The organism is Streptomyces sp. NRRL WC-3742 (assembly GCF_000720635.1).
Classification (GTDB): Bacteria; Actinomycetota; Actinomycetes; order Streptomycetales; family Streptomycetaceae; genus Kitasatospora.
In genome coordinates, this window is the sequence record NZ_JOCF01000066.1 from 1 (window position 1) to 48,163 (window position 48,163).

A 48,163-nucleotide genomic window follows, 5' to 3' on the forward strand; every position below is an offset into this window, starting at 1 on the left:
GGTTGGGCCGGTGAAGGGGTCGAAGGGGCGGGGTGGAGTTGCGGCGAATGACGGATCATCGGTTCATAGGGGAGGGGAACAGGTGATCGGCGGAGAGTGGAGGCGGGTGTGGCACTGAGTCGGCGGGTGCTGCTGGCGGCGATGGCCGGGGGTGCGATGGCCGGAGGTGCGCTGGCGGGGTGCCAGGGGGCGGGGCGGTCGTCCGGTGCGGCTCCCGGGGCCGCGCCCTCCTCGACGGCGGGCTCGGCTACGGCTTCGGCGTCGGCTACGGCTTCGGGGGCGGGTTCCATAGCGGCGACGCCCTCGCCCACGGCCGCGCAGACAGCCGCGCCCACGCCCACTCCCACCCCCGACCCGCCCGCGAGCGAGCCCCCGACCAAGGAGCCGACCCGCGCCGAGGTGGTGCGGCGCTACGGCGCCACCGCCCCGACCGACTGGGGCCTGGAGGTCGCCGGAGTGCTGACCGCACTGCCCGAGGGCGAACGGGCGACGGCCCTGACCTTCGACGCCTGCGGCGGCCCCGGCGGCAACGGCTACGACGCCGACCTGATCGACTTCCTGCGCGCCCACGCCGTCCCGGCCACGCTGTTCCTGAACGCCCGCTGGATCGACGCCAACCCCGACATCTTCGAGCGGCTCGCCTCCGACCCGCTGTTCGAGATCGGCAACCACGGCGCCGTCCACCGCCCCCTGTCCGTCACCGGCCGCTCCGCGTACGGCATCGCCGGCACCGGCGACGTCGGCGAGGTGTACGACGAGGTGGCGGGCAACGCGCACAAGCTCACCGCCCTGCTCGGCCACCCGCCCCGGTTCTTCCGCTCCGGCACCGCGCACTACGACGACGTGGCCACCCGGGTGGTCGCCGACCTGGGCGAACGTGTCGCCGGATTCACGGTGAACGGGGACGGCGGCGCCTCCCTGAGCGCCGCCGAGGTGCGGCGGGAGGTGGCGGGGGCCGGGCCGGGCGCGATCGTCATCGGCCACATGAACCACCCGGGCGGCGGCACCGCCCCCGGAGTGGCGGCGGCGGTGCCGGGGATGCTGGCGGCGGGGCGCCGGTTCGTCCGGCTGTCGGACGTCATGTGACCCGACGTGATGCGGTCCGACGCTGTGGTCCGGGGTGTCCAGCTCCGGGGTCCCCTGGTCCGGGGTGCCCAGGTCAGGCCAGCCGCAGGCCGCCCGGGTGCTCGTCCTCGATGATCCGCACCAGCCAGTCGAAGACCGTCGGCCCCTTGCCGGCCCGGGCGTCGGCCAGTTCGGCGGCGATGCGCGGGCGGTTGGTGGGGTGGGCGTGGGCGAGGCGCTTCTCCAGTCGGCGGACGGTCTCCGGGTACCCGAGCCCGCGGCGCGAGACCTCGTGGTCGCGCCACTCGATGAGGTAGTCGCCGTCGTCGGGGGTGCCGAAGCCGCCGCGCAGGCAGTCGGCGAAGGCGTCGAGGTTGCGGCCGAAGTAGCCGTCCTCGCCCATGGCCTGGCCCACCACGTCCCAGAAGTCGTCGAGCGAGCCGATCCGACTGCCGTCGATCACATAAGTCACCGTCACGGATCGAGGATATGCCGGAGGCACGCTACGAGGGCGTGGACGCGGGCAGGACGGCGATCGCCGTGGCGAGCAGCCCGTCCCGGACGGTCCAGCGGCCGTCGAAGCCCGACAGCGGCCGGCCGTCGACGACCGGGGCGGGCACGAGCACCCGGGCGGTGAAGGTGCCGTCGGCGGAGATCGTCAGCTCCGCCTCGGTGAACTCCAGGAAGCGCAGGGCCAGCGGGAACCACGCCTTGTAGACGGACTCCTTGGCGCTGAACAGCACCCGGTCCCACGGGACGTGCGGGTGCGCGGCGCTCAGTGCGGCGATCCGCCGCTGCTCCGAGGGCAGGGCGACGACCTCCAGCACACCCTCCGGCAGCGCCAGCGCGGGCTCGGCGTCGATGCCGACCGAGGTCAGTTCCCCGGCGCGGGCCACGGCGGCGGCGCGGTAACCGTCGCAGTGGGTGAGGCTGCCGACCACGCCCTCCGGCCAGCTCGGGGTGCCGCGCAGGCCCGGGACGAGCGGACGGTACGGGACGCCCAGGCGCCCGAGCGCGAGGCGGGCGCAGTGGCGGACGCTGGTGAACTCCAGGCGGCGCTTCTCCACCGCCCGGGCCACCACCGCCTCCTCCTCGGGCTCCAGCCGGGCCTGCGGCGGATCGCCGTACGCGACCTCCGTCACCACGACGTCCGGCAGCAGTTCCCCGATCATGCGTCCGTCCCCCTCGTACCGGCCCCGCGCGGCTCGGTCGTTTCCCCGCGCGGGACGACCCTACTGCCGGCCGAGGAGGCGGGCGAAGTCCAGGCCGAGGCTGCCGAGCACGGGCAGGGCGCCGAGGTCGGTGACGCCGCCGACGGGGATGCTGTAGCCCTGGTTGACCTCGCGGGTCGAAGCGACGGTGGAGGGCGCGGCGGCGGCCGGGGCGGAGGCGGCTGCGGCGGCCGGGAACAGGACGGTGCCGAGGAGCAGGGCGGCGAGGGCGGTGCGCATCTGTGGGGCCTCCGGAGGGTGCGGGGTGACGGGGTGCGGGGTGACGGTCTGACAACCCCGGCGGAGGCGGGGCGGTCACGCGCTTTCGCCTCTTCGGCCGTACGGGCTCCGGGCGCGGGCGCGGGCGTGGGTTCGGGTGCGGGCGCGGGTGCGGTCACCGCGAACTCGTGTACGGAAGGAAGCAGTTCACGCGATCCCCGGAACCCTGACGGGCGCCCGGGCCTCTGTGGAATCGTGGAATCATCGGCATGCCCCGCCGCGACGGCGGGCGCGGCCGGGGGACTCGGGGGACCTGGAGGGCGCGCGATGGCGGCGGGGGAGTGGATCGGGCCGTACCGGGTGGCCGGACGGCTGGGCGCGGGCGGCATGGGCGAGGTGCTGCTCGGCGTGGGACGGGACGGAAGGCTCGCCGCCGTGAAGACCGTCCGGCGCGACCTGCTGGACCACCCCGAGGCGGCGGACCGGTTCCGGCGCGAGATCGAGGCGCTGCGCGCGGTGGAGAGCCCGTACGTGGCGCGGCTGCTGGACGCCGATCCCGAGGCCGAAGTGCCCTGGCTGGCCAGCGAGTTCGTCGCCGGACCGCGCCTCGACCGGGCGGTGGCGGAGTGCGGCCCGCTGCCCGTACGCGTGGTCGCGGACCTCGGGCTGCGGCTGGCGGCGGCGCTCGCCGACGTGCACGGCCGGGGCCTGCTGCACCGCGACCTCAAACCCGGCAACGTGCTGGTCGCCGACGGCGGGCCCAAGCTCATCGACTTCGGCCTCGCCCGCGCCGCCGACGAGGAGACGCTCACCACGGACGGCCTGGTGCTCGGCTCGCTCGGCTACATGGCGCCCGAGCAGGTGGCCGACGCCCGGCAGGCCCTCCCCGCCTCCGACGTGTTCTCGCTGGGCGCCGTCCTGGTCTTCGCCGCGACCGGCACCGGACCGTACGGGGACGCCCCGGCGCCCGCGATGCTGCACCGGATGGCCCGGGCGGAGACCGAACTCGGGGCTGTGCCCGAGGAGTTGCGCGGCATCCTGGGCGCCTGCCTGCTGCGCGACCCGGCCGAGCGGCCGACCCTCGCCGAGTTGGTCCCGGCCCTGGAGGCCCTCGGTCCGGCCGGCTGGTGGTGGTCGCCGCAGATCGGGCGGATGATCGAGCGGAGCGCGGCCGAGGCTCGGGCGGCGGCGGGCCGGACCAAGCCGCGCAGGCCACGGCTGATCGCGCTGGGCGCCGCGCTCGCCGTGCTGGTCGCGGGCGGCACGGTGGCCGCCCTGCGCTGGGGGGACGACGGCGGGAGACCGACGGCGGTCGCCGTCGCCCCGGGGCTCACCGGCGTCACCGAGAAGGGCGGGCCCGGGGGCAACAGGGCCTTCCCGGCGGGGAGGAGCCTGCTGCCGGCGAGCTTCGAGCCCTGGTCCGCGTACCTGGCCGACCAGCCGACCGGCTGCTCGCTGGGCCGGGGCACCCTGGTCTGCCGGCTGGTCGACGGCAGCCTCCAGGCCCTCGACACCGCCAACGGCCACCAGCGCTGGCGGGTCGACCTCGCCAGGGACCCGAGCGTGCAGGCCCAGCCGGACACGGAGAACGGGCTGCGCCTCATCCCGCGCGACGGGGAGGGCCCGGCGATCGAGGGCGACCGCGTCGCCAGCTCCAGCCGGGAGGGCGCGCTGCGCGTCCAGGAGCTCACCAGCGGCCGCGTGCTGTCCACCACCCCGTTCGGCAAGGACGTCACCCTCTACGAGGAGCCGCTCGCCGTCGGCGACCGGCTCTTCCTGACGGTCTGCGACCACTCGGGCGCGGAGATCGGCTGCGCGTTCAGCCTGAAGGCCGCCACCTTCGCCGGGGGTGAGCCCGCCTGGAGCCGCGCGCTCGGCCACAACGGCCCGAGCACCGCCCGGCTGCGCCTCGTCTACGGCGCCGAGGCCGCCGACGAGCACGCCGTCTACGCCTCCACCCCGGACGGGATCGCCGCCTTCGACCCGGGGAGCGGCGCGCCCCTCGCCACCCTGCCCGAGAAGTGCGGCCCGTTCGCGCTGACGGGCTCCAAGGCGCTGTGCCGGACGGCGGAGGGCCTGGTCACGGCCGGGGCCGGGGACTTCGCGGGGCGCAAGGACCTCGCCGGCGCTGTTTCGAGCCTGCACGACCAGAACTGGCAGGTCACCGCCGGGGACGGCACGGTGATCGTGGGCCGGAACGGGACCACCGGGGTGACGAGCGTCCTCGACGCCGGCACCGGGGCGCTGCGGCGCGAGCTGACCGTCGACGGCCCCGGCGCCTCGGGCAGCGCCGCCCACCAGGGCACCGCGCCGCCGGTCCTGCTCGGCACCCGGGTCCTCACCATGACCGACACCAGGCTGACGATCGCCCCCGTGACCCCGGACGGCGCCCCCGCCGCCGTGGAACTGCCCAAACCCGGGGGCGCACCCGGCCTGCACGTGAACATGGGCCGCTTCCCCGACTACGCGCGGCCCCGGGTGCTCGCCCTCGACGGCCTGTTGATCGCGATCGGCGGCGACGGTGCCGTCCACGCCCTGGCGGCGCCGCAGTGACCCCGGCTCGTGGGACGGAAGGGAGTGCGTCGTCGTGCTGCAACCGCTGCCGCCGGACCAGCGGCGCCTGATCGGGCCGTACCTGACGCTCGCCCGGCTCGGCGCGGGCGGCATGGGGGAGGTGTACCTCGCCCGTTCCACCGCCTCGGACCGGGCGACGGGGGCGCTGACGGGTGCGGTGGCGGGTGCGGTGGCGGGTGCGGTCACAGGGGCAGTGGCGGAGGTGGTGGCGGGGGTGGTCGCGGTCAAGACGCTGCTCCCCGAGGCGGGCCCGGACGAGGAGCTGCGGCTGCGGTTCCGCCGCGAGATCGACTCCGCGCGGGCCGTCGCCACCGTCCTGCCCGGCACCCTGGTCGCTTGCGACCCGGACGCCGAACCGCCCTGGCTCGCCTCGGAGTTCATCCCCGGGCCGACCCTCGCCGAAGCCGTGGAGACCACCGGCCCGCTGCCCGAGGCTTCCGTACGGGCCCTCGGCGCCGAACTCGCCGCCGCCCTGCGCGCCGTCCACGCGCAGCGGCTGCTGCACCGGGACCTCAAACCCGGCAACGTGCTGCTGTCCGGCCTCGGGCCGCGGCTGATCGACTTCGGCATCGCCAAGCCCCTGGACGGCACCGTCCTCACCGCGATGGGCCAGGTCATCGGTACCCCCGGGTACATGTCGCCCGAACACCTCGACGCGGCGGCCGAGCTCGGGCCCGCCTCCGAGGTCTTCTGCCTGGCCTCGGTGCTCGCGTACGCCGCCGCCGGACGCGGCCCCTTCGACGGCGGGCAGACGCGGGCGGTGCTCTACCGGATCAGCCGGGCCGAGGCCGACCTGTCCGGGGTGCCGGTCGGGCTGCGGGCGGTCCTGGCCCGGTGCCTGAGCCTGCGCCCGGAAGCCCGGCCCGGGCTGGACGAGCTGATCGCCGCGCTCGCACCCGATCCGGGCGCGTGCGGCTGGCCGCCGGCCGTCGAGGCGCTCTGCGTGCGCTACGAACAGGACGCGGCGCACCTCGCGTCGCTGCCGGTGGCGCTGCCCGCCGCTGCGCCCGGGCGGCGGGCCCGTCGGGGGGTGCTGGCCGGGGTGGCCGGGGCCGCGCTGGCGCTGAGCCTGGTGGGGGCGTTGCTGGTGCCCCGGTGGCTGGCCGACGGTGCGCCCGCCGACGGTGCGAGTACGGGCGGCGGCTCCCCGGCTCCGCCCGCGTCGACGGCCCCCGCCGCGGTTGCGGCGCCGCCCTCCGCCTCGCAAGCCCTCGTCCAGGCCGGTGGCGACCTCGCGGCCAGCGGGGAGTTCGGCGCAGCGGCCCTCGACGCCTCGGCGGTTCCGACCGGATGGAAGCCCTGGACGCGGCAGTTGGGCGTACGGCTCGGCGGCTGCGCGCTCGGCGGGGGCCTGTTCGTCTGCTCGCGCCACGACGGCGGCCTGGTCGCCCTCGACGCCGACGACGGCACCACCCGCTGGAGCCTCGACCCGCACATGCCGCTGCACGGCCGCCTCGGCGACGCGAGCGTCAGGGCGCCCGTCCTGGCGGACGGCAACGCCTACACCACCGACGGCACGTACACCCGCGCCGTCCGGCTGAGCGACCACGCCGTGGTCTGGGAGAAGCCCGTCCGCAGCGGCTGGATCGCCGGCGGCGTCACCCTCCTGTGGGGCACCGTCGTCACCGAGACCGCAGACCCGGCGAGCCCGCACCTCGGCGGCAGCGGGGAGAAGGACCACGGCGAGCTGCGGGGCAACGCCGCCGTGGACGGGCGGGAGCAGTGGACGACGCCCGTGGACTCCGCCGGCGTCGCCCCGATCGTCCTCGGCGAGAAGCTGTACGCGGTCTCGGGCCGGCGCCTGGAGACGGTGGACGTCCGCGACGGCCAGGTCTCCGCCGCCACGGCGGCCGACTGCACGGGCCTCCACGGGTACGGCCAGTGGGTGATCTGCACGGGGGACGGCAGGATCACCGCCTTCGACCGGCAGCTCGCGGGCGGTGCCCGCCCCCTGGCCACCGGGACCGGACTGCACCTGGCCCTCGGCGCGCGCGGCCTGCTGGTGGTGGACGGGATGCAGCACGGCTCGTACATGGCCGTGGACGTCGCCGGTGGGCGGCTGGTCTGGAGCTACCAGAAGCCGGAGAACCAGATCAGCCCGACCACGGGACTGCTCCTGGCGGGGGACAGGGTCGTCGAACTGACGGCCGCCTCTCCGGGGACCATCGACCTGTCGCAGGGGGCGAACGCCGTCCCGAGGCCCGTGTCGCCGGGTGCCGCCGGATGGCCCGGCGGCCGTGACGGCGGCGGTGTCTCGGCGGGCGCGCCCTCGGCCGTCCTGGCGGGCGGGCTGCTGTACACGGGCTTCGCGGACGGCACCGTCCAGAGCGACTTCGCGCCGCGCTGAGCGGCGCCGCACTACGCCCGTAGTGACACTACATCCGTAGTGCAACTACGGGCGTAGTTCCACCCTGCCCCCGGAGCGGAACTACGGAAGTAGTGGCACTACTTCGGTAGTTCTCCTGCGGGTGTCGTGCCACTACGCCCCGTCCCACCCCAGCAACGTCGTCCCCTCGCCCCCCGCGCCCAGATCCGGCGGCAGCGTCTGCTCCGCCGTGAAGTGCAGCTGCCCGGACATGCGCACCGCCACCGCGTCGCCCAGGACCAGCCGGTCGTCGACGCCGAAGGCCACCCGCTCGCCGGGCTCGACCCGCCGGGTGGCGCCGGACTCGCGCACCACGACCGTGCCGTTGCCCGAGCCGAGGTCCACCGCGTACGCCTGCGGGGTGTCGCCCGCCCGTTCCAGGGAGACCACCAGGTGCGCCCGGCTCACCCGCTTGACCCCCGGCGGCGACGGCAGCTCCTTCGCTGCCAGGTTGAGCCCGTGGCGCAGCGCGCCGCGCCCCAGCTGGACGGCGTCGCCCACACTCACCGGGAAGCGCAGGAACTCGCCCGCCGACAGCCCGCCGGGCAGGTCCGGGGCGGTGGCGTCGGAGACGACGAAGCTGCGGGTGACGCCGCGCGGCCCGAGCCGCTCCAGCAGCGAGCCGCAGTCGCACACGGCGCGCCCGCCGGAGCTGACGGTCGGCCAGCCGAGCAGCCCGTCCGGCCAGTGCAGCGCGGTGTCGCAGCCGATCGCCGTGCAGCGCCAGTGGCTGCGCAGGATCTGCTGCTGGTCGCGGTGGTCGGGGTCGAGCAGGCGAAGGTACTTGAGGTCCTTGACCTGGATCGCCTTGGACACCCGGTGCGCGGGCAGCGGCACGATCGCGCTGGGGCGCAGCCGCACCCGGTCGTCCGCGTCGGTGCTCCAGGCCAGGACGCGCTGCGGCTGCTCCTCGATCCAGGGTTCGGCGCGGCGCAGGTCGGTGAACAGGTCCGAGCTGATCACGTGCCGGCCGCGCTCGCGGGCCAGCCGCAGGAACACCGGGTCGGCGTAGGGCACGAACCGGACCTCGTCGAAGCCCTCCGCCCCCGGGTCCTGCCGCAGCCGCTGAAGCCGGGCGCGGTCCTCCGGCAGGAGGCTGCGCAGCAGCGAGTTGTCCCCGACCAGGCCCACCGGTGCGCCGGCGCCGTACTGCTCGCGCCAGGCGTCGCGGACGAGGAACAGCCGATCGAGCAGCGGGAACTTGCGGCCGACCGGGGGGAGGCCCTTGGACCAGCACACGTTGGAGACGTCGACGACCGCACCAGGGCGCTTGCGCACCGTTCCTCCCCCTGTAACCCCGCGAACTGAAGCCCCGCGAACCGAAGCCCCTCGAACTGGAACCCTTCGAACTGAGACCCCTCGAAGGTCCCGGCTCCGAGCCCCTGGCGGGATGCTAACGGGCCGACAGGTCGGCCGTGGGCCGGACCGGGATCTTCGGGCCCCGTACCCCGGCCCCGTACCCCGGTCGCGTGCCGGGGCGCGCGGCGGCGGCGCGGAGTCGGCACGGTGGGGGTGTGCTTCGAACCCCGTGCCTCGTCGGCGCCGCCGCCCTGCTCCTGCTCGGCTCGCCCCTCGCCGGCCGCGCCGGTGCGCGGTCGTACGGCTGGGAGGTGGTCGTCGTGGACCAGGCGTCGCGCAGTGCCATGGTGCTGCAGAGCGCCGAGGAGCTGATGGCCTACCAGGGCCCGGGCCGGCTGCCCGTGGTGTGGAGCTGGAGCGCAGACCGGGAGCCCGCGCTGGCGGACCTCGGGCCCGCGCGCAGCTGGACCAACCCCTCCGAGGCGAAGAGCCGCGTCCGGGCGGGCCGCCGGTACCTGGTGACCACCGCCTCCGGCGGGCTCGCCGCCGTCGTCGACACCGCCACCGGCCGTACCCGCTGGGCGGCGGACGTCGGCGGGGCCGCCAACCCGCACAGCATCGAGCTGCTCCCGGACGGGAACGCCGCGGTCGCGGCGAGCACGGGCGGCTGGGTGCGGGTGTACGCCGCCTCCCAGGGTCCGCGCGCCGCCGCGTACGCCGAGTACCGGCTGCCGGGCGCGCACGGGGTGCTGTGGGACGGCCGGGCGGGGCTGCTCCGGGCGGTCGGCGACGCAGAGCTGACCGCGCTGCGCGTCGGCGGCACCCCCGCCGCGCCCACCCTCACCCCCGTCCGCCGCACGCCGCTGCCCGACGGCGGCGGGCACGACCTGGCGGCCGTCCTCGGCTCGCCCGGCCGGTTCTGGGTCGCCACCCTGCGGCACCTGTACCGGTACGACCCGGACGCGGACCGGTTCACGCCCGTACGGCTGTCGGGGCCCCACGCGGACCGGGATCTCAAGAGCGTCGGCGACGAGCCCTTCACCGGCCGGCTGCTCACCGTCGCCCCCGAGCACACCGGCCCGTGCGACTGGTGCACCTCGGTGATCACCCTGCACCGGCCCGAGGGCGCCCGGACCCTGCGGGGGACGCACCTGTACAAGGCCCGGTGGTGGAGCATCCGCTAGCAGACTGGTGACGCTCGGTAGCCGATTTGGTGGGCCGAGTCGGTGATACCACCCGATTCGCCGAAGGCATTCGGCTGATGGGGCATATTGTGTACCCCGGCAAACTACTCCAATGGAAGTCAGTTTCCCGTTGACCTCCGGAAACCATCTGCCGACTCGTGCCGACTGGGATAGCGTCGAAGGCGTCGGGGGGCCGACACCGATCCGATGCCGATCCGGTGCTGATCCGATGCACGAGAACACCAGCCGCTGGCCGTGAACGGCCGGAATACGCCATGGAGAAAAACATGACGACGATGCGGAACCCGCAGAACGCGCTCGGCGCACCGCACCCGGGGAATTCCCTGGTGAATTCCGCGGTGAATTCCGCGGTGGATTCCAGGGCCGACTCCGGGCCCGACTCCGTCCACGGTTCCACCCTGGACCCCACCCCGGAGAAGAAGTCCGAGAGGATCGACGACCTCCAGCTCGCCGTCGACTCCCTCGCGGCGTTCCCCGCCCGGGGCGCCACCGGCGGCTCCGACGTCACCGAGAGGCTCGCGGCCGTCGCCGACCTGTGCCGGTCGGTGGACGCCGTCCTCGACAGCCTCGTCGTCCAGGCCGCCGCCGAGGCCGCCGAGGAAGGCTGGACCGCCGCCCGGATGGCCGCCGAACACTCCGGCTACTACGCCCGGTTGCAGCGCGCGCTGCTCCCCGCGGGCGGCGTCGGCACCGGGCTGACGGAGCAGTGAGCGCGGCGAGCCCCGTCGGGCACGTGCTGTCCTGCCCCACCCGGTGGAGCGACGTCGACGAGAACGGGCACATCAACAACGCCCGGCTGGTCGGCTACATCCAGGAGGGGATTTACGACCTGTTCTGCCACCACGCGACCGCCGTCCGGGAATCGCTGTTCCCCTCCGGATTCATCATCGCGAGGCACGAGATCGATTATCTGGAGCAGTTGCACCACCGCCCCGAGCCGCTGTCCGTACGGTTGACCGTGGAACGGCTCGGGCGGAGTTCCGCACATGTGGAAGTGAATGTCTGCCGGACGTCCCTCACGTTTATGCGGGCGCGCACGGTCGTGGTCGCACGTGACCGGGAATCCGGGCGTTCGCGCAATCTCAGCCAGAGCGAGAGGCGCTTTCTCGCAGGGTTTATGCCCGAGGCCGAGCCGGCCGCGTCCCTCAAGGCCCCGGCGCAGCGGGTGCCCTCCGGTGGTGGCAGAGCGTCATCACCGTCCGGACCGCGTCGCCTCTGCCGTACGGCGGCGGGCTGAGGGCCCGCAGTACGCTGAGCAGGACGGGCACCGGTGCCGTCCCGCCGGTCGCCCACGCCGACCGGAAGGAGGACGTGATGACCATCTCCTGGGAGGACTTCCTCGCCCGCATCGTCGAACGCGGAGAGTACCGGGGCGAGGCCGAGGCCGACCACGCCGCCCGCGTCGTGCTGGCGCTCCTGGGCGAGCACCTCGTCGGCGCCGATCGCAACGAACTCGCCGCCGCCCTGCCGGACACCTACGCGGGCCTGCTGCGCGACGCCCGTCCCGCCGCCGAACCGCTGACCGCCGAACGCTTCGTCCAGGCCGTCGTCGGCTGGATCGACGGCGCGACGGAGGCGACCGCCAAGTGGGACATCGGGGCGGTGCTGAGCACGGTCGCCGACCTGGTCCCGGCAGAGGTCGTCGACCGGGTGCTCGAGCAACTGCCGGACGGCTACGACCTGCTGTTCGGCCACCCGATGCGGGCCTGACGGGGAGGCCGGGGCCTGACGGGGCCGGCGGGTGCGCCAGGAGCGGGGAGTGGGAAGTCGGCCGGGCCGACCTCCCACTCCCCGGGCGCTCAGCGGCCGACCTCGCTCTCCCGCTCGACCCGCGACAGCTTCTCCGGATTGCGCACGATGTAGAGCGCACTGATCAGGCCGCCGTCGATCCGCACCGACACCACGTCGTCGATCTCCCCGTCCAACCGCACGACCAGGGCCGGGCCGCCGTTGACCTGCACCACCCGGGCCTGCGCCCTGTCCCGGAGCAGGGGCAGCCCGGTGGCCAGCGCGCGGGCCACCCGGTCGGCGCCGACGATCGGCTCGACCACACTCGGCCGCACCCCGCCGCCGTCGCCCAGCAGGACGACGTCCGGGGCGAGCAGGTCGAGCAGGTCCTGGAGATCGCCGGTCTCGAGCGCCCGCCGGAACGCCTCGATCGCGTTCCGGCCCTCCGCCGCCGTCACGACGCTGCGCGGGCGGCGCTCCGCGACGTGGGCCCGTGCGCGGTGCGCGATCTGACGCACCGTCGCCGTCGGCCTGCCGACGGCCTCCGCGATCTCCCCGTAGTCCAGCGCGAACACCTCGCGCAGTACGAACACCGCCCGCTCGACGGGCGTGAGCGTCTCCAGCACCAGCAGCATCGCCATCGAGATGCTGTCGGCCAGCTCGACGTCCTCGGCCACGTCGGGCGCCGTCAACAGCGGCTCGGGCAGCCAGGGCCCCACGTACGACTCCCTGCGCCGCCCGAGCACCCGCAACCGGCCCAGCGCCTGCCGGGTGGCGATCCGCACCAGGTAGGCGCGCTGGTTGTGGACCTCGCCCCGATCGACGGCCGACCAGCGCAGCCAGGTCTCCTGCACGACGTCCTCGGCGTCGGCGGCCGAGCCGAGCATCTCGTACGCGACGGTGAACAGCAGGCTGCGGTGGGCGAGGAACGCCTCGGTGCCGTCGTCCACAGTTCGCTCGATCATCGTTCGCCCCTTCACTCCGGTGTGTCGCACACGAGACGCCGGAGACCGCCGTTCCGTGACACCGGCCCGCCGTGACGCAGGCCACAGTCCCCGCCTGTCACGCCGGGCGGGGCGGCGGCATCCCATGTTCGTCCGGTGCGGACGGCACGGGACACCACGAGAGCGAGGACGACGTCATGACCGTTCGATTCAACCTGTTCGACAGCCCGACCGCGGCGAAGGTCGCCAAGCGCTTCTACAACACCTCCCTGGCCCTCCAGGAATCCACCCTCCCGGACACCACCCGGCACCTGGTGGAACTGCGCGCCAGCCAGATCAACGGCTGCGGCTTCTGCGTCGACATCCACACCAAGGAGGCCACCGCCGCCGGCGAAACCCCCCTCCGCCTCAACCTCGTCGCCGCCTGGCGCCACACCACCGTCTTCACCGCCCCCGAACGCGCCGCCCTCGCCCTCACCGAAGAGGCCACCCGCCTCGCCGACTCATCCCAGAGCGTCTCCGACACCACCTGGTCCGAGGCCCGCAAGCACTACGACGACGACCAACTCGGCGCCCTGGTCTGCACCATCGCCCTGATCAACGCCGCCAACCGCATGAGCGTCACCCTCCACAACCAGGGCGGCTCCTACGAACCCGACACCTTCACAGCCCTCCGCGACTGACACCCACCCGCCGCCGCTACCAGACGACGACCCCGCCGCCCGGCACGAGCCGTGAGGCGCAGGTTTCATGGGCTGGTGAACGTTTTCGAGGCGCGGATGCGGGACCGGGTTCGGTGATGCGCGCGGCGGCCCGGCTGTTCTGATGGGCGGTGGTCAGCGGCAGAGGGCGGCGGCGCCGATGAGGCCGGCGTCGGTGCCGAGTTCGGCGCGGCGTACGTGGAGGGCCTCCAGGTAGGGGAGGACGGCGTAGGTGCGGAGGTGGTGGGTGAGCGGGGTGAACAGGACGTCTCCGGCGGTGGCGACGCCGCCGCCCACCACCACCCGGTCGAGGTCGACCAGTGCGGCGGTGGCGGCGATCCCGGCCGCCAGTGCCTGTGCGGCGCGGTCGAAGGCGGCGAGGGCGATCGGGTCGCCCGCCTCGGCGGCGGTGGCGACGGCGCGGGCCGTACGGTCCTCGCCGGTCGGGCGCCATCCTGCGGCGAGGGCGCGGCGCGCGATGGCCGTACCGCTGGCGACGCCCTCCAGGCAGCCGCGCGAGCCGCAGGGGCAGGGGTCGCCGTCGAGGTCCACGGTGATGTGGCCCAGGTGCCCGGCGTTGCCGCTGGGGCCGGGGCGTACGGCGCCGTCCAGCACCAGGCCCGCGCCGACGCCCGTCGACACCACCAGGCACAGCGCGTTTGCGGCCCCCCGCGCCGCGCCCTGCCAGTGCTCGGCGGCGGCCATCGCCACGCCGTCCCCGGCGAGTCGGACGGGCAGGGCGCGGGCCGCGACCGCCGGGTGGGCGGAAGCCTCGGCGACCAGCGGGAAGCCGCGCCAGCCGGGGATGTTGACGGGGCTGACCGTCCCCGCCACGAGGTCCACCGGGCCCGCGCTGCCGATGCCGACGGCCGTCACGGCGTCCCAGTCGGCGGTGGCGGCGAGATGGTCGAGCACGCGGTGCACGACGGCGAGGACCTCCTCGCCCGGCGCCTTCGCGGGGGTGGGGAGTTGGAGGCGGTGGCGGAGCCTGCCGTCGCCGTCGACCAGCGCCCCGGCGATCTTGGTGCCGCCGATGTCGACGGCGGCGAACAGCGGTCTGGCGGTGGTGAGGCTCATCGCGTCGGGCTCCAGATCTACGGGTGCGGCGTCGCACAGCGTAGATCACGTGCGCGGGGCCGCAGTCGCCTGCCGTACAGTCGCCGGCATGAGCGATGAGCGGTTGCCGGCTGTGCGTGCGGGGGATGCGGACCGGGAGGCGGTCGCCGACCGGCTGCGGATCGCGGCGGGGGAGGGGCGGATCGAGCTCGCCGAGCTGGACGAGCGGCTGGAGCTCGCCTTCGCCGCCCGGACGTACCGCGAACTCGACGAGCTGGTGGCCGACTTGGGCCCGAGGGCGGCAGGCTCCCTCGCTGCGGACGAGGTGATGGTCCTGCAGCCGACCATCACCAACATCGTGCGGAAGGGCCGGTGGACCGTCCCGCGAAGGATCGTCGCCGAGTGCCGCATGAACCAGGTCATCCTCGACTTCACCGAAGCCCACTGCCCCCACGGCGAGGTGACCGTCGAGGCCACCTGCCGCGGAGGCCGCGTCCGCCTGATCCTCCCCCGGAGCTGGGCCCTCCGCATCGACCCGACCAGCACCGACACCCACCACATCCTTAACAGGGCCACCACCGCCGAACCCGCCCCCGGCGCCCCCCTGATCACCCTCATCGGCCACCCGGGCATCGGCCGCATCAAGATCAAGCAGCCCACCAAGGGCTGACGCCCGCAGGGGTCGGCCTGCGCAGGAAGTCGGGCCCGCCGACTTCCTGCTGCGGGCCCGGGGTTCAGCGGAAGCTGGCGAGGACGGGGCCGTCGGGGCGGACGGTGATGCTGTAGGCGCAGCCCTGCGGGGGTGAGTGGAGTGTCAACGGGCCGAGCGGCAGGAGGAGTTCGAGCAGGGCGGTGGTCTCGCGCAGGGCGAACTGGGTGCCGAGGCAGGCGCGGGCGCCGAGGCCGAAGGGGAGGTAGGCGCCGACGGGGAGGCGGCCGGGGGTGGTGAAGCGGGACGGGTCGAAGTGTTCGGGGTCGGGCCACAGGTCCGGGTCGCGGTGGGTGAGGAAGGGGCAGACCAGGACGTCGGTGCCGGCGGCGATGTGGTGGCCTTCGACGGTGTCGTCGCGGACGGCGTGCCGGGGGAGCAGCCAGGCGGGCGGGTAGAGCCGCAGGGTCTCGCTGACGAGCGCGGCCGGGTCGGCGTTGCGGGTGGCGGGGTCGCGGTCGAGCAGCAGGTGGAGCCAGGTCAGGGTGGTGGCGGTGGTCTCGTGGCCGGCGACGAGGAGGGTGACGAGTTCGTCGCGGATCAACCGGTCGGTGTACTCGGGGTGTTGGGCCGAGGCGTCGAGGAGGACGTGCAGCACGCCGGGCTCGGAGGCGGTCGAGGAGGAACGGGCGGTGGAGATCGCGGCCTGGGCGACGGCGTCGATGCGCGCGAGGTCGGCCTCGACCGTCCGCCGGGCCTCGTCGACGGAGCCGGGCAGGGTGGGCATGGCGGCCACCACCCGTTCCACGGAGCGCAGTTCGGCGTCCGTGTGGTCGTCCAGCGGCAGCCCGGTGAGCGCCCGCCAGACGGTGTCGAGGGCGAAGCGGCGCATCTCCTCGCCGACGTCGAAGGTCTCGCCGGTGCGGCGGTAGCCCTCCCACCGGGAGGCGGTGCGGCGGGCGGCGGCGGCGATCCGCTGCTCGTAGCGGCGCATGCCCGTACCGGTGAACTGGGACTGCAACAGCCGCCGTTGGCGCTTCCAGGCGTCGCCGGTGGCGGAGAGGACGCCGTCGCCGACGAGCATCCGGGCGCGGTGGGAGCGCTTGACGTACGTGTCGGGGTGGCGGGCCAGCACGTGCTGGACGGCGGCCGGGTCGGTGACCAGGACGGTCGGGACGGGGCCGAGCCGGAAGGCGGCGAGGCCCCCGACGCTCCGCCGGGCCCGGGCGAGCAGGTCGACGAGTTCGGCCTCCTCGGTGCGCCACTGCTCGACGGCCTCGGAGGCCAGTTCCGGAACGGCGGGGAGGGACCGGGGCTGTGAGGTCGAAGTCACCAGGGGCTCCTGAACGCGGTCGGGGCTGGGCCGTACCGACAGTACCGAGAACGCAGGCGGCTGCGCCGCGATCCGTCCCCTCAACGGATCGCGGCGCAGCGGCTTTCAGGAGAGACGAGAACCTGTCAGGGTCTCAGGGGAGACCGTCAGATCGCCTCCCACAGGGCGGGGACGATCGGCGGCTCCCAGCCGACCTGCGCGGTGTGGCCCTGGATGCAGCGGTAGCTGACCCCGTTGTAGGTCACGATGTCCCCGGCGTTGTACGTGGTGCCGGGCGTCCAGGTGCCGCCGGGGTTGCCCGGCCCGCTGACGGTCAGCGTGAAGCTGGTCGTGTGGGTCGCGGAGCCGGCGCCGGTGACGGTGATGTTGTAGGTGCCGGCGGCGGTGGAGCTCGCGGTGCTGATGTTCAGCGTGGACGAGCCGCCGGACTGGACGGAGGTCGGGCTGAGCGAGACCGTCACGCCGGCGGGGGCGCCGGAGGCCGAGAGGTTGACGGTCTGGGCGGAGCCGGAGGTGGTGGCGGTGGAGACCGTCGCGCTGGTGGAGTCACCGGGCTTGACGGTGGCGCTGTTCGGGTTCACCGAGAGGGAGAAGTCGTTGGTGGGCACGGTGCCGCCGACGGAGGTCTTCCAGATGGTGTACGCCACGCCGTTGGCGCTGCGGCCGAGCGGGGTCGGGTCGACGTTGCTCGTGGTGTCGCAGGACTGGTGGTAGCAGGAGTCGTAGGACTGGCCGGCCTGGCCGCCCCACTTGGCCGCCTGGGACGAGGACTTGGTGGCGCTGGCACCGGCCGCGTACCCCGAGGTCGGGATGCCGGCCTGCTGGAAGGAGTAGTCGTCGGAGCGGCCGACGCCCTCGACGTTCTCCTCCGGCTGGATGTTCAGCGAGTCCCAGTACGCCTTCATCGGCGCGGAGGCACTGGAGTTGAGGTTGTTGACGAAGTAGCCGGCGTTGGGCGAGCCGACCATGTCGAAGTTGTAGTAGCCCTTGATCGCGGCGCGCTGGGTGGAGCTCAGCTGGCCGACGTAGTAGTTCGAGCCCTGCAGGCCCTGCTCCTCGCCGGTCCACCAGGCGAAGCGCACGTGGCGGCTCATGGTCGGGTTCTGCTGGGCGAGCGTGAGCGCGTTCTCGAGCAGGGTGGCCGAGCCGGAGCCGTTGTCGTTGATGCCGGGGCCGGCCGAGACGCTGTCCAGGTGGGCGCCGAACATGGTGACCTGGTCGGACGGGCCGCCGGGCCAGTCGGCGATCAGGTTGTTGGAGCGGTAGGTGCAGGAGGTGCAGGTCTGCTCGGCGACGGTGTAGCCGGCCGCCTGGAGCTTGGCCTTGATGAAGGCGACGGACTGGGTGTGCCCGCCGGTACCGGCCTGGCGGGTGCCGCCGTTCTGGTTGGCGATCGAGTTCAGCTGGCTGAGGTCGGCCTGGATCTTGCCGACGTCGATGGTGGGCGGGGTGCCCGGGTTGGGCCCGCCGCCGCCGACCGTCAGGCTGTACTGGGCGGTGTGGGTGGCCGCGCCCTCGGTGCCGGTGACGGTGACGGTGTAGGTGCCCGCGGGGGCCGAGTTGGAGGCGGACAGGGTCAGCGTGGCGGAGGAGCCGGCCTGCACCGAGCCCGGCGAGACGGTCGCGGTCACGCCGGTCGGGGCGCCGGTGGCCTTGAGGCTGACGCTCTGGGCGGTGCCCGAGGTCACCGCGGTGGAGATGGTCGCGGTGGTCGAGGCGCCGGGCTGGACGGTGCCGGAGGCCGGGTTGAGGTTGAGCGAGAAGTCGTTCTGGCCGCCGGTCGGCGTGCAGCTCGGGTCGCCGCTCTGCGCCGGGACGCTGACCGCGTCCCAGGCCGACTTGGTGGCCTTCCAGTACTCGCAGGTCGGGTCGAGGTTCTTGGCGGCGGTCAGTGTGGCGGTGCGGTAGCGCTTGTAGGTCATGCCGCTGGTCTTGAGCAGCATGCCGCCGTACCAGACCTGGCCGGCCTGCTTCATGCCGATGCCGGTGACCGAGGAGTTGTTGCAGGTCGGGCTGCTGGGCGAGCCGTTGGTGCCGCTGGAGCCCTTGGAGAGCAGGTAGAACCAGTGGTTCAGGGGGCCGGCCGCGGCGTGGACCTCGGTGCTCGGGATGGAGGAGGAGTAGCAGTTCGGGTCGTTGTTGACCAGGGAGGGCTGGTACAGGTTGCGGATGGGGCCGCTGCCGACCAGGTTGATCAGTCGGCCGACCTGGTAGTCCGGGTAGTCGTACTGCTGGGGCTCGTTGTTGTACTCCTTGGTGAGTGCGCCGAAGATGTCGCCGGTGCCCTCGCCGAGGCCGTTCTCGTTGTTGGCGCCGCCCGGGGTGAACTGGTCGATGCCGTGGCCGAACTCGTGGCCGACGACGTCCTGGGAGGCGATCCAGTCGCCGGACTGGCTGTGGCCGATGGAGACGGAGCTGCCGTCCCAGTAGGCGTTGACGTCGCTCAGGCCGACCTTGATCGGCCAGCTGCCGCCGTTGCCGTCGTGGCCGTTGCGGCCGAGCCAGTCGCGGAGCATGTCCCATTCCTTCTGGGCCGCCCACATGGCGTCGCCGCAGCCGGTCTCCTTGCTGGAGCCGCTGCCGTTGCCCCAGGAGTCGGAGGACTTCCGGAAGACCTGGCCGGTGCTGTAGTCGGAACAGCTCAGGCCGGGCCGGCTCGGGTCGCTCAGCGAGTACGAGCCGCCGGAGCCCGAGGTGCTGATGGTCATCGGGCCGGGGCCGTTCCACTTGCTGTTGACGGTGCCGGCCTCGACGTCGTCGTAGGTGTCGACGACCTCGCCGGTGGTGGCGTCGACGAAGACGTGCAGGCTGCTCGGCGCGGTCTCGGTGCGGCCCTTGAGCACGGTCTCCCAGGCGAGCGTGCCGGTGCCGTCCTTGACGCGCACGACCAGGCGGCGCTGGGCCACCGAGTCGACGGTGGCCAGGCGGGTGCGCGCCGTCCTCTCCGCGGCGGCGGCGCTGATCTTCGGGGTGGTCGAGCCGCCGACCGGGCCGGGGGCGGCGTTCTGCGAACCGCGCACCTTGCCCTGGCTGTCGGCCAGCACGACCGCGTCGCCGCCGACGACCGGCAGGCCGTGGTAGCTGCGCTCGTAGGAGACGGAGTACAGGCCGCCGAGCCAGGGGGTGACGGCGCGGCGCTCGTACGTCTCGCCCGGGCCCTTGGCCAGCGAGTCGGCCCCGGCCGCGGCGGCCGCGTCGGCGGCGTTCACGGCGAGGGCGAGCGCGCTCGGCGGGGCGGGCGTGGGTGTGGGCGCGGCGGTGGCCGGCCCTGCGGTGCCGGCGATCGCGCCGACCAGGAGAGTCAAGGTGGTGGCTGTGGTGAGCAACCGCCTTGTGGAAACTCTGCGTTGCATCGAGGCTCCTCGAACGTGGGGGTCCTCGACCGCGGACGGCATGGCTGGGGGCTCGCCGCAAGGCCGTGTCTGGGGACGGCCGTGCGGGCCGTCCGCGCTCGGGTGCCCGAACCCTCACATGGCGTCATGCTCCGGTCAATGGCTGGTGCGCGTGATGCATAGGGTTGGCAAATTCCGTCAAGCTGGGCTTATTCCCGAGTGGTTGAGACCACCAGGGCAACTGGTCGAGACCACCTGATGTACGGATCGATCGCCATCCAGTACCGTCTCGCTCGTGGAACCGGGGGGACGACGCGACCGGGGAGGCAGCGTGCACCGCAACCTGGTGGGCTCCGACGATCGGGCGACGCACCGCCCCGGCGGCCAGGAGACGGGCGCCTGGCGCGAGTTCGGCGCTCTGCTGCGGCACTGGCGGCGCAGGGCCGGACTGACCCAGGCGCAACTGGGCGCCGGGATCGGCTACGACCACACCGCCGTCAGCAAGATCGAGCACGGCGCCCGCAGGGTCACCCCCAGGATCGCCGATCGGATCGACCAACTCCTCGGAGCCGACGGCGAGTTGCGCGAGGCGTGCCTGCGGGCCGAGAGCGCCGTGCTGCCCGCCCTCGACCCCTTCGCCCCCGGTCTGCTGCGCCCGCCGCTGCCCTCGCACCTCTCCCTCGTCCCGGCTCCGGCCCCCGCGCTCCTGCCGCCGCGGCGGCTGCCGGACTACGGGCTGCTCTGCCCGCTGCACGACGCCGAGGGCTGCGACGTCCCCGAGGAGAGGGAACTGGCCGCCCTGCACCTCGAGTTCTGCGACGCCGACCCCACCGCCGCGCCGCCGCTGGACGCCGCCACCGCGCACGCCCTGGCCGCGCTGCTCGCCGCCCACCTGCGCGCCGGCGAGTCCGGCCACCGCACGGCCCTGGCCGTCGCCGTCGAGCGCACCCTGCGGGCCGTCCTCGCCCGGCTCGCCGTCGCACCCGCCGCGCAGCGCCGTCCGCTGGCCCGGTTGGCCGCCGAACACGCGCACGCGGCGGGGGCGTTGAGGATGCAGGACGGCAAGGGCGCCACCGCGATGGCCTGCTTCGACCGGGCGCTGACCTGGGCGAGGCTCGCCGAGGACGAGGCCACGCTGGTCGGCACGCTCAGCGACCTCAGCACCCTGGCCCGGCTCGACGACGATCCGGGCGTCGCCCTCGGCTACGCCGGCGAGATCGAGCGGGCCGCGCCCGGGCGGCACTGGGCGAGCGCGATGGGCGGCATCGGCCGGGCCCGCGCCCTCGCCCTGACCGGCGACGTGCGGGGCACCGTCCGGGAGATCGACCGGGCCCGGGCGCACGTGGAGCACATCGGCGCCCGGGACGAGGCGGACGCGCCCTGGCTGACCATCGCCTCGATGCGGCTGCGGGTCGAGTCCGCCGCGGCCGCCGCCCTGCGCGACCTCGCCGCGGAGGTGGACGACCCCCGGCTGGCCCGCCGGGCCCTGGCCGCCGCCGGGACGGCCCTGGGGCTGCTCGGTCCGGCCCAACTCCCCGCCAGCCGCCTCCTCTTCAACGTCCGCATCGCCGACTGCCACGTCTGCGCCCACGACCCGCAGACGGCCGTGGAGCTGCTCGGCCCCACCCTGGAGGCCGGCCCGGGCGGCCCGCTGCCCGCGCTCGTCGGGTACGAGCTGCGCGGGCTGCGCGCCCGACTGGCCGTGCACCGGCCGCAGGTGGCGCGGCGCCTGGGGGAGCTCGCGGGGTTGTGAGGGGCGCGGGCCGGACGGGAATTCCCTGCCGGATTGCCGAGCGCGCCCCTTTCACTCCGGCGTTTCGTCAACTTCGTGCGCATACCTTGCGTCGATCGGGTCAATTGTGGCGTTAACACGTCGAATGACTGACCAGGACTCAACATCCGGCTAGAGTCTCTGATCGTTTACAGTCGATCCCAGTCGTCAATTCAGTGTTCGTAGTCGGAACTTTTGGTCGGAATATTCATTCTTGTACCCGGGTATTCACTTCTGCGTCGCCCCCGGGCACCCCCGCCGACCGCCGAGCCGAGCGGGCCGCCCCGCTCACCACCCTCCGGAATGGACCATGACCACCTCGCCCTTCGCCGTGCCCTGCGAACGGATCGCGATCACCGGCATCGGCTGCCGCCTGCCGGGACACGCCAACGACCACCGCACCTACTGGCGCAACCTGATCGAGGGCCGGGACTGCCTCACCGACACCCCCGCCGACCGGTACAACACCGCCACCCTGGGCAGCCGCGACCGCGCCAAACCCGGCAGGCTGATCGGCGGCAGGGGCGGCTACATCGACGGCTTCGACACCTTCGACCCCGACTTCTTCGGCATCAGCCCCCGCGAGGCCGCCCACATGGACCCGCAGCAGCGAAAGCTTCTGGAGGTCAGCTGGGAGGCCCTGGAGGACGGTGGAATGCGGCCCGGGGAACTGGCCGGGCGCGAAGTCGGCGTCTACATGGGCGCGTTCACCCTCGACTGGAAGATCCTCCAGTTCGCCGACCTGGATTTCCGCACCATCGCCGCGCACACCGCCACCGGCACCATGATGACGATGGTCTCCAACCGGATCTCGCACTGCTTCGACTTCCGCGGCCCCAGTCTCTCGATCGACACCGCCTGCAGCTCCTCCCTCGTCGCCGTCCACCTCGCCTGCCAGAGCCTGCTGCGGGGCGAGAGCGAACTCGCCCTGGCCGGCGGCGCCCTGCTGCACATGACCCCGCAGTACACCATCGCCGAGACCAAGGGCGGATTCCTCTCCGCGGACGGCCGCTCCCGCGCCTTCGACGCCTCCGCCAACGGCTACGTCCGGGCCGAGGGCGTCGGTGTGGTCGTCCTCAAGCGCCTCTCCGACGCCCTGCGCGACGGGGACCAGGTGCACGCCGTCGTCCTCGGCACCGGCGTCAACCAGGACGGCCGCACCAACGGGATCACCGTGCCCAGCGCCGACGCCCAGGTCGCCCTGATCGAGAAGGTCTGCGCCGAGGCCGGCATCGAGCCCGGCAGCCTCCAGTACGTCGAGGCGCACGGCACCTCCACCCCCGTCGGCGACCCGATCGAGGCGGCCGCCCTCGGACGGGTCCTCGGCCGGGGCCGCCGCGCGGGGGAGCGCTGCTACGTCGGCTCCGTCAAGACCAACATCGGGCACACCGAGGCCGCCGCCGGGGTCGCCGGGCTGATCAAGACCGCGCTCGCGCTCAAGCACCGGCGCATCCCGCCGCACCTCAACCTGGAACGGCCCAACCCCGGCATCGACCTCGACGCCCTTCCCTTCGACATCCCCACCGCCGCCCTGGACTGGCCCGAGCACACCGGTCCGGCGCGGGCCGGCGTCAACTCCTTCGGCTTCGGCGGCACCAACGCCCACGTCCTGCTGGAGGAGCCGCCCAGCCCGGCGCTCCTGAACCCCGCTGTCGGAAGGCCGGTGTGCACGGTGCTGCCGCTCAGCACCAAGGACGCCGCCGCCCTGCCCGAACTCGCCGGCGCCGTACGGCGGGAGCTCGCCGAGGGCGCCCCGCTCGCCGACCTCGGCCACACCCTCGCCCACCGCCGCCAGCACCTGCCCGAACGCCTCGCCGTCGCCTACCGGGACAGGGAGGAACTGGAGCAGGCCCTCGCCGCCTGCGAACGCGGCGAGGCCCACCCCGCCCTCGTCCAGGGCCGGGCCCGCGAGCGGCGGCAGCGCCGGCTGGCCTGGGTGTTCACCGGCATGGGCCCCCAGTGGTGGGGCATGGGCCGGGGCCTGTACGACAGCGAACCGGTGTACCGGGAGGCCCTCGAGGCCGTGGACCGGGAGGTCCGCGACCAGGCCGGCTGGAGCCTCCTCGAGGAGATGCTCCGTGAGGAGGCCGACTCGCGGATGGCGCACACCTGGCTCGCCCAACCCGCCAACTTCGCCCTCCAGGTCGGGCTTTCGGCCCTGTGGCGCAGCCGCGGCGTGCGCCCCGACGCCGTGGTCGGGCACAGCACCGGCGAGGTGGCCGCCTTCCACGAGGCCGGGGTGTACGACCTGCCGGACGCCGTCCGGGTGGTCCTCACCCGCAGCCGCCTCCAGCAGCGCCTCGCCGGCACCGGCGCCATGATCGCCGCCGGGCTCTCCGAGGCCGAGGCCGAGCGGCGGCTGCGCCCCTACCGGGAGCTGGTCTCGCTCGCCGCCGTCAACGGCCCCTCCTCCGTCACCCTGGCCGGGGACACCGGGGCGATCGGCGAACTCGCCGGGCAACTCGCCGCCGAGGGCGTCTTCGTGAGGGCCCTCGAGGTCAAAGTGCCCTACCACAGCCTGCTGATGGACCCGATCCGGGAGGAACTCCTCGCGGGCCTCGCCGGGATCAAGCCGCGGCGCGCCCGGCTGCCGCTGCACCTCACCGGCCGGGAGGGCGTCGCCGCCGGGCCCGAGCTCGACGGGGCGTACTGGTGGGACAACGTCCGCGACACCGTCCGCTTCCGGGCCGCCGTCGAGCGGATGGCGGCGGAGGGCCTCGGCGTCTTCCTGGAGATCGGCCCGCACCCCGTCCTCGGCCACGCCGTCCGGGAGAGCGTCGAGCATGCCGTGTGCCTGCCCTCGCTGCGCCGCCACGAGGACGAGCCCGCCCGCCTCACCCGCAGCCTCGCCGAACTGCACACCCTCGGCGTCGAGTTGGACTGGACGGCGCTGCACCCGGCGGGCCGGCCGGTGCCGCTGCCCGGGTACCCGTGGCGGCGCGAGCGGTACTGGACGGAGCCGGAGGCCGTACGGCAGGTCCGCCTCGGCGAGGTCGACCACCCGTTGCTCGGCCGGCGCACCGCGAGCGCCCAGCCCACCTGGGCCACCGACCTCGACCCCGAGCGGCTGCCCTACCTCGGCGACCACCGCATCGAGGGCCAGGCCGTCCTCCCCGCCGCCGGGTACCTCGAGATGGCCGCCCAGGCCGTGCGCGCCCTCACCGGCGGCAGCGAAGTCACGCTCGCCGACGTCGAGTTCCAGCGGGCGCTGGTCCTCTCCGAGAGCGAACCCACCCCCGTCCAGCTCGGCTACGCCCCCGAGGACGCCCGCTTCACCATCGCCTCCACCCCCGGCGGCGAGAGCCTCGTCCACGCCACGGGCCGGGTGCGCACCGGCCAGCGCCGCGCCCACGGGCCCGCCCTGGACGCCGAGTCCGTACGCCTCGGCAAGGCGCGCCTCGACGGCCCCGACTGCTACCGCCGCCTCGCCGACCACGGCTACCACTACGGGCCCGCCTTCCGGAACATCGCCGAGGTCTGGGCCGGGCCCGGCGAGGCCCTCGCCCGCATCGAGCCGGCCGCCGCGCTCGGCCCGCGGGCCGGCGAGCACCACCTCCACCCCGCCCTGCTCGACGCCTGCTTCCAGACCCTCCTCACCACCCGGCTGCACGCCCCGGAGCGCGGCGGGGTGCGTGGCGGGGTGCGGCTGCCCGTCGCCATCGGGGAACTGCGGATCGACGCGGTCGGCGCCCGCCCGCTGTGGGCGCACGCCACCGTCACCCGCGACAGCGGCGAGGAACTGGTCGGAGACCTCGCCCTGTACGCCGAGGACGGCACCCCGCTCGGGCGGATCACCGGCTTCCGTGCCGCCGACGTCACCGCGGCCGCCACCTCGGTGGGCCTGGCGACCATCGACGGGTGGCTCACCGAACCGGTCTGGACGGAGGTTGCGTCGCCGTCCGCCACGGAGGACACCGGCGACCTGCTGATCTTCGCCGACGAGGGCGGGCTCGCCGAGCGCCTGGCCGCGCTGACCGGCCGCGCCCACCTGGTGAGGCCCGGCGCGAACTACTCCTTCGGCGAGCGGAGTTCGACCGTACGGCCCGACTCCGCCGAGGACCACGCCCGGCTGCTCGCCGACCTCGGCCCGGCCCACCGCACCGCCGTCCACCTCTGGAACCTCGACCAGCCCGCCCTCGACTCCACCACCCCCGAGCGGCTCGACGAGCTCGCCACCCACGGCGCCTACGCCCTGATCGCGCTCGCCCAGGCCCTGCCCGCCGCCCGGCCGCAGATGCGGCTGCACATCGTCACCCGGGGCGCCCAGGCCGCCGGGCCCGAGGACCGCGTCGAGCCCCTCGGCGCCCCCGCCTGGGGCCTCGGCCGGGTGCTCTGGCAGCAGGAACTCGTGGCCCAGCGCGGCACGTTGATCGACCTCGACCCCGCCCGGCCCGCCGCCGAACAGGCCGAAACCCTGCTCGCGGAACTCGCCGCCCGCGACGAGCAGGAGATCGCCCTGCGCGGCGGCCGCCGCCTCACCGCCCGCCTGCGCCCCGCCGAAGGGCTCACCCGCCCGCTGCCGCCCGTCCTGCGCGCGGACGGAAGCTACCTCGTCACCGGCGCCTTCGGCGCGCTGGGCCGGCTGCTCTGCCGCACCCTGGTGCGGCGCGGCGCCCGCCGGCTGATCCTCGTCGGCCGCACCGCCCTGCCCGGGCGCGACCAATGGGCGCAGACCGACCCCGCCACCCCCGCCGGGGAGCGGATCGCCTTCCTGCGCGAACTCCAGGCCCTCGGCGCCTCCCCGCTGATCGCCCCCGTCGACGTCACCGACGGGGCCGCCCTCGCCGCCTGGCTCGACGACTACCGGAGCCGCGAACTCCCGCCCGTCCGCGGCGTGTTCCACCTCGCCGGTCAGGTCCGCGACACCCTGCTCGCCCAGATGGACCGCCCCGCCTTCGACGCCGGCTACGCCCCCAAGGTGATCGGCGCCCACCTGCTGCACCGGCTGCTGCGCGAGGAACCCCTCGACCACTTCGTGCTCTTCGCCTCCGTCGCCTCCCTGCTCACCACCGCCGGACAGACCAACTACGCGGCGGGCAACGCCTTCCTGGACGCCCTCGCCCACCACCGCCGGGCCGCGGGCCTGCCCGGGCTCAGCCTCGACTGGGGCCCCTGGGCCACCGGCATGATCGAGGAACTCGGCCTGGTCGCCCACTACCGCGACGCCCGCGGCATGAACTCCCTGCCGCCCGAGGCCGGAACGGCCGTCCTCGAACGCGTCCTCGGCCAGGACCGCGCCCAGCTGCTCATCGCCCCCGTCGTCGACTGGCCGACCTTCCTCGCCTGGTACCCGGCGCCGCCGCCGCTGGTCGCCGACCTCGCCGCAGCGGCCGCCGACCGGGCCCCGGCCGAGGCGGGAGGCTTCCTCGACGCCTACCGCCCCGCCGACCCGGACGCCCGCCGCGCCCTCGTCCTGGAGCGCCTCACCGCCGCCGCGGCCGCCGTCCTGCGCACCGGCGCCGACCGCATCGAGGAGACGACCAGGCTCGGCGCCCACGGCCTGGACTCGCTGCTGGCCATGGAGCTGCGCGCCCGCGTCCACGGCGAACTCGGCGTCGCCCTCCCGGTGGTGGCGCTGCTCGGCAACGGCACCGTCGGCGACCTCGCCGACCTGCTCACCGAGGGCCTGACCGCGCTGCTCGCCACCCTGATCGAGGAGGCCGGCCCCGGGCGCGCCGAGGCCGAACTCCACACCGACGAGGCCCGCTTCCCGCTCACCCACAACCAGCAGGCCCTGTGGTTCCTGCGCCAGCTGCACCCGGACGGCTTCGCGTACAACATCGGCGGCGCCGTCGAGGTGCGCGCCGAACTCGACCCCGAGCTCCTGTTCGCCGCCTTCCGCCACCTGGTGGAGCGGCACCCGCTGCTGCGGGCCGCCTTCACCACCGAGCAGGGCCGCCCCGTCCAGCACGTGCGCGCCGAACCCGCCGCCGACACCGCCCTGTTCGACGTCGAGGGCCGCCCCTGGGAGGAGGTCCGCGAGCTGCTCGTCGGCGAGTACCGGCGGCCGTACGACCTTGAGCGGGACCCGCTGGTGCGGCTTCGGCTCTTCCGGCGCGGGCCCGACCGCTGGGTGCTGATGAAGGCCGTCCACCACATCGTCTCGGACGCGATCTCCACCTTCACCTTCATCGAGGAGCTGTTCGAGGTCTACGCGGCGCTGCGCGAGGGCCGTACCCCGCAGCTGCCGCCGGTGGCCGCCCGCTACCTGGACTTCCTCAACCACCAGAACCGCTTCCTGGCCGGGCCCGAGGCGGGCCGGATGCTCGGCTACTGGCGCGGCCACCTGCCCGCCGAGATGCCCGTCCTCGCCCTGCCCACCGACCGGCCCCGCCCGGCCGTGCAGACCCACAACGGCGCCTCCGAGTTCTTCCGGCTCGACGCCGAACTCACCGACCGCGTCCACGCGTTGGCCCGGGAGCACAACGCCACCCCGTTCATGGTGCTGCTGAGCGCCTACTACCTGCTGCTGCACCGCTGGTCCGGCCAGGACGGCATCGTGGTCGGCAGCCCCGTCACCGGCCGCACCCAGGAGGAGTTCGCCTCCGTCTACGGCTACTTCGTCAACCCGCTGCCGCTGCACGTGAGCCTCGCCGGGGAGCCGACCGTCGCCGAGCTGCTCGCCAGGGTGCGCGAGAGCGTCCTCGGCGGGCTCGACCACCAGGAGTACCCCTTCCCGCTGCTGGTCGAACAGCTCGGGCTCCAGCACGACCCCAGCCGCTCGGCCGTCTTCCAGGCGATGTTCATCCTGCTCACCCACAAGGTCGCCGTGGAGCGCTTCGGCTACCGCCTGGAGTACATCGAACTGCCCGAGGAGGAGGGCCAGTTCGACCTGACGCTCTCCGCCTACGAGGACCGCGCGGACGGCAGCTTCCACTGCGTGTTCAAGTACAACTCCGACCTGTTCGACCCCGGGACGGTCCAGCGGCTCGCCGCCCACTACCGCAACCTGCTCGACGCCATGACCCGCGCCGGTGCCGACGAGCCGGTCGGACGGCTGCGGATGCTCGACACCGCCGAACGCCGCCTGATCCTCGAGGAGTTCAGCGGAGCCGCCCGCCGCATCGACCATGACGCGCCCTTGCCCGAGCTCTTCGCCAAGGCGGCCGCCGAACACCCCGAGGCCCTCGCCGTCGTCCACCCCGGCAGGGACGGCGTGGAACGGCTCACCTACGGAGAGCTCGACCGCCGCTCCCACCGCCGGGCCCTGCGGCTGCGCGAACTCGGCGTCGGCGAGGGCGCGGTGGTCGCCGTCCACCTCGACAAGTCGCCCGAGCTGATCACCACCCTGCTGGCCGTCTGGCGGGCCGGCGCCGCCTACCTGCCGCTCGACCCCGGCCACCCGGCCGACCGGCTCGCCCACCAGATCGCCGACGCCCGCGCCGCCCTGGTCCTCGTCGACCAGCGCCGCCCGCTGCCCGAGGGGCTCATCGCCACGCCCGCCACGGCTGTCGCGCCCGCCACGGCCGCCCCGCCAGCCATGCCCGTCACGCCCGTCACGCCCGTCACCCTGGAGGAGCTGGACCGGCCCGCCCGCGCCGAGGGCCCGCTGCCCGCCCCCGACCCCGACCGGACCGCGTACGTCATCCACACCTCCGGCTCCACCGGCCGCCCCAAGGGCGTCCGGGTCACCCACCGCAACCTCTCCGCCGTCACCGCCGGCTGGCGCGCCGAGTACCGCCTCGACACCGAGGCCCGGGTGCACCTCCAGATGGCCGCCAGCGCCTTCGACGTCTTCACCGGGGACCTCGCCCGGGCCCTGGGCACCGGCGGCGCCCTCGTCCTCGTCGACCGGGACCTGCTCTTCGACACCGCCCGCCTCCACCGGGTGATGCGCGAAGAGGCCGTCGACTGCGGCGAGTTCGTCCCCGCCGTGGCCCGCGCCCTGCTCGCCCACTGCGAACGGGACGGCCTGCGGCTGGACTTCCTCAAGCTGCTGATCGTCGGCTCCGACTCCTGGAAGGCTTCCGAGCACCGCCGGCTGCGCGCCCTGTGCGGGCCGCACACCCGGCTCGTCAACTCCTACGGCCTCACCGAGGCCACCGTGGACAGCAGCTACTACGAGGGCGCCGCCGAGGAGTCGGAGCCCGGCCGGATGGTCCCCATCGGCCGGCCCTTCCCCAACAGCGAGCTGTACATCCTCGACCGCCACGGCGAGCCGGTGCCCGTCGGCGTGCCCGGCGAACTGTGGATCGGCGGCGCGGGCGTGGCCGCCGGATACCTCGGAGACCCCGAGCAGACCGCCCGCCGCTTCGCCACCGTCCACCTCGACGGCACCCCCCGGCGCCTCTACCGCACCGGCGACCTCGGCCACTGGAGCGCCGACGGCACCGCCCACCTGCTCGGCCGCATCGACAACCAGGTCAAGGTCCGGGGCCACCGCATCGAACCCGGCGAGATCGAGGCCCACCTCACCGCCCTGCCCGACGTCGCCCACGCCTGCGTGACGGTCCGTCAGGACCACTCCGGGGACGCCGCCCTGGCCGCCTACCTGGTCCCCGCCGAGGGCGCCGCCCTCGACCGCCGCGAGCTGCGCCGCCGCCTCGCCGAACACCTGCCCACGGTGATGATCCCCTCCTACCTCACCGAACTGCCCGCCCTGCCCCTCACCGCCAACGGCAAGGTCGACCTCGCCGCCCTGCCCGCACCCGAGACCGACACCGGCGGCGATCACCACGAACCGCCCGTCACCCTCTACGAACAGCGGGTCGCCGACCACTGGCAGCGCCTGCTCGGCCTCGACAGGGCGGGCCTCCAGCACGACTTCTTCGAGCTCGGCGGCAGCTCCATCCGGCTGATCGAACTCATCCACCACCTCCAGGCCGAGTTCACCATCGAGATCCCCGTCGGCCTGCTGTTCAAGGTCACCACCCTGCACGGCATGGCCCGCACCGTCGAGCAGATCGTCACCGGCGAACTGGCCGGCGCCCAGCCGTACCTGTGGTTCAACTCCGGCGCCCCCGGGGCCCGTACGCTCTTCTGCTTCCCGCCCGCCGGCGGCCACGGACTCGTCTACCGCCAACTCGCCGCCCACCTGCCCGAACACCGCGTCGCCGCCTTCAACTACCTGAGCGGGGACGACAAGACCAGCCGCTACGCCGACCTCGTCGAGACCCTCCACCCCGAGGGCCCGTACACGCTGCTCGGCTACTCCCTCGGCGGCAACCTCGCCTTCGAGGTCGCCAGGGAACTGGAGGCCCGCGGGCGCACCGTCACCTCCGTCCTGCTCCTCGACGCCTACCGCGTCAACGCCGCCTTCGACCTCGGCGAGGACCACCTCGCCGCCTTCGAACGCGAACTCCACGAGCACCTGCACCGCCACACCGGCTCCCGGATCGTCGCCCGGGAGAGCCTCCACCAGGCCCGCGACTACCTGGAGTTCTGCAGCCGCACCCCCAACCTGGGCACCGTGCGCGCCCGGCTGGACGTCCTGTGCGAGCCCGCCCGCCTCGCCGTCCACACCGGCGGCGAGGAGGGCTCCTGGCAGGGCGCCTCCACCGGCGGCACCACCGTCCGGGCCGGGCACGGCAGCCACGCCGAGATGCTCGACGGCGAATCCGCCGCCCTCAACGCCGCTGCGGTGGCCACCCTGCTGACCGGAGGCACCGCCGATGGCCGGGGCTGAACGCGGCTCGGCCGAGCCCGGGCGTCGCGGCCCGGACTGGTCAGAGCGCGAGCGGACGGACGGCGGCCCGCCCCGGGTCATCGTCATCGGCGCGGGCCTCGCGGGCCTGGCCACCGGCTGCTACGCGCAGATGAGCGGACTGGAGACCCGCATCTTCGAGAAGCACGTCCTGCCCGGCGGCTGCTGCACCGCCTGGGCCCGCGACGGCTACCTCTTCGACTACTGCATCGACTGGCTCATCGGCACCGCCGAGACCAGCGGCGCCCACCAGGTCTGGCGCGAACTCGGCGCCCTGGACGGCAAGTCCGTCACCCACTTCGACGTCTTCAACCGCGTCGTCGACGAACACGGCCGCGCCGTCACCTTCCACTGCGACCCGGACCGCCTCGAAGCCCACCTGCTCGACCTCGCCCCCGGCGACGCCGCCCCCGTCCGCGAGTTCTGCCGGGACCTGCGCCGCTTCGTCGCCGCCGCGGCCCCCTGGGAGCTCACCCCGCCGCCGCTGCGCACCACCGCCGAGCGGCTGCGCACCCTGCGCGCCGTCCTACCCGCCTTCCGGCTGTACTGGCGCACCGCCACCACCCCGATGAGCGCCTTCGCCGAGCGCTTCGAGGACCAACTGCTGCGCCGGGCCTTCCCCGTCATGTTCCTCCAGGAACCGGCCGGCTTCCCCCTGCTGCCCTACCTCTACACCCTCGCCGCCGCCCACACCGGCAACGCCGGTTTCCCCCAAGGGGGTTCGCTGGGCCTGGCCCGCTCCGTCGAGGAGCGCTACACCTCCCTCGGCGGCACGATCGGCTACCGCTGCCGCGTCGAACGCGTCCTGATCGAGGGCGGGCGCGCGATCGGCGTCCAACTCAGGGACGGCTCACGACACTTCGCCGACCACGTGGTGGCCGCCTGCGACGGCCCGACCGTGCTCGGCAAGCTGCTCGGCGGGCTGTGGTCCAGCCCCACCCTGGACCGGATGTACGGCGAACTCCTCGACAGGCCCGGCAACCTGTACCCGGCCGTGGTCTCCGCCTTCGTCGGCCTCGAGGGCCCGCTTCCGCCCGGCGAACCCCACAGCACCACCTACCTGCTGGAACCCCGCACGGCCGCGCGGCTGCCCGGCTCCCTCCAGAGCAGCCTGGTGGTGCAGCTGCGCTCGGCCTACGCGGAGGGCTTCGCCCCGCCCGGCAAGTCCGTCCTGCACTGCACCTACTTCAGCGACTACCGCTCCTGGAAGGAGCTCAAGCTGCGCGACCGCCGCGCCTACCGCGCCCGCAAGCAGGAAGTCGCCGCGTTCGTCCGGGAGTTCCTCGAGCGCACCTACCCCGGGATCGGTCGGCGGATCGAACTCGTCGACGTCGCCTCCCCGGTGACCACCGAGCGCTTCACCGGCAACACCTACGGCAGCATCCTCGCCTGGCAGGCGTTCTCCGAGGCCGAGGACGCCGCCGACCGGCTCGTCAACCGCGACCGGATGCGGATCCCGGGCCTGGCCGGCTTCTCCATGGCCGGGCAGTGGACGGCCCTCGGGGGCCTCATCCGCGCCGCCACCAGCGGCCGTTACGCCGCCCAGTACCTCTGCCGGGACCTCGGGGTGCCCTTCCGCGCCCGGCCTAGCGAGAACCGGGAGCCCTGGCACCCCGGAAAGTGGGGCCGGCTGCCCCGGCTCGACCGCGCCACCGTGGGAGCGTCCGAATGAGCCGCCCGTCGACCGACAGGCAGAGCATGGTCATCATCGGCGGAGGGCTCGGGGGCCTGTCCACCGGCTGCTACGCGCGGATGAACGGCTACCGCACCCACGTCCTGGAGATGCACGAGATCCCCGGCGGCTGCTGCACCGCCTGGGAGCGCGGGGAGTTCACCTTCGACTGCTGCGTCAGCTGGCTGCTCGGCAGCGGCCCCGGCAACGAGATGCACAGGATCTGGCTGGAGCTCGGCGCCCTCCAGGGAAAGCGGATGCGCAACTTCGACGTGTTCAACGTGGTGCGCACCCGCGGCGGCCGGGCCGTCTACTTCTACTCCGACCCCGACCGCCTCCAGGCCCACCTGCTCGACCTCGCCCCCGAGGACGCCCGCCAGATCCGGCAGTTCTGCGACGGTCTGCGCAAGTTCCGCCGGGCGCTGGCCCGTTACCCCTTCCTCACCCCGGTCGGGCTGATGGGCCGCGCCGAACGCTGGCGGATGCTCGCCGGCTTCCTGCCGTACTTCAACGTCATCCGGCGCTCCATCACCGTGCTGATGAGCGACTACGCGGCCCGGTTCCGGAGCCCGCTGCTGCGCGAGGCGTTCAACTTCGTCCTGTACGAGAAGCACCCCAACTTCCCCGTCCTGCCCACCTACTTCCAGCTCGCCTCGCACGCCGGGCACTCCGCCGGCGTGCCCGAAGGCGGCTCGCTGGGCCTGGCCCGCTCCGTCGAGAAGCGCTACCGGCGCCTCGGCGGGGAGATCACCTACAACGCCAAGGTGAGCGAGATCCTCGTCGAGCGCGACACGGCGGTGGGCGTACGGCTGACCGACGGGCGGGAGGTGCGCGCCGACGTCGTGGTGGCCGCCTGCGACGGCCGCACCACCATGATGGACCTGCTCAAGGGCCGCTACCTCAACGACACCTACCGCCGGCTGTACACCCGGACCATCACCGAGGAGGGCATGGTCTTCCCCGGCTACCTGACCGTCTTCCTCGGTCTGCGCCGACCCTTCCCCGCCGGGGACCCGTGCACCACCTACCTGCTCGAGGAGGAGCTCGCCGCCCGGCTCACCGGGATGCGCCACCCGAGCATCAACGTCCAGTTCCGTAGCCGCCACTACCCCGAACTCTCACCCCCCGCCACCACCGTCGTCTACGCCAGCTACTTCTGCGACATCGCCCCCTGGCGGGAGTTGAGCACCGGCCCCGAGCAGCAGGCCCGCACCCGGCGCGGCGAGGAACTGCACACCCTGCCCGTCGGCCGGGGCCGCGCCTACCAGCGCGAGAAGCGCCGGGTGCGCGACGCGATCGTCGACTTCCTGGACGGCCACCACCCGGGCCTGCGCGAGGCGGTGGCCGTCAAGGACGTCTCCACCCCGCTCACCCAGGTCCGCTACACGGGCAACTACGACGGCACGGTGCTCGGCTGGCAGCCCTTCGTGGACAGCGGCGAGACCCTGGAGGAGGAGGTCAAACGCAACGGCCCCGGCGTCCCGGGCCTCGCCAACTGCTACCTCTCCGGCGTCTGGGCCACCACCGGCGGCCTGATCAGGGCGGCCGCCGCCGGCCGGCACGTGGTCCAGTTCATCTGCCGCGACGACCGCAGGCCGTTCACCGCCTCGGTCGACGACACCGCGCCGCCGCCCGTCCTGATCGTCGAACCGGTCGGCCCCGACCGGGAGTTCGGCCCTGACCGGCAGCTTGACCCTGACCGGCAGCTTGACCCCGACCGGCAGTTCGGCCCCGACCGGCAGTTTGGAGCGACCTCGTGAGGATCGAGAAGTGGATCGTCCGCGAGCACGTCGAGGGCGTGCCCGACGTCGGGCGGATGTACCGCAAGGTCGTCGAGGAGGTGGAGGTGCGCCTGGCCGAGGACGAGATGCTGCTGCGGACCCTGCACGTCTCCGTCGACCCGTACCTCCAGGGGATCGCGCTGGACACCCCGCTGGGGCAGCACATGGGCTCCGACTCGATCATGGAGGTGGTGGAGGCCGGGCCCGCCGCGCGCTTCGGGGTGGGCGAGCTGGTGCAGGGGTTCGGCGGCTGGCGCAGCCATGTGGTCAGCGACGGCGCGCCGCAGCTGTGGCAGACCGGCACGTTCCCGATGGTCTTCCCCGCCTACCGGCGCCTCGACCGGGCCGACTACGACGAGCGGTTGCCCCTCACCACCGCCCTCGGCATCCTCGGCGGCCCCGGGATGACGGCCTGGGGGACGGTCGAGACCTTCCTCGACGTGCGGCCCGGCTCGACGGTGGTGGTCAGCGGCGCGTCCGGGGCCGTCGGCTCGCTGGTCGGGCAGCTCGCCAAGCGGCGCGGCGCCCGGGTGATCGGCACCACCGCCACCCCGGAGAAGGCCGAGTGGCTCTGGGAGCTGGGCTTCGACGGGGTGGTGCTCTACTGCGACGGGGACGCCCCCGAGCGGCTGGAGAAGGAGCTCGCCGAACTCGCCCCGGACGGCGTGGACCGCTACTTCGACAGCCTTGGCGGGGCGCTCACCGACGTGGTCTTCGGCATGCTCGCCGTCGGCAGCAGGGTGGCGGTGTGCTGGCAGTGGGGCAGCCAGGTCGGCTCCCGGCACGTCGGGCCCCGGCTGCTGCCGCTGATCATGTTCCCGCGCACCACCATCCGCGGGATCTTCTCGCTGGAGTGGTTCACCGAGGAGAACTGGACGGCGCTGCGGCGCGACCTCGGGCCGCTGGTGCGCTCCGGGGCGCTCGCCTACCGGCAGACCGTCCACCAGGGCTTCGACGCCATCCCGGCCGCCTACCGCAGCCTCTTCCACGACCGCTCGGCCAGCCGGGGGAAGGTGCTGGTGCGGCTGTGAGGCAGCGGGGCCTCCCGACCCGGTCGGGAGAAGCCCCGCCGCTCCCTGCGCGTCAGCTCAGGGTGAACCAGACGCCGCGGGACTTCTTCCACTCCGGGTGGGTGAGGTCCTTGGCCTCCGTCGCGTCGTTGTACAGGTCGGCCGAGCCGCAGTCCGTGATCAGCTGCGCCCTGGCACCCGGCGCGTCCAGGTTCGGCACGTCCGGGACGGCCTCCCAGGCGCCCGCGTCGCCCGTCGGCAGGTCGAGCACCTTGACGGGCGCGGAGCCCGGCTGCCCGTCCCAGCGGTAGAGCGCGTACGGCGCGGAGTTGTCCTCGGCGGCCCAGGAGCCGGCCACGATCAGGTACTGGCCCAGTGAGTTGCGGCGCAGGTCGCGGATCGACAGGCCCCCGAGGTCCAGCTCGATGGGTTGGCCGATCGTGGCCCGGGTGGCCGAACCGTCCACCAGGGAGGTGAAGTTGGTGACCGGCACCAGCAGCGCCCGGCCGCCGGTGACCGCCGGGGTCAGCGGCGCGCGGAAGCCGATGTAGGCGGTGGAGTCGCTGCCCGGGGCGAACTCCAGGCCCTCCACGTTGAACCCGTCGATCTGCTTGGGCGCCTGGCCCTCGGCGGCGCCCGCCGCGAAGCCGTAGCGGTCGCCGTTGGCGGAGTCCCAGGCGATCAGGTCGTCGCGCAGGCCCTGGTAGGAGCCGACCAGCGTCAGCTGGGTGTCGGCGCCCGAGCCGGTCACCTTGGTGGCGAAGACGGTGCTGCGGTCCGGGCGGAGCTTGCCGTCCTTGTTGTTGCCCAGCGAGCCCGTCCAGTAGATCGTGTCGCCGACCCGGGCGGCCGCCTCGATGTCGATCTCCCGGGTGACGCCGAGGAGCGTACTGAAGTCCCAGGTACGCACCGGGGCACCCGAGTTGGCGCGGTTGTACAGCCGCAGGGTGTTGGACTCGTCGTCGCCGACCACGATGTAGCCGCCGCCCGCGTCCACCGCCGCAGAGGCGTCGCTGGAGCCGGTGAAGTAGCGGGTGGCGGCGGAGTTCTGGACGGCGGCGGAGGCCGCGTAGTGCAGCGTGCGGGTGGCGGTCCTGCCGCCCAGGCCCGTCACCTTGACCGTCAGGTCGGTGTAGCCGACGCCCTGCGCGGCCACGGCCAGGGTGCGGCTGGCGCCGGTGCCGGTGACCTTCACGTCCCCGGTGCGGGCCACCGAGGAGCTGGTGGTCGCCGAGGCCGCGACCGTCAGCGAGGAAGCGCCGGCGCCGCTCTGCGCCACCGTGACGGTCACGGTCGGGTCGCCGGTGGCCCCCACCGCGCCGGACAGGTACCCGGCCGACAGGGTGATCGTCGGCGTGCCGTACGTGACCGCGCCGGCCGGTACGGCGGGCAGCGCGACCACGGGCAGGGCGGCGACGGCGAGCGCGAGCAGCGGCAGTGGACGGCGGTAGGAGCGAAGCACGGTGACAACCCTTCGACGCGCGGACGAACGGACGGGGGTGCGGAGTGGCCAGACTGCCGCCGCCCGGCGAACGCCGCCCCTACGGGGACGAGCCGACGGGCGAACTGTGCTTTGCGGACCGGTGACCGGCTCTTGACCGGCTCTTGGTCTTCTCTTCGGCCCGCCCGTCTGCTCGCCCGTCTGCCCGTTCGTCGGCGCGCCCGTCGGCGCGCCCTTCGGCCCGCCCTTCGGTCAGCCCCCGATGCCCGCGGCGATCAGCCGGCGCTCCACCTCCGGCCACCGCGGGTCCACGACCTCGGTGGCCCGCCGGCCGACGTACTTGTCCTTGAAGCCGCTGGACGTCGAGATGCACACCAGCGGTCCGTCGCCCGGGAGTTCCTCCGCCGCCAGGCTGCGCAGCCCGGCCAGCCCCGCCGCCGCCGACAGCTCCACCCACAGCCCGCTGCGCGCCAACTCCTGCCGCGCCGCGTCCAGTTGCGCGTCCTCCAGTACCAGCGGGCGCCCGCCGCTCTCGCGCAGCACCACCACGCCCCGGTAGCCGCTCACCGGCGAGGTGATGGAGTACGCGTCCGTGCGCCCCACCTCCACGCGCGCCGCCGGCAGCCCCCGGGCGACGGCCGAGGCCAGCGGCGCGCCCGCCGCCGACTCGCAGGAGTAGATCCGCGGCACCCGCGCCGCCAGGCCCAGGCGGTGCAGCTCCTCGAAGCCCTTCCACACGCCGTACAGAAGCTCGCCGTAGCCGACCGGCACGAACACCGCCGCCGGAGTGCCCACGTCCTGGAAGATCTCGTACGCGACGGTCTTGTACCCCTCGGGCCCGTACGGGTGCCCGGTGTGGGTGCCGGTCAGGTTGCTGACCGGGTGCAGCCCGAAGCGCTCCACCGCCTGCCGCATCAGCGGCCACCGGTCCTCCCACGGCACCGGGAGCACCACCGCGCCGTACGCGTTCAGGAAGTCGCCGACGGCGGGCGGCAGGTCCGGCCCGGCGAAGACCACGCAGCGCAGCCCGGCGCGGGCCGCATAGGCGGCGGCCGAGGCGCCGTGGTTGCCGGAGGAGGCGACGGCGATGCCGGTGGCCCCGGCCGCCACGGCGGCGCTGGTGGTGCAGCGGTTGAGCCGGTCCTTGTGGCTCCAGGTGGGGTTGCGCGACTCGTCCTTGACGTGGACGCCCGGCGCGATCTCGACCATCGGGGTGCCGCCCTCGCCGAGGCCCGGCGCGAGCAGCGGGGGCAGCAGCGGGGCCCACCGGTCCAGGCCCGTGCGGGGGCCGGCGGTGGGCCCGAAGAGGGCGGCGGCGTCGAGGCGGTCGTAGGCGTAGTCGAGGTCGAGGGGGTAGGAGACCTCCTCGGTGCCGGTGCCCGGGCAGCCGGAGGTCATCGGGGGGAGCAGCGGGTAGCCGAGGGCGGGATCGCCCAGGGAGCGCTGGCCGGTCGCGAGGGAGAGTGCGTGATCGGTCGCCATCCCGCGACCCTAGGGCGTGTCGTTCGGTTCACGCCAGGCCGTCGGAGGACGGTCCTCCGCCTGAGGCGATGTCAGTGCCGTCGGCTATGGTCGCTCGCGTCGACGGACGGCGAACGACCACGGGGGATGCGATGACGGAGGTTTCGAACGGCTCGGAGGGCTCGGGGGGCGTGGAGCGCTCGGCGGGTTCGGAGCGCTCGGCGGCCGGGGATGAGCGGCGGCTGCCTGCCGTGCTCACCCACGGGCCCAGCCGGGAGTGGCTGGCGGCGGGCGGGCTGCCGCGGGTGATCGGCCACCTGGACCTGACGGCCTCGGGCGCGGAGGAGCTGCTCACCGTCGACGCCTGGTTCGAGGCCGCCCCGGCGGGCGGCGCCGAGCGCCTCGTCGTCCTCGGCGAGACGTGCTACGACGCCGAGGACGCCTGGGCTCCGGCCGCCGTGGCCGTGGACGGCACCAGTGGCGAGGTGGTCCTGGTGATCGTGGACGACGACGGGGGCGTGCGCCGGGACCGGCTCGCCACGGACGTGTGGACGCTCACCTCCCTGCTCGGCCAGGTCGAGGCCGTCACCGACCAGGCCGGGCTCGTCCTCGACCCGCGGGCGGAGGGCTTCATCCCGCGCGGCCCGGCCGCCGTCGCGCGGATCGCGCGCGTCGCCGGCGGTTCGCTGCGCGAGACCGACCCGGAGCTCTTCCGGCACTGGGACGACCGGCCGCCGCACTGGGACACGGCCGTCGGGATACGGGCGCTCGGCTGGGCCGCGCTGCCCGGCGAGGGCCTCGCGTACGCCCTCGACGCGGCGCTGGTCGAGGAGCTGGCCGAGCTGACCGGCTGCGAGGTGCGCCGCTATGCGGAGGACGACCTGCCCGCGCAGCTCTCCCACGGGCCGAGCAGGCGCCTGCTCACCGAACTCGGCCTGCCCGTCGGAGGGTCGGCCATGTTCGTCGCCGACGCCGAGGGCCCGCTGCCCACCATGGCCGAGTGCTACCCCGACAGCACCGACGAGGAGGACGGCAGCGAACGCCCGTACCAGGCCGGGTTCCTGGTGCTGAGCGAATGGACGTACGACCTGACCGTCCTCCTCGACGGCGCCACCGGCCGGGTGGAGCTCTCCGACTGGGGAGCCGACGGCGAGCTCGCCGCCTACCTGCACGGGGACCTCTCCGCGCTGCTCCTCACGCTCTGGACGTACGAGCGGCTGCGGGCGGCACGCGACCGGGAGTCGGGTCCGTGGGCGGTCTTCTCGCCGGGCGAGATGTACTCCGGCGCGGCCGAGGACATGTTGCGGGCGCTCGACCCGAAGGCGTGGGCCACCGAGGACCACTTCTGGCCGCTGCTCGCGGACGACGGGCACATGGGCGAGCTGCTGGACTGACGGGCGGTGCGGCGGCGCGTCGGTGCGGTGACCCGGCCGGGGGTGTACATCCCGGGGACTACGGCGGCGGGCGAATACATCCGGGGGGCGGATGATCCGCGCCCGCGTGCGTGACAGCGTTCCGTCCTGTCCGGGACAGCCGTTCCGCACCGACCTGGGGGAGACGCCGTGACGACCGCACCCATCACCGAACCGTCCGCCGACAGCCGTTCGCTGACCCGCCGCCGGATGCTCGGCGCCGCACTCGCCGCCGGTGCGGTGGGGGCGGCGCTGCCGCTGGGCCTCGCCGCGCCCGCCCGGGCTTCGGCACCCACCCCGGCGCCCACCAAGGCGCCCGCCTCCGGGGCCGCCGCCGGGCCCGTGCGGCTCACCCTGCCCGCACCGACCGGCCACCACGAGGTGGGCACCGTCGTCCTGCGGCTGGTGGACACCACCCGGCCCGACCCCGCCTCGGGCCCGGACGGCCACCGCTCGCTGATGACCTCCATCTGGTACCCCGCCCACCGCACCGCGGGGTACCCCGCCGCGCCCTGGATGAGCGCCGGAGCCTTGTCCGCCCTGCTCGCCGGCGCCGACATCCCGGCCGGGGCCGTCCTCGTCCCGTTCACCGCGGGCCACGACGGCGCCCCCGCCCACCCCGGCCGCCGCCGGCCCGTCCTGCTGTACAGCCACGGCGCGCACGGCTACCGGGCCGACCACACCGTGATCGTGCAGCAGCTCGCCAGCCACGGCTTCGTCGTGGTGACCGTCGACCACACCAACGACGCCATCACCGAGTTCCCCGACGGCCGCGTCCTCACCCCACACCTGCCCATGAGCCCGGCCGACTGCGCCTACGACCTGGGCTTCGTCCTCGACCGGATCGAGGAGATCGCCGCCGGTCGCAATCCCGACGCGGACGGCAAGGCCCTGCCGCAGGGCCTCGGGGAGATCCTCGACCTGGACCGGGTCGGCGCGTTCGGCTGGTCCAAGGGCGGCTCGGCCACCGCCCTGATCACGGCCCAGGACCGGCGGATCCGCGCCGGGCTGAGCATCGACGCCCCGATGATCTTCAAGACCACTTTCGACATCGACCGCCCGTTCCTGATGCTGACCGCCGAGAACACCCCCGCCACCGCCCCCGAGGTCGCCGCCTTCTGGCCCCACCTGCACGGCTGGCGCCGCGACCTCCACACCACGGGCGCCATCCACAGCTCCTACAGCGACCTCCAGTCCCTGTACCCGCAGCTCGCCCCGATCCTCGGCTGGGACGAGACCAAGCTGCGCGGCCTCATCGGCACCCTCGACCCGGCCCGCGCCGTCCGCATCCAGCAGACCTACCCGCTCGCCTTCTTCGACCGCCACCTGCGCCACCGCGGCGGCCACCTGCTGGACGCGCCCTCGCGGGACTTCCCCGAGGTCACCTTCGAGGGCTGACGGCGCCCGCCGCCCCGACGGTGGAGGAGGGGTGAGGCCGGAGGTCGGTTGACGAGCGGTCCTCCGGCCGCCACGGTAGGGCCGTATGTTGATCAGCGAGTGGCTCACCGGCGAATCCTTCCGGCCCGGCGCGGAGCTTCTCCGCAGCGACCGGTCCTTCATGCTCATGGGGTACACCCCGAGCCACGGCCGGCTGCTGCTGCGCAGCGAGCGCTCCCCGGCGCGTCCGGTGGGCCCGGACAACACGGTCGTCGAGGTGCTGTTCACGTCCGCGCAGGCCCTGGACCTGCGGACCTCCTGCGCGGGCCTGGCCATCCGCTGCGCGACGGAGGAGGAGGCCGAGCAGGTGCGGGCGGCCCACCCCACCGCCACGTTCCACGAGGGCGTCCAGGTCTTCGTGCTGGAGAGCGACGAGGACCGGGGCTACGTCGTGGCCCAGGCGGTCGGCTGGCGCGAGGGCGTCCTGGCGTACACCGAGCCGAGCCTGTTCAACGGCCCGGACGAGGACCGGCCCCGCTGGCGCCACCAGCCACTGGGTGGCGCCCACGCGGGCTTCAACCTGGCCTCCGCCGAGGAGGTGGTCGCCCTGCTGGCCGGCACCGATCCGGACGCCGGGGAGCCGGCCCGCCGGGAGCGCTACCGCGGCGTCCACGTGGTGATGACGCGGGTCGACCACGGGGGCGGCCGGTCGAAGGAGTCGCCCGCCGGGGTCTTCCTCACCGAGGCGGACGCGCGGGACGCCCTCGAGGTGCTCGCGCGGGTGGCGGACGACTGCTGGATCGAGACCGTCCCGATCGCCGTGTGAGGATCCCGAGCTGACCGTTCGTCAAAATTGTTCATTCCACTCACAGGTCGTACGTGGTCGCTTTAAGCTGCCGTTAATCATCGGCGGCTTTCCGCCACTTGAGGAACTCCCTTGCGAGCTTCGGGCGGTAGGCCCAACTCGACCATGAGAGCAGGGATGACGACGACGAGAGAACAGACGGCCGCCGCCAAGCGCGGCCGCCGGGCGGTGGGGCGGATCACGGCCGTGGCGGTCGGGATCGGTGCCTGCTCGCTGGCCGCCGCCCCGGCGGCCCATCCGCAGACACAGGCGGACGGCACGGTCGCGATCCGGGTGGTCCGGGCCGTGGACACCAGCGGGAAGTGGACTCCCGTGCTGGAGCCGGGCATCGGCGGCGTGAAGGTCACGCTCACCGACGACTCCGGCAACGGGATCGACGGCACGACGGCGGCCGACGGCACGGTGACCCTTTCGCCCGCCGGAACCAAGGCCACCGGCGGCAAGTACCGGGTGCAGGTGGTGAATCCGAAGCCGGGCGTACTGTTCCCGGCCTTCGCCTCCCGCCAGGGGCTGGACGGCGCGCCCGACCAGCTGTCCAGCAACGAGGAGTTCGTCGACCTCTCCGGGGGCAAGACGATCTCCTACACCACGGGCCTGTGGAACCCCGGGGACTACTGCCAGAAGAACGCCACCCTGGTGACGACCTGTCAACCGGCGGGCCGGGAAGCCGGGTCGGCGCGCACACTGGTCTCCTTCCCGTACGACGCACGCGGCGTGGACGGCACCGACGTCCACGTCACCGACATCTCGACCAAGGCCGAGACCGGCAACATCTACGGCATCGCCTGGAACAAGACCGACAAGCGAGTCTTCTCCACCGCGCAGGCCAAACGCACCGCCGACTACGGCCCCGGCGGGCCCGGCGCAATCTACGTCACCGATCTGGCACAGAAGAAGACCTCACTCTGGGCCACCGTCCCCAACGCCGGGACGACGGCTCACGGCACCGGCACCGACGACGCCTTCACCGACGTCGCCGGCCGGGAGAGCCTCGGCGGGGTCAAGATCACGGAAGACGGCAAGGACCTCTTCGTCGTCAACCTCAACGACCGCAAGCTGTACCGCTACGACGCGAGCGCGGCGACCGCCGCCGCACCGAAGGCCGTCTACCCGATCCCCGACCCGGGCTGCCCGGCGGCCGGGGACTGGCGCCCCTTCGGGCTCGGGCTGCAGGACGGCCTCGGGTACCTGGGCGGGGTCTGCTCGGCGGAGCCCGAGATCGGCGAGATCGGCTTCGAGACGGACGGCTCGATGCTGGTCGCCTTCCGGGACCGCTTCGCCGACCGGGGCCCCGCCGGCCCGTCGCCCGGCACGGCCGGCCAGATCCTCTCCGGCGGTGACCTGAACAAGGCGTGCCTCGCCAACGGCACGTACGTCCTCGACACCAACCTCGGCTGCGGGATCACCACACCGGGCAAGCGGTTCTTCGACACCAGTCGGATGACCTTCCACCACAACGCCGCGTTCGCCGGGATGGCCCTCTCCAAGGTGGAGAGCACCATCGCGACCTCCGGCTTCGACCCGGACAACCTCTACGCCGTCGGGTACGGCACCGCCTGGGTCCAGCGCCTCGATGGCAAGCCCGACCCGAAGCACGGGCTGCGCCTCAACCCCGTGAAGGACGCCGCGCCGTTCGGCAAGGGCGCCTCCATGGGCGACCTCGAGGTGCTCTGCGACCAGGCACCGCTGCAGATCGGCAACCGGGTCTGGTACGACCCCGAGCGCAAGGGCGTCCAACTCCCGGGCCAGAAACCGGTGGAGGGCGCGACCGTCCACCTGTACGACGAGTCGGGGAAGCTCGTCGGCACGGCGAGGACGACCAAGCGCGGGGAGTACTACTTCGACGACTCGACGACCACACCTACGACTTCGGGTTCCGCCAACAGGAAGGCGCGCTGAAACTGGTCAAGCACGACCAGGACGGCAAACCGCTGGCGGGGGCGAAGTTCCAGCTGTGGAAGGAGAGCAACGGCACCGACGGGCTCCAGACGGGCGACAAGCCCGACACCAAGGTGGGCGAGCCCTGCACCACCGGCGCCGAGGGCCTCTGCGGCGGCAGCGGGACCGTGGGCACGTACTACTGGCAGGAGGTGAGCCCGCCGGACGGCTACACCGCACCGGACACCACGGTCTTCGGGCCGCTGGTGCTCACCGCGGACAACCTCGCCGACGGGGTCTCGGTGACGGCCGTCAACAAGCGCATCCCGACGCCGACGCCCACCCCGACGCCGACCCCGTCCGCGCCGGAGACCCCGCCCGCGCCCGCGCCGCCGGGCGGGCACCTGCCGAACACGGGTGCGGGGCAGCAGATCCCGATCGCCCTGGGCGGCGCGGTGCTGCTCCTCGGCCTCGGCACCGGGCTGGTCCTGCTGGTCCGCCGCCGTCGCGCCGGACAGCAGCACTGAACGATGCGAGGGCAGGTGTGATCGAAGCCGACCACACCTGACCACCTCGGGCGGGTTCGCGAGCCACCGGTTCGGGAACCCGCCCGAGCGCCGTTCCCCCTGACAGACTGTCCGGCACCCAGGACGGAGCCTCAGGAGCCTCACCGGACGGGCCTCGCCGGACCGACTCCGCCGGACGGGCCCTGCCGGACGGGCCTCGCCGGATGGCCCGTCCCTTCTCGGACCTTCCTGGACCGGACCGACGAAAGCGAAGCCGCACCCATGCCCACCAAGGCCCGGCCGACGAAGCCCGCCGCCCCCGCCAAGGCCCGGCGCACCGGGACCGGAACACCCCCGCGCCGACGCCGCCTGCTCGGCGCCCTGATCGCCGCCGCCGTCTGCGCCGCCACGGCCGGCGGCTACGCCGTCTACCGCACGGTCTCCGGGGACGACGCCGCCGCCGAACGCCCCGTCACCGTCGACGAAGCCTCCCGCCTCGCCCTCTCCCGCCTCACCCTCTACCAGGCCAGCCCCGCCACCGTCACCCTCACCGCCACCGAGGGCGGCGGCGTATCGATCGAGGTCACCGGCATCGTCGACTACCGCGCCCACCGAGGCGTCGGCAGCTACCGCACCCTCGGCGTCCCCGCCGCCGCCCCAGCCCCCACCCCAGCCCCCACCGCCGGACCCCGCACCGACCGGGGCCTCATCGTCTGGGACACCGGGGGCCTCGGCCTCGCCCCCGCCCCCGAAGGGGAGAGCGGCCCGCCCTGGCAGCAGGCCGAACACGTGCCCCGCACCGGCTGGTCCCCCCGCGCCTACACCACCGACCCCCTCGACGCGGGCCTCCAACTCCTCGTCCAGCTCGGCGCCGACCGCCCCGACAACCCCCTGCTGCTCGCCCAGTCCGGCGCCCGCTGGCTCGGCCACGAGCGCATCGACGGCCGCGACTACGACCGCTTCTCCGGCCCCCGCGCCCAGGGCTCCGCCCCCGACGGCGCCCGCTCGCCCCTCACCTACTGGCTCGACGGGGACGGGGGCCTGCGCCGCGTCACCATGCGGATGCCGGGCCTGGGCACCCCGACCACCATGGAGTTCACCGGCCGCGACGCCGCCGCGAAACTGCCCGACGCGCCCTGGGCCGCAGGCTGAGCCAGCTGACGAATCAGGATGATCAACGCCCCACCCGTCTGCCAGAATCGGCGCATGGCTGAGCACGACATGGCGTCCTTCCGGGAGGCCCTCGCCGCCTGGACCTTCGGCGGCGGCCCCGCCGAACCGGCCCGCCGGCTCGCCGAGGACCTGCGCGTGCACACCGCCGTCCTGCTGGAGGGCCTCAGCGACTCCGCCGCCCTCGACACCCTCGCCGCCGCCCACGGCCGGGACCTCGCCGCCGAGGGCGTCTGCGTCCTGCCGATGGGCGGCGCCATGAACGTCGGCCGCTACGCCGCCAACCTCGGCCGCGAGGGCCTGGGGCTGCGCCTGGTCGGGCTCTGCGACGAGGCCGAACGCGGCTACTACCTGCGCGGCTGGCAGCTCGCGGGCGCGGCGGCCCAGGACATCCACATCTGCGTCGCCGACCTGGAGGACGAGCTCATCCGCACCCTCGGCGTCGACGCCGTCCGCGACCTCGTCGAGGCCGAGGGCGACCTGCGCGCCCTGGACGTCTTCCTCCGCCAGCCCGCCCAGCGCGGGCGCGGCGCGTACCGGCAGCTCCAGCGGTTCCTGGGCACCAAGAAGGGCCGCAAGATCCGCTACGGCCACGTCCTCGCCGCCGCCCTCACCCCGGCCCACCCGGCGACACCGCTGACGGCGCTGCTCGCCGGGCTGTGAGCGCCGCCCGCTGACGGGGCGCCCGGACGTCCGCGCGGACGGCGGCCACCTCGGCGGCGAGGGCGTGCGTCCGAAAAATGTGTTGCGGGTGCGAACGGATGGCGTCATCCTCCGGGCATGGACTTCCCACCGAACGTGATCGAGGTGGACGGCGGTCCGACCCTGCGCCGCATCAGCGCGGAGACGGACGCCGCCGCGTACCACCGGCTGGTCGACGAGTCCCTGGAGCACCTGCGCCCCTGGATGTACTGGGTGCCCGACCATCCGGCCGTCACGGACGAGTTCCTCGCCACCCGGGACGACCGGTGGGAGAGCGGCCAGAACTTCACGTACGCGATCGAGGAGCACGGCGCGCCGGTCGGGGCCTGCAGCATCTTCCACGCCGAGGGCGCGGCGGCCGACGTGCGCGAGATCGGCTACTGGCTCCACCCCGCCGTCACCGGCCGGGGCCTGGCCACCCGGGCGGCCCGCGCGCTGGTGGAGGAGGCGTTCCGGCTCCCCGGCGTCGCCCATGTGGAGATCAGCCACGATCCGGCGAACCTGCCGAGCGGCGCGGTCCCGGCGCGGCTGGGCTTCAGCGAGTTCCTCCGCCGCCCGGCCGAGCGGGTGGCGCCCGGGGACACCGGTGAGGACGTGGTGTGGAGGATCAGCCGCGAGGGCGGGGAGCCGGCCGTCGGATGAGCACCGCGCAGCCTTCGAACGATCCCCGGCTCGCCACTCACCGGCGCGCCGTCCACCGGCTCGCCACTCACCGGCGCGTCGCCGCGCGGCTGGACCAGCTGAGCGACCGGCGGCTCGCGGAGCTCGTCGGGTCGGTGGCGGGGGTCTCGGGCGTGGGTGGCCGCACGGGTGAGGCCGAGGTGGACGGCACACCGGTCTTCGTCAAGCGCGTCCCGCTGACGGACCTCGAACTGCGGCCCGGGCACCTGCGCTCGACCGCGAACCACTTCGGCCTGCCGCTGTACTACCAGTACGGCTTCGGCTCCTCCGGCTTCGGCGCCTGGCGGGAACTGGCCGTGCACCTGATGACCACCCACTGGGTCCTCGGCGGCGAGCACGACGGCTTCCCGCTCACCCACCACTGGCGCGTCCTGCCCGACACCCCGCCCGAGGGCTTCGCGGACGAGTTCGGCGGCATCGAGGGCGCCGTCGCGCACTGGGACGGCTCATCGGCCGTCCGCACCCGGCTGGAGGCGATCGGGCGGGCCACCCACAGCGTGGTGCTGTTCCTCGAGTACGTGCCGAGGACCCTCGGCTCCTGGCTCCACGAACACGGCGCGGAGGCCCTGCCCTGGGTGGAGTCGGAACTGGCGCGCGGTACGGCCTTCCTGCGCTCACGCGGGCTCGTCCACTTCGACGCGCACTTCCGCAACCTGCTGACCGACGGCCAGCGCGTCCACTTCGCGGACTACGGGCTCGCGCTGAGCCCCTCCTTCGAACTCGACGCATCCGAACGGGAGTTCCTCACCCTTCACCGCGACTACGACCGCCACTACACGGTGAGCCACCTGCTGCGCGACAACCTCCTGGCCGGGACCGACGCCGACGCCTTCCTGCGCGACTGGACCGCCGGCCACCGCCCCGAGGGCCTCGCCCCCGAAACGGCGTCAGTGAACGACCGCCACGCCGAAACCGCCCTGCTGCTGGGCGGGTTCCACCGCCGCCTCCTGCGGGAGAGCAAGAGCACGCCGTACCCCGCGTCGGACCTCGAACTCATCCTGCGGTAGCGGGACGCAGTGCTCGAACACGTTCCTGCACCGCCGACCGTCCGAGCCCGGCCTCGTCGAGGAGGCGGTGCAGGCGTTCGGCGGGCAGGTGGGGGTGGGCGGCGG

33 protein-coding genes are annotated in these 48,163 nt (G+C 74.1%); 23 read left to right on the forward strand and 10 right to left on the reverse strand.

Annotated features, from left to right (window positions below; genetic code table 11):
- Window positions 1-108 precede the first annotated feature (108 nt).
- Window positions 109-1,086, forward strand: a complete 978-nt coding sequence (locus tag IH61_RS0130390) for a polysaccharide deacetylase family protein (RefSeq protein ID WP_234327401.1) — start codon at window positions 109-111, stop codon at window positions 1,084-1,086.
- A gap of 73 nt (window positions 1,087-1,159) precedes the next feature.
- On the opposite strand, the gene IH61_RS0130395 is transcribed toward IH61_RS0130390, so the two are convergent.
- Genes IH61_RS0130395 through IH61_RS0130405 form a run of 3 tightly spaced genes read right to left on the reverse strand, consistent with a single transcriptional unit; the run spans window position 1,160 to window position 2,516 of the window.
- Window positions 1,160-1,543: a barstar family protein gene (locus tag IH61_RS0130395; RefSeq protein ID WP_031075699.1), complete on the reverse strand. Its 384-nt coding sequence runs from the start codon at window positions 1,541-1,543 to the stop codon at window positions 1,160-1,162.
- 25 nt (window positions 1,544-1,568) lie between these two features.
- Window positions 1,569-2,237, reverse strand: coding sequence for a 4'-phosphopantetheinyl transferase family protein (locus IH61_RS0130400; protein WP_031075701.1), 669 nt, complete (start codon window positions 2,235-2,237; stop codon window positions 1,569-1,571).
- A 60-nt stretch (window positions 2,238-2,297) separates the two neighbouring features.
- Complete coding sequence (locus IH61_RS0130405) at window positions 2,298-2,516, reverse strand: hypothetical protein (RefSeq protein WP_031075702.1); 219 nt, start codon at window positions 2,514-2,516, stop codon at window positions 2,298-2,300.
- A gap of 306 nt (window positions 2,517-2,822) precedes the next feature.
- On the opposite strand from IH61_RS0130405, the gene IH61_RS43365 reads away from it, so the two are divergent.
- Both IH61_RS43365 and IH61_RS43370 read left to right on the forward strand, forming a co-directional pair.
- Complete coding sequence (locus IH61_RS43365) at window positions 2,823-5,048, forward strand: protein kinase domain-containing protein (RefSeq protein ID WP_051838367.1); 2,226 nt, start codon at window positions 2,823-2,825, stop codon at window positions 5,046-5,048.
- Window positions 5,049-5,082: 34 nt separating this feature from the next.
- On the forward strand, window positions 5,083-7,416 hold the full coding sequence (locus IH61_RS43370; RefSeq protein WP_051838368.1) for a protein kinase domain-containing protein: 2,334 nt from the start codon (window positions 5,083-5,085) through the stop codon (window positions 7,414-7,416).
- A 132-nt stretch (window positions 7,417-7,548) separates the two neighbouring features.
- On the opposite strand, the gene IH61_RS47315 is transcribed toward IH61_RS43370, so the two are convergent.
- The gene (locus IH61_RS47315; RefSeq protein WP_031075707.1) at window positions 7,549-8,712 is read right to left on the reverse strand and encodes an FHA domain-containing protein; all 1,164 of its coding nucleotides are present in this window, start codon (window positions 8,710-8,712) and stop codon (window positions 7,549-7,551) included.
- Window positions 8,713-8,948: 236 nt separating this feature from the next.
- On the opposite strand from IH61_RS47315, the gene IH61_RS47320 reads away from it, so the two are divergent.
- From IH61_RS47320 to IH61_RS0130440, 4 genes are all read left to right on the forward strand, one after another.
- Entirely contained in the window at window positions 8,949-9,917 is a 969-nt protein-coding gene (locus IH61_RS47320; RefSeq protein ID WP_031075709.1) for a DUF6528 family protein, read from the forward strand.
- 287 nt (window positions 9,918-10,204) lie between these two features.
- The gene (locus tag IH61_RS47325; protein ID WP_031075711.1) at window positions 10,205-10,648 is read left to right on the forward strand and encodes a hypothetical protein; all 444 of its coding nucleotides are present in this window, start codon (window positions 10,205-10,207) and stop codon (window positions 10,646-10,648) included.
- Window positions 10,645-11,175 (forward strand): acyl-CoA thioesterase, encoded by a 531-nt coding sequence (locus IH61_RS47330; protein WP_051838369.1) that lies wholly within the window; start codon window positions 10,645-10,647, stop codon window positions 11,173-11,175. Before IH61_RS47325 ends, IH61_RS47330 begins: the two co-directional genes overlap by 4 nt.
- Window positions 11,176-11,252: 77 nt before the next feature.
- Window positions 11,253-11,648 carry a DUF2267 domain-containing protein gene (locus IH61_RS0130440; protein WP_031075714.1) on the forward strand — a complete coding sequence of 132 codons (396 nt, stop codon included), beginning with the start codon at window positions 11,253-11,255 and terminating at the stop codon, window positions 11,646-11,648.
- An 89-nt stretch (window positions 11,649-11,737) separates the two neighbouring features.
- Here IH61_RS0130440 and IH61_RS0130445 read toward each other — a convergent pair whose 3' ends face one another.
- Complete coding sequence (locus tag IH61_RS0130445; protein WP_051838370.1) at window positions 11,738-12,631, reverse strand: RNA polymerase sigma-70 factor; 894 nt, start codon at window positions 12,629-12,631, stop codon at window positions 11,738-11,740.
- Window positions 12,632-12,807: 176 nt separating this feature from the next.
- Between IH61_RS0130445 and IH61_RS0130450 the strand changes: the two genes are divergently transcribed.
- Window positions 12,808-13,293 (forward strand): carboxymuconolactone decarboxylase family protein, encoded by a 486-nt coding sequence (locus IH61_RS0130450; protein ID WP_031075719.1) that lies wholly within the window; start codon window positions 12,808-12,810, stop codon window positions 13,291-13,293.
- Window positions 13,294-13,446: 153 nt separating this feature from the next.
- Here the strand turns inward: IH61_RS0130450 and IH61_RS0130455 are convergent, their stop codons facing one another.
- Entirely contained in the window at window positions 13,447-14,388 is a 942-nt protein-coding gene (locus tag IH61_RS0130455) for an ROK family protein (RefSeq protein ID WP_031075721.1), read from the reverse strand.
- An 88-nt stretch (window positions 14,389-14,476) separates the two neighbouring features.
- Here IH61_RS0130455 and IH61_RS0130460 point away from each other — a divergent pair, with 88 nt between their 5' ends.
- Complete coding sequence (locus IH61_RS0130460; protein ID WP_031075723.1) at window positions 14,477-15,037, forward strand: DUF1707 SHOCT-like domain-containing protein; 561 nt, start codon at window positions 14,477-14,479, stop codon at window positions 15,035-15,037.
- A gap of 64 nt (window positions 15,038-15,101) precedes the next feature.
- Here the strand turns inward: IH61_RS0130460 and IH61_RS0130465 are convergent, their stop codons facing one another.
- Together IH61_RS0130465 and IH61_RS0130470 are read right to left on the reverse strand one after the other, a co-directional pair.
- Entirely contained in the window at window positions 15,102-16,349 is a 1,248-nt protein-coding gene (locus IH61_RS0130465) for a cytochrome P450 (RefSeq protein WP_031075726.1), read from the reverse strand.
- 146 nt (window positions 16,350-16,495) lie between these two features.
- On the reverse strand, window positions 16,496-19,702 hold the full coding sequence (locus IH61_RS0130470; RefSeq protein WP_051838371.1) for a M28 family peptidase: 3,207 nt from the start codon (window positions 19,700-19,702) through the stop codon (window positions 16,496-16,498).
- 310 nt (window positions 19,703-20,012) lie between these two features.
- Between IH61_RS0130470 and IH61_RS47935 the strand changes: the two genes are divergently transcribed.
- The 5 genes from IH61_RS47935 to IH61_RS0130495 all read left to right on the forward strand — a co-directional run bounded on the left by IH61_RS47935 (window position 20,013) and on the right by IH61_RS0130495 (window position 35,579).
- Complete coding sequence (locus IH61_RS47935; RefSeq protein WP_051838372.1) at window positions 20,013-21,434, forward strand: helix-turn-helix domain-containing protein; 1,422 nt, start codon at window positions 20,013-20,015, stop codon at window positions 21,432-21,434.
- A 328-nt stretch (window positions 21,435-21,762) separates the two neighbouring features.
- Entirely contained in the window at window positions 21,763-31,077 is a 9,315-nt protein-coding gene (locus tag IH61_RS0130480) for a hybrid non-ribosomal peptide synthetase/type I polyketide synthase (RefSeq protein ID WP_031075732.1), read from the forward strand.
- Window positions 31,064-32,767 (forward strand): phytoene desaturase family protein, encoded by a 1,704-nt coding sequence (locus tag IH61_RS0130485; RefSeq protein WP_031075734.1) that lies wholly within the window; start codon window positions 31,064-31,066, stop codon window positions 32,765-32,767. The genes IH61_RS0130480 and IH61_RS0130485 overlap by 14 nt, the downstream gene beginning before the upstream one ends.
- Before the next feature lie 26 nt (window positions 32,768-32,793).
- Window positions 32,794-34,527 carry a phytoene desaturase family protein gene (locus tag IH61_RS0130490; protein WP_051838373.1) on the forward strand — a complete coding sequence of 578 codons (1,734 nt, stop codon included), beginning with the start codon at window positions 32,794-32,796 and terminating at the stop codon, window positions 34,525-34,527.
- Window positions 34,524-35,579 (forward strand): MDR family NADP-dependent oxidoreductase, encoded by a 1,056-nt coding sequence (locus IH61_RS0130495; protein WP_031075737.1) that lies wholly within the window; start codon window positions 34,524-34,526, stop codon window positions 35,577-35,579. The genes IH61_RS0130490 and IH61_RS0130495 overlap by 4 nt, the downstream gene beginning before the upstream one ends.
- Before the next feature lie 52 nt (window positions 35,580-35,631).
- Here the strand turns inward: IH61_RS0130495 and IH61_RS0130500 are convergent, their stop codons facing one another.
- Both IH61_RS0130500 and IH61_RS0130505 read right to left on the reverse strand, forming a co-directional pair.
- Entirely contained in the window at window positions 35,632-37,020 is a 1,389-nt protein-coding gene (locus tag IH61_RS0130500; RefSeq protein ID WP_051838374.1) for a hypothetical protein, read from the reverse strand.
- A gap of 231 nt (window positions 37,021-37,251) precedes the next feature.
- Entirely contained in the window at window positions 37,252-38,481 is a 1,230-nt protein-coding gene (locus IH61_RS0130505) for a threonine synthase (RefSeq protein WP_031075739.1), read from the reverse strand.
- Between the two features lie 131 nt (window positions 38,482-38,612).
- Here IH61_RS0130505 and IH61_RS0130510 point away from each other — a divergent pair, with 131 nt between their 5' ends.
- The 9 genes from IH61_RS0130510 (at window position 38,613) to IH61_RS0130545 (ending at window position 48,058) form a co-directional block, all read left to right on the forward strand.
- Window positions 38,613-39,854, forward strand: a complete 1,242-nt coding sequence (locus tag IH61_RS0130510) for an SUKH-4 family immunity protein (protein ID WP_031075740.1) — start codon at window positions 38,613-38,615, stop codon at window positions 39,852-39,854.
- Between the two features lie 168 nt (window positions 39,855-40,022).
- Window positions 40,023-41,270: an alpha/beta hydrolase family protein gene (locus tag IH61_RS0130515; RefSeq protein WP_234327402.1), complete on the forward strand. Its 1,248-nt coding sequence runs from the start codon at window positions 40,023-40,025 to the stop codon at window positions 41,268-41,270.
- 85 nt (window positions 41,271-41,355) lie between these two features.
- Complete coding sequence (locus tag IH61_RS43375; RefSeq protein WP_051838375.1) at window positions 41,356-42,075, forward strand: hypothetical protein; 720 nt, start codon at window positions 41,356-41,358, stop codon at window positions 42,073-42,075.
- A 156-nt stretch (window positions 42,076-42,231) separates the two neighbouring features.
- A complete protein-coding gene (locus tag IH61_RS41725; protein WP_234327403.1) occupies window positions 42,232-44,013 on the forward strand; it encodes an SdrD B-like domain-containing protein in 1,782 nt (593 codons plus the stop codon).
- Window positions 44,014-44,066: 53 nt separating this feature from the next.
- Window positions 44,067-44,519 (forward strand): LPXTG cell wall anchor domain-containing protein, encoded by a 453-nt coding sequence (locus tag IH61_RS49050; protein WP_234327405.1) that lies wholly within the window; start codon window positions 44,067-44,069, stop codon window positions 44,517-44,519.
- 261 nt (window positions 44,520-44,780) lie between these two features.
- Entirely contained in the window at window positions 44,781-45,650 is an 870-nt protein-coding gene (locus IH61_RS0130530; RefSeq protein ID WP_234327404.1) for a hypothetical protein, read from the forward strand.
- Window positions 45,651-45,704: 54 nt separating this feature from the next.
- Window positions 45,705-46,331: a TOPRIM nucleotidyl transferase/hydrolase domain-containing protein gene (locus tag IH61_RS0130535; RefSeq protein WP_031075746.1), complete on the forward strand. Its 627-nt coding sequence runs from the start codon at window positions 45,705-45,707 to the stop codon at window positions 46,329-46,331.
- A gap of 117 nt (window positions 46,332-46,448) precedes the next feature.
- On the forward strand, window positions 46,449-47,012 hold the full coding sequence (locus IH61_RS0130540) for a GNAT family N-acetyltransferase (protein WP_031075748.1): 564 nt from the start codon (window positions 46,449-46,451) through the stop codon (window positions 47,010-47,012).
- Entirely contained in the window at window positions 47,009-48,058 is a 1,050-nt protein-coding gene (locus IH61_RS0130545; RefSeq protein WP_031075750.1) for a hypothetical protein, read from the forward strand. Before IH61_RS0130540 ends, IH61_RS0130545 begins: the two co-directional genes overlap by 4 nt.
- Window positions 48,059-48,163 lie beyond the last annotated feature (105 nt).

Coding starts and splice junctions, on each gene's coding strand:
- IH61_RS0130400 (WP_031075701.1), bottom strand. CDS start 2,237: ATGATCGGGGAACTGCTGCCGGACGTCGTGGTGACGGAGGTCGCGTAC.
- IH61_RS0130405 (WP_031075702.1), bottom strand. CDS start 2,516: ATGCGCACCGCCCTCGCCGCCCTGCTCCTCGGCACCGTCCTGTTCCCG.
- IH61_RS43365 (WP_051838367.1), top strand. CDS start 2,823: ATGGCGGCGGGGGAGTGGATCGGGCCGTACCGGGTGGCCGGACGGCTG.
- IH61_RS47325 (WP_031075711.1), top strand. CDS start 10,205: ATGACGACGATGCGGAACCCGCAGAACGCGCTCGGCGCACCGCACCCG.
- IH61_RS0130440 (WP_031075714.1), top strand. CDS start 11,253: ATGACCATCTCCTGGGAGGACTTCCTCGCCCGCATCGTCGAACGCGGA.
- IH61_RS0130445 (WP_051838370.1), bottom strand. CDS start 12,631: ATGATCGAGCGAACTGTGGACGACGGCACCGAGGCGTTCCTCGCCCAC.
- IH61_RS0130450 (WP_031075719.1), top strand. CDS start 12,808: ATGACCGTTCGATTCAACCTGTTCGACAGCCCGACCGCGGCGAAGGTC.
- IH61_RS0130455 (WP_031075721.1), bottom strand. CDS start 14,388: ATGAGCCTCACCACCGCCAGACCGCTGTTCGCCGCCGTCGACATCGGC.
- IH61_RS0130460 (WP_031075723.1), top strand. CDS start 14,477: ATGAGCGATGAGCGGTTGCCGGCTGTGCGTGCGGGGGATGCGGACCGG.
- IH61_RS0130470 (WP_051838371.1), bottom strand. CDS start 19,702: ATGCAACGCAGAGTTTCCACAAGGCGGTTGCTCACCACAGCCACCACC.
- IH61_RS0130480 (WP_031075732.1), top strand. CDS start 21,763: ATGACCACCTCGCCCTTCGCCGTGCCCTGCGAACGGATCGCGATCACC.
- IH61_RS0130485 (WP_031075734.1), top strand. CDS start 31,064: ATGGCCGGGGCTGAACGCGGCTCGGCCGAGCCCGGGCGTCGCGGCCCG.
- IH61_RS0130490 (WP_051838373.1), top strand. CDS start 32,794: ATGGTCATCATCGGCGGAGGGCTCGGGGGCCTGTCCACCGGCTGCTAC.
- IH61_RS0130505 (WP_031075739.1), bottom strand. CDS start 38,481: ATGGCGACCGATCACGCACTCTCCCTCGCGACCGGCCAGCGCTCCCTG.
- IH61_RS0130510 (WP_031075740.1), top strand. CDS start 38,613: ATGACGGAGGTTTCGAACGGCTCGGAGGGCTCGGGGGGCGTGGAGCGC.
- IH61_RS43375 (WP_051838375.1), top strand. CDS start 41,356: ATGTTGATCAGCGAGTGGCTCACCGGCGAATCCTTCCGGCCCGGCGCG.
- IH61_RS41725 (WP_234327403.1), top strand. CDS start 42,232: ATGACGACGACGAGAGAACAGACGGCCGCCGCCAAGCGCGGCCGCCGG.
- IH61_RS0130530 (WP_234327404.1), top strand. CDS start 44,781: ATGCCCACCAAGGCCCGGCCGACGAAGCCCGCCGCCCCCGCCAAGGCC.
- IH61_RS0130535 (WP_031075746.1), top strand. CDS start 45,705: ATGGCTGAGCACGACATGGCGTCCTTCCGGGAGGCCCTCGCCGCCTGG.
- IH61_RS0130540 (WP_031075748.1), top strand. CDS start 46,449: ATGGACTTCCCACCGAACGTGATCGAGGTGGACGGCGGTCCGACCCTG.
- IH61_RS0130545 (WP_031075750.1), top strand. CDS start 47,009: ATGAGCACCGCGCAGCCTTCGAACGATCCCCGGCTCGCCACTCACCGG.